The following is a 57,671-nucleotide window of genomic DNA, read 5'->3' on the forward strand; positions in this document are numbered from 1 at the left end:
AGGAACACTACTTGGTGCTGACCCTGCACCACATCGTCACTGAAGGCTGGGCCATGGACATCTTTGCCCGTGAACTCAGCGCGCTGTACGAAGCCTTTATCGACGAGCGTCTGTCGCCATTGTCGCCGTTGCCGGTGCAATACCTCGACTACAGCGTGTGGCAGCGTCAGTGGCTGGAGTCCGGCGAGCGTCAACGCCAGTTGGATTACTGGACCGCGCAACTGGGCACCGAACACCCCTTGCTGGAACTGCCCGGCGACCGCCCACGACCACCGGTACAAAGCCACCAGGGCGAGCTGTACCGCTTCGATCTGAGCGACGCGTTGGCTGCCCGCGTGCGCGCCTTCAATGCCGAACGCGGTCTCACGCTGTTCATGACCATGGCCGCGACCCTGGCCGTGTTGCTCTACCGCTACAGCGGCCAGACCGACCTGCGCATCGGCGCCCCCGTGGCCAACCGTATTCGCCCGGAAAGCGAAGGGCTGATCGGCGCATTCCTCAATACCCAGGTGCTGCGTTGCCAGCTCAACGGTCAGATGAATGTCGGCGAGTTGTTCGAGCAAGTACGCCACACCGTGATCGAGGGCCAATCCCACCAGGACCTGCCGTTCGACCATCTGGTGGAAGCCCTGCAACCTCCGCGCAGCGCCGCGTACAACCCGTTGTTCCAGGTGATGTGCAACGTGCAGCGCTGGGAATTCCAGCAGAGCCGTCAACTGGCCGGCATGACCGTCGAATACCTGGCCAACGATGCTCGCGCGACCAAGTTCGACCTCAACCTGGAAGTGACCGACCTCGACCATCGCCTGGGTTGCTGCCTGACTTACAGCACTGATTTGTTCGACGAACCGCGCATTGCGCGCATGGCTGAACATTGGCGCAACCTGCTGGAAGCGTTGATTGCAGACCCCGATCAACGCCTCAGCGAACTGCCGCTGCTGACCGCCACCGAACAACGCGCATTGCAGAACAGCCTGGGCGTCGAGGCCGGTTTGCATCGTCTCGACCAGTGCATTCATCAGCTGTTCAGCCAGCAGGCGCAAATGCGTGCGCAGGCTCCGGCGCTGACCTTTGCCGGCGTAACCCTCACTTACGCGGAACTCAATGCACGCGCCAATCGCCTGGCCTGGATGCTGCGCGAACGCGGCGTCGGCCCGCAGGTGCGGGTCGGCTTGGCGCTGCCACGCTCCCTGGAAATGGTCATTGGCCTGCTGGCGATCCTTAAGGCCGGCGGCGCCTATGTACCGCTGGACCCGGAATACCCGCTGGACCGCCTGCACTACATGATCGAAGACAGCGGCATCGGCCTGTTGCTCAGCGACGCGGCGATGTTCGAAGCCCTGGGTGAACTGCCGGCCTCGGTGGCGTGCTGGTGCCTGGAAGACGACTCGCCAGTGCTGGTGAATTACCCGGCCGATGAGCTGCCATTTATCAGCCTGCCACAACACCAGGCGTACCTGATCTACACCTCCGGCTCCACCGGCAAACCGAAAGGCGTGGTGGTGTCCCACGGCGAAATCGCCATGCATTGCCAGGCTGTGATCGAGCGTTTCGGCATGCGCCCGGACGACTGCGAGCTGCATTTCTATTCGATCAACTTCGACGCCGCCACCGAGCGTTTGCTGGTGCCGTTGCTCAGCGGCGCGCAGGTGGTCTTGCGGGCCCAAGGCCAATGGGATGCGGAGGAAATCTGTGGGCTGATCCGCACCCATCGCATCAATATCCTCGGCTTCACCCCAAGCTATGGCAGCCAGTTGGCGCAGTGGCTGGCGACTCAACACCAAACCCTGCCCGTGCGCATGTGCATCACCGGCGGTGAAGCCCTGACCGGCGAACACCTGCAGCGCATTCGCGCAGCCTTCCAGCCAGAGGTGTTCTTCAACGCCTATGGCCCGACTGAAACCGTGGTGATGCCGTTGGCCAGCCTGGCGCCGGAGCACTTGGAGGAGGGCGCCGGCAGCGTGCCGATCGGTAGCATTATCGGCGACCGTGTGGCCTATATTCTCGACGCCGACCTGGCCTTGGTGCCCCAAGGCGCGACCGGCGAGTTGTATGTCGGCGGCGCGGGCCTGGCTCAGGGTTACCACGAGCGCCCGGGCATGACGGCGGAGCGTTTTGTCGCCGATCCCTTTGCCGCCAATGGTGGCCGCCTGTATCGCACCGGCGACCTGGTGCGCCAACGCGCCGATGGTCTGGTGGAGTACCTGGGGCGTATCGACCATCAAGTGAAAATCCGTGGTTTCCGTATAGAACTGGGCGAGATCGAAACCCGCCTGCTGGAGCACGAAGCTGTGCGCGAAGCGGTGGTGCTGGCGCTGGATTCGCCGAGCGGCAAACAGCTCGTGGCGTACCTGGTCAGCGACGCAGAGCACGGGCCATTGCGCGAGGCGCTGAAGGCGCATCTCAAGGCGCAACTGCCGGACTACATGGTGCCCGCGCACCTGATCGTGCTCGACAGCATGCCGTTGACCGCCAACGGCAAGCTCGACCGCCGTGCCTTGCCGCAACCGGACCCCGAGGCCAATCGCCAACAGTACGTAGCCCCGCGCAACGAACTGGAAAGCACCTTGGCCGCGATCTGGTGTGCGGTGTTGAACGTGCAACAAGTCGGCCTGGACGATAATTTCTTTGAACTGGGCGGCGACTCTATCCTGTCGATCCAGGTGGTCAGCCGTGCGCGGCAGGCAGGAATTCATTTCAGCCCCCGCGACCTGTTCCAGCACCAAACGGTGCAAACCCTGGCCGCGGTGGCCACGCGCTCCGAGCAGGTCACGGCGGAGCAGGGCGTACTCACCGGCAGCTCGGGCCTCACGCCGATCCAGCACTGGTTCTTTGACACCGACATCCCGGCGCGTCAGCACTGGAACCAGGCGTTGGTCCTCAAGCCGCTGCAATTGCTCGAACCCCATCGCCTGGAGCAAGCGCTGCTGGCGGTGCTGGAACACCACGACGCCCTGCGCCTTAGCTTCACGCGGCGCAACGCGCAATGGCATGCCGAACATTTGACCGTGCCCCAGGGCGGCGTGCTGATGCAGGCGCAAGTGCGCGATATGGCCCAGTGCACCGCCTTGTTCACTGACACCCAACGCAGCCTCGACCTTGAACACGGCCCGCTGCTGCGCGCCTTGCTGGTGGATGGCCCCGAAGGCCAGCAACGCCTGCTGATCGCGATTCATCACCTGGTGGTGGACGGCGTGTCGTGGCGTGTGTTGCTCGAAGACCTGCAGAACGTGTATCGCCAACTGAGCGAGGGCGAGTCCGTCAGCCTGCCGGCCAAGACCAGCGCCTTGCGTGACTGGGCCGCGCGCTTGCAGGCTTATGCCAGCAGCGAATCCCTGCGTGAAGAATTGAGCGTGTGGCAGGACCACTTGGCGGGCCCGACGGTGGCGTTGCCGGTGGACCGTGCGCAGGGTACGTTGCGCAATCGCGATGCCGACACGGTCAGCGTGCGCCTGGATGCCGAACACACCCGTCAGTTGCTGCAACAAGCCCCAAGCGCATACCGCACCCAGGTCAATGACCTGTTGCTGACCGCCTTGGCCCGCGTGCTGTGCCGCTGGAGCGGGCATGACTCGGCGCTGATCCAACTGGAAGGCCATGGCCGCGAAACCCTGTTCGATGAGATCGACCTGACCCGCAGTGTCGGCTGGTTCACCAGTGCCTATCCACTGCGCCTGACGCCCGTGCAAATCGAAGAAGCGGCCGGGCAGGGCGCCTCGATCAAGGCGATCAAAGAGCAACTGCGGGCGGTACCCCACAAAGGGTTGGGCTATGGCGTGCTGCGCTACCTGGCGGACGACCTGTGCAAGCAGGCCATGGCCGCGCTGCCAACCGCCGACATCACCTTCAACTACCTCGGCCAGTTCGACCAGAGCTTCGGCAGCGAGGCGCTGTTCCACCCGCTGGATGAGTCGGCGGGCCTGGCCCACGACCCGGATGCGCCGCTGCCCAACGCCCTGAGCGTCGACAGCCAGGTGTATGGCGGTGAGCTGGTGCTGCGCTGGACCTTCAGCCGTGAGCGCCACGATGCAGACACCATCCGCGAGTTGGCCGAGGCCTACGTCGCCGAGCTGTACAGCTTGATCGCCCATTGCCTCAAGGATGATGCCGGTGGTCTCACACCGTCCGACTTCCCCCTGGCGAAATTGACCCAGCCGCAACTCGACAGCTTGCCGGTCCCGGCCAGTGCCATCGAAGACGTGTACCCGCTGACTCCGATGCAAGAGGGCCTGTTGCTTCACACTTTGCTGGAGCCGGGCACCGGTCTGTACTACATGCAGGACCGCTACCGCATCAACAGTGCCCTGGACCCTGAGCGTTTCGCCCAGGCCTGGCAAGCGGTGATCGCCCGTCATGAAGCCTTGCGTGCCTCGTTCTGCTGGAACGTTGGCGAAGACATGCTGCAAGTGATCCACAAACCCGGCAGCACGCCGATTGAATATCTGGACTGGAGCAACGATCCCGAGGCTGAGCAAGAGCCGCGTCTGCAAGCGCTGCTCAAGGCCGAGCGTGAAGCCGGCTTCGATCTGCTCAACCAGGCGCCGTTCCACCTGCGTCTGATCCGCGTCGGCGAAGCACGCTACTGGTTCATGATGAGCAACCACCACATCCTTATCGATGCGTGGTGCCGTTCGCTGCTGATGAATGACTTTTTCGAGATCTACATGGCCCTGGGCGAAGGCCACGACGCGCAGTTGGCCGCGGCGCCGCGTTATCGCGACTACATCGCCTGGCTGCAACGTCAGAACCTGAATGAGGCGCGCCAGTGGTGGCAACAGAACCTGCAAGGCTTTGAGCGCACCACGCCGATCCCGAGCGACCGCCCTTTCCTGCGCGAACATGCGGGCCACAGCGGCGGCATGGTGGTGGGCGACTGCTACACCCGTCTTGATGCCCGCGATGGCGCGCAACTGCGTGAACTGGCACAGGCCCACCAACTCACCGTCAACACCTTTGCCCAGGCGGCATGGGCCCTGGTGCTGCGCCGCTTGAGCGGCGATCGCGACGTGTTGTTCGGCGTCACCGTGGCCGGGCGTCCGGTGGAAATGCCGGAGATGCAACGCACCGTCGGCCTGTTTATCAACAGCATCGCGCTGCGGGTAAAGCTGCCGGAAGACGGTCAACGTTGCAGCGTGCGTCAGTGGTTGAGCGGCTTGCTCGACAGCAACATGCAATTGCGCGAGTACGAATACCTGCCATTGGTGACCATCCAGGAACACAGCGAATTGCCTAAAGGCCAACCGCTGTTCGACAGCCTTTTCGTGTTCGAAAACGCCCCGGTGGAAACCTCGGTGCTGGACCGTGCACAAAGCTTGAATGCCACCTCGGATTCCGGCCGCACCCACACTAACTTCCCGCTGACCGCCGTGTGCTACCCCGGCGATGACCTGGGCTTGCACCTGTCTTACGACCAGCGTTACTTCGACGAAACCACCGTGCAAAACATGCTCGGCGAGTTCAAGCGCCTGCTGTTGGCGCTGGTGCAGGGGTTCCATGGCGACATGGCCGACCTGCCGTTGATTGGCGAACAGGAGCGTGAATTCCTGGTTGAAGGCTGCAACCAGAGCGCACACGTCTATCCGCTGGACCTTAGCTATATCGAGCTGTTCGAAGCGCAAGTGAGCGAGCATCCGCAGCGGATCGCCGCCAGTTACCTGGAACAGCAGTGGACCTATGACGAACTCAACCGCCGCAGCAACGGCTTGGGCCATGCGTTGATCGCGGCGGGTGTCGGCCTGGATCAACCGGTGGCCTTGCTGGCCGAGCGTAACCTCGACCTGCTGGGCATGATCATCGGCAGCTTCAAGGCCGGTGCGGGTTACCTGCCGTTGGACCCGGGCCTGCCAAGCCAGCGTTTGAGCCGCATCATCGACATGAGCCGTACGCCGTTGCTGGTGTGCACCGAAGCGTGCCGCGAGCAGGCCATTGAGTTGCTCGAAGGTTTCGACTGCCAGTTGCTGGTGTGGGAAGAAGTGCCGGCTCGTGGTGAGAACCCAGGCATCTACAGTGGCCCGGACAACCTCGCCTATGTGATCTACACCTCGGGCTCCACGGGCTTGCCTAAAGGCGTGATGGTCGAGCAGCGCGGCATGCTCAATAACCAACTGAGCAAACTGCCGTACCTGGACCTGAGCGCGGCGGACGTGATCGCGCAAACCGCGTCGCAAAGTTTCGACATTTCCGTGTGGCAATTCCTCGCCGCGCCGCTGTTCGGCGCGCGGGTGGACATCGTGCCGAACACCATCGCCCACGATCCCCAAGGTTTGCTGGCCCATGTTGAGGCACAAGGCATTACCGTGCTGGAGAGCGTACCGTCGCTGATCCAGGGCATGCTGGCCCAGGACCGCATCAGCCTCGACGGCCTGCGCTGGATGCTGCCCACCGGTGAGGCGATGCCGCCGGAACTGGCGCACCAATGGTTGCTGCGTTACCCGCAGATCGGTTTGGTGAACGCTTATGGCCCTGCGGAATGCTCGGATGACGTGGCGTTCTTCCGTGTTGATTTGGCATCGACCCGTGGCACCTATCTGCCGATCGGCACGCCGACTGACAACAACCGCCTGTACCTGCTGGATGGCGCGCTGGAGTTGGTGCCCCAAGGGGCTGTCGGCGAGTTATGTGTAGCCGGCACGGGGGTGGGGCGTGGTTATGTCAGCGATCCGTTGCGCACCGCTCAAGTGTTTGTGCCGAACCCGTTCGGCGCACCGGGTGAGCGCCTGTATCGCACCGGCGACCTGGCGCGTCGGCGCAGCGATGGTGTCTTGGAGTACGTCGGACGTATCGACCATCAGGTGAAGATTCGCGGCTACCGAATCGAACTGGGTGAAATCGAAGCGCGCCTGCACGAGCAGCCGCAAGTGCGCGATGCAGCGGTGGGCGTGCAGGAAGGCGTCAACGGCAAGCATTTGGTGGGTTATCTGGTGGCCGCTGATGAAACCCTCAACCCAAGCGAGTGCCTGGACCGCATCAAGCAACACCTGCGCGCCGAGCTGCCGGAATACATGGTCCCGCTGCACTGGCTGTGGCTCGACCGCCTGCCGCTCAACGCCAACGGCAAACTCGACCGCAAGGCCCTGCCGGAACTGGAAATCGGCCAGTTGCACAGCCAGGATTACCTGGCACCGCGCAACGAACTGGAAACCACCTTGGCCGCGATCTGGGCCGAGGTGCTGAAAGTCGAAAGGGTAGGGGTACAGGACAACTTCTTCGAACTGGGCGGGCACTCGTTGCTGGCCACGCAGATTGCCTCACGGGTGCAGAAGACCTTGCAGCGCGATGTGCCACTGCGGGCGATGTTCGAGTGCAGCACGGTGTCGCAATTGGCCGAGTACATCGAGGGATTAGCGGCCAATGAGATCAGCGCGGAGAAGGTGGATCGGTTGAGTGATTTGATGGCGGAGTTGGAGGGGCTTTAATCTTCGCTGGGTTTGAGGGCCTCATCGGTATCTACACAACTTTCAGTGGTCTGTGCCCCAACACTTGGCACCTCGCTTAGGCTCGGTGTGCCCGAACGAAGGCTCTGGAGCCGACCGGAGTTGGGTCTGGTGTACTGGGTTAAAAATGTGGGAGGGGGCTTGCGCCCGATGAGGGAGTGTCAGTTGATGCATCTTTGGCTGACCCACTGCTATCGGGGGCAAGCTCCCTCCCACACTTGAATGTATTCACCAATAGAAATGTGTGAACCCAAACCACTGTGGGAGGGACGGTGCGACGATTCGACTTGCCCCCGATGGCGTCAGACCAGGCGCCGCTTACTTCGGCCCCATGATCTTCACCAACTTATCCGGCGACGGCGCACCCTGCTGTTGCTGCAGCCCACCCTTGTCATCCAGGTAGAAAATCGCCGGGGTGGCAGACAGTTCCAGTTCATCCATCAACTTCATATTGGCATCGAGCTTGGCTTCGATATCGGCCGGGATTTTCGGCAGTGCCTGCAGTTTGCTGCTCTTGCCGGCGGCTTCGTGTTCTTCCAGGGCTTTTTGCGGGTCTTTGGCGGCGAACAGGGCGGCCGATTTCGCGGCGCTGTCTTCGCGGATGATGCCGACCATGATGTGGCGCAACTGCACCTTGCCGGATTTGACCCACGGCCGGGCCTGTTCCCAGAACATGTTGCAGTACGGGCAGTTGGGGTCGCTGAAGAGGTAGACGATACGCGGTGCGTTTTTGTCGCCGTCCTGGATCCAGCTGCTTTTTTCCATCTTGGCCCAGACTTCCTTGGCCATCGGCGCGTACACCAGTTTTTCCAGCGGCGCGGTGCTCAGGTCATCGCCCTGGGCGTCGTACAGGTTGCCGGCGATCACGTGTTTGCCGTCGGCGGTCAGGTACAGCGCCATGCCTCGATTCTGGTATTGCGCGGCATAGCCGGTGAGGCCGCTGGGGGCGTCGAACTTGCCGATGATCTTGGCGCCCTTGGCTTCGATCTGTTTGATCGGTGCCGGCCAGTCATCGGCGTGGGCCAGGTTGGCTGCCAGCGTCAGTGGTAAGAGGCTCAACAGGTGGCGGAGGCTTCGCATGTGGGTTTCCTTGTGGCAGCAGGGGCGGTGTCGAAGGGTTCCATGGCACGGGCCAGGCTGGCCTGGGACAACTCGCCCAAGTGGCTGTTGATGAGGCGTCCATCAGCTTGGTAGAACAAGGTGGTCGGCAGGGCCATGGAGCCCACGGCCTGGCCGAGGCGACCGCTGGCGTCAAACAGCACGTTGTCCAGGTTCAGGCCTTGGGTGGCCAGGTAGGTGCTGACGCTTTGCATGCTTTCGGCTTGGTTGACGAACAGGAAGGTCACGTCAGGGCGCATGCGCTGGGCGCTTTCCAGCACCGGCATTTCCCGGCGGCATGGCGGGCACCAGGTGGCCCACAGGTTGATGACCAGCGGTCCGCCCTGGTAGTCCGCCAGTTGCACCACTTCGCCATTGGCGTTGCGCAAGGTGATGTCTGGCAGGCGTGTGCCTTTTTCATACACGCTCAAGGACAGGCTGGTCATGCCCCAGAACAGCAGACCGGTGATGACCCCGGCGCTCAACGGCTTACGCAGCGCCGGTCGCCGCCAGCCGTAGAGCACTGCGCCGATGAGCAGGGCGATGATGCCGGGCCAGGCGAGAAAGCCGCCGTCGCGCAGGTCGACCATCTGCAGCCAGTCGCTGCTGTAGTAACTCCAGTACATCAGCACAAAGCTGACGCGGGCCGCGAGCATGCCCAGCAGAAACAGGCTGAACAGCACTGACTCCGGGTTTTCACCACCACGCTTGGCCACGCGCCAGCCCACCAGAGTGGCGAGAATCAACGCGCTGATCAGCAGGATATGATTCAGCGCGATGGCGAAGGTGCCGATGGTCAGGGTCAGCATCAGAGGGCGTCCCGGGTTTGCGTCCAGCGTTGCAGGAAGGCATCGGCATTCACTTCGCCGGTGATGCGTTGTGCGCGGCGCTCTTCACCGTCGGGGCCGATCCAGACAAAGCTCGGTGGCCCCGGCACCTTGTAGCGGCCCAGCAGTTCGCGGCTGGCGGCATTGTCGGCGGTGACGTCCAGGCGCAGCAGGCGCACGTCTTTCAGTGCGTCGAGAACTGCGGGTTTGCCGAACACCTGTTTTTCCATGATCTTGCACGACACGCACCAGTCGGCGTAGTAATCCACCAGCACCCATTGGCCCTGGGCCTTGGCGCTGTCGAGTTGGTTTTGCAGCACGGCGGGGTCATTGATGGTCATGAAGGCGTCATGGGCGGAGGGCGCCCCGGCGACCTTCGCGCCGCTGTACACCTTCAGCGGTTGCCACAGGTCGTCGCTGCCACCGGCCGCACCCACCACCAGCACCGCGCCCCACAGGCCCAGCACCAGGGAGCCGGCGCCGAATACCTTGGCCGCCAGGCCGTACTCGCGGGCGAGGGTCCAACCGCAGTAGGCCATCACTAGGGCCAATGCACCCCACAGGCCGACCCACAGGCTTTCGCCAACTACCGGGCGAATCATTAGCACGGCGGTGCCCAGGAATAGGAAGCCGAAGATGCCCTTGAGCACGTTCATCCAAGTGCCCGGCTTGGGCAGGAAGCGGTTGCCGACGGTCACCAGCAGCAACAACGGGATGCCGATGCCGATGCCCATGGCGAACAGGATCAAGCCACCGTGCAGGGCGTTGCCGCTTTGGGCGATATACAGCAGGGCGCCAGCCAGGGGCGCGGTCATGCACGGGCCGACCAGCAGGCCGGACAGCGCGCCAAGCACACCGGCACCGATCAGGCTGCCACCGCTTTGCTGGCGGCTGACGTTGTCCAGTCGGTCGCGCAGGAAGGCGGGCAGTTGCAGTTCAAAGAAGCCGAACATCGGCAGGGCGAGCAGCACAAACAGAGCGGCGAAACTGCCCAATATCCACGGCGTTTGCAGCAGGGCGGCGAGGTTGGCGCCGAGCAACGCAGCCAGTACGCCCAGCGCGGCATACACCAGCGCCATGCACACTACGTAGCTGCTGGCCAAGGCAAAACCACGGCGAGGGCTGGCGCCGCTGCCCACCACCAGGCCCGCGAGGATCGGCAGCATCGGCAACGAACATGGTGCAAACGCCAACAGCAGGCCCAGGCCGAAGAACACCAGCAGGCTCCAACCCAGGCTGCGCTGTTGCAGGCCGCTGGCCAGGCTCTGGTCCTGGGCTTGAGCGGTGGCCGCTACGGCAGGATTGCCACCCAGGTCCACGGTGATCGACTGCGGTGGGTAGCACAGGCCAGCATCGGCGCAGCCCTGCCAGCCCAGCTTGATCTGGCCGGTGGCGCCAGCAGGGAGCTTCACTTCCAGGCCCTGGCGGTACACTTCCTGCTCGCCGAAGAACTCATCGCTATGGGCTTCACCTTGCGGCAGTGCCGGCTGTGCGGTCAGGCCCTCGAACTTCATGCGCTGCTTGTACAGGTAATAACCGTCGGCAATCTGCCAATACAGCTGGGTCTCGCCACTTTCAAGACGTTCGGAGGTAAAGGTGAAAGCTTTGCCCACCGGGAGGAAATCGGGTTTGGTCTCAAACGGGTTGCCCGGCGCGGCTTGGGCCAACCCGGCGAACAACACCAGCAGAAAGGTAAAAAGATGCCGCATGGTCAAGCCTTAGTCCGATACAAGTGAGGCACACAATGTGTGGCGTTGATTAACCGATGATTAACCGGCGCTATTCTAAAGTGTAGGGATTATCTGAGCTTGCCTCTTTTCACGGCATAATCTGCGCTTAATCCGCTGCACCTTTAATCTCCCCCATCTTTTATGAAGGGTTCACCATGCACGTACTGGTCTGTGAAGACGACGAACTGATCGCCAGCGGCATCGTGGCCGGCCTCACCGCCCAGGGTTTTACCGTCGAGCGCGTGGCTACGGCTGCGGCTGCTCGGGCGATGCTCAAAGCGGCGACTTTCGACATCATGGTGCTCGACCTCGGCCTGCCCGACGAAGACGGCCTCAAGCTGTTGCAGCAACTGCGCAGCCAGGGCCTGGAGATTCCGGTGCTGATCCTCACCGCGCGGGACTCGGTGACCAACCGCGTCGACGGCCTGCAAGCCGGCGCCGATGACTACCTGCTCAAACCCTTCGACTTGCGCGAATTAGCCGCCCGCCTGCAAACCCTGCTGCGCCGGATGGCAGGGCGCAGCGTCAACTTGATCGAACACGGCCGGTTGACCTATGACCCCAGCAGCCGTGAAACGCTGTTGGGTGGCCAGCCGGTGGATTTGTCCCGGCGTGAGCAGGCGCTGTTGCAGGCCCTGCTGCACAACAAGGGTCGTGTGCTGTCCAGCGAGCAGCTTAAGGACAGCGTCTATGGCTTTAACGATGAGCTGGAAAGCAACGCACTCAACGTGCATATCCACCACCTGCGGCGCAAATTGGGCAACGGCATTGTCGAGACCGTGCGTGGTCTGGGCTATCGCCTGGGCCCGGCGGATGATGGAGAGAACGTTTCGTGAAGAGCCTGCGCCTGCGCCTGACGTTCAAGCTCGGCGCCGCATTCGTGTTGATCTGGGCCCTGGCAGCGGCCTGGATGCTCAACGACCTGCGCAACCAGATGATGTTCTCTCTCGACCAGCGCCTGGTGGCGTCGGCGCGCATGGTGGCGGGGCTGACCGAGCAGATGCCGGGCCTGGCCAGTGTCAGCGGCGGCGCGCATTTCAGTGCCGAGCAACTGCATGTGCCGGGCGGCATGGCCTGCCAGGTCAGCTCCTTGCGCGGGGAAATCCTCGCGCGCAGCCACACCACGCCGGATCAGGGCCTGGAGTCCCAACGCAGCGGTTTTCGCGACCAAGAGATCGACGGCGTGGGCTGGCGCAGCTTTACCCTGTCCCGTGGCGATCTGCTGATCACCACCGCCGACCGCCAGGTGGAGCGCGAGGCGTTGAATATGTCGATCCTGCTGGCGGCATCGGTGCCGGTGGGCGTGGCCATGCTCGGTTGCCTGTGCCTGCTGTGGTTGGGCATCGGCCAGAGCCTGCTGCCGCTCAACCGTATGCGCGATGCGCTGATGCGGCGCAGTGCGGACTCTCTCGAACCCTTGCAGATCCACCCGCTGCCCAGCGAACTCAAACCGCTGCTCGACACCCAGAACCAACTGTTGCAGCGTATCGCCAAGACCATTGAGCGCGAACGTCGCCTCACTGGCGATGCGGCCCACGAACTGCGCAGCCCGCTGACGGCGATCAAGACCCACCTGCAAGTGGCGCGCATGACCGAAGGCGCGGCCCGCGACCAGTCCCTGGCCCACGCCGAGGAGGGCGCCGATCGCCTGCATCGCACCCTGGAACAATTGCTGTTGCTGGCGCGAGTGGAAGGCAGCCTGTCGTTTGACGATGGCGTGCAGTCCAGTGCCGAAGACGTCGCACGGCTGGCGATCCAGGATGCCAATGCTGGCGATAACTCACGCATCGACCTGATCCTGCCGGACAACCTTTCCAACGCTCCAGTGGAAATGCCCGTTGGCCTGGCGGTTGCGGCCCTGCGCAACCTGCTGGACAACGCCTTGCGCCACACCCCGGCGGACACTCGCGTGGAGCTCAGTCTGTTCACCCAGGCAGGCAACGTGGTGTTTCGCGTGCGTGACCACGGCAAGCAGATTTCCAGCGAAGACCTGCAGTACTTGACCCAACGCTTCTGGCGTAATGGCAACAGCGAAGGCTGCGGCCTGGGCTTGGCAATCGTGCAAGCGATTGTGCAGCGCTGTTCCTGCTCGTTGACGTTCGACAGCCAGGCGGATGGCCTGCGCGTCGAGCTGGGTATGCCGTTGCGGCGCTGATCTTTTTTCATCTGCCAAATAGTTACCGCCCTCTTGAAGTTCAGCGCTTCAGGATGGCGGTAATTTTTTTGCACTTGAACGGGCCGAAGGACTCGGCCTGTACTGAAAAGGACAGTTCTTATGTTAGTCATCGATACCACTTTTCCTGCCAAAGGCTTCAATGAACGCAACGGTGAAACCGTGCGGCAGTTGATCCTGCATTACACCGCAGCTCCCTTCACATCCTCCTTGCAGACGCTGGCGCAGGAGGGGGTCAGCGCTCACTATCTTTTGCCCGACCCGGATGAGCCTGGTTACCGCGCTGCCGGGTATGACGAACTGCGCGCGTTTCGCCTGGTGGATGAAACCAAGTCTGCGTGGCATGCAGGTGCGAGCCAATGGGCAGGGTGGGACAACCTCAATAGCCGCTCCATTGGCATCGAGATCGTCAACCTGGCACGGGACTATGCGGGTGTTTTTACCTTTCCTGAGTACTCGCACGAACAGATTGAAGTGTTGAGTGCATTGGTGCGCGACATCCTCGGACGCTACCCGCAGATCGGCCCAACCGACATTCTCGGGCATTCGGACGTGGCCTATTGGCGCAAGAGTGATCCAGGGCCTCGACTGCCTTGGCGGTGCTTGTACGACGCCGGTGTAGGTGCCTGGTTCGATGAGGCGGCGCGGGCGATGTATCAACGCCGATTTTGTGTAGGGCTGCCGCCGGAAGTGGAAGTGGAGCGTGCGTTTCAGCGGTATGGGTATAGACCGGCGCAGAATCGACAGGCGTTTGAGCTGCGCACGCGGGCGTTTCAGATGCACTTTCGGGCGGGGGATTTTCGTGGCGTATTGGATGCCGAGACGTGCGCGATCCTGTATGCCTTGAATGAGAAATACCGAGGACTTTGACGCAAAGCACCGTTCAACGGCATCAGTTAACGATCACCAGCCCTAAATCCCTCAGCCGCTGATGCGTTTCCAGAACAGGAAATCCGTGCGCATGCCCTTGGGCCAGACGCCAACGGATTGGCAGTTTGGTCACCATCATCAGCGTATTGAGGGATAGAGAGATGTCTGTCGCTACCAGCCGTATCGAAAGCGCCCCAGTGCATGTCAGCCCGGCGCCTGTGGAAACGCTCTACCAGTTCGACGAAACACCGCTGCTGGCCCGTCAGCGCCAGCAGGAATCCAATGCGCGCAGTTATCCGCGGCGTATCCCTTTGGCGCTCAAACGCGCCAAGGGCATCTACGTGGAAGACGTGGAAGGCCGCCAGTTCATCGACTGCCTGGCCGGGGCCGGCACCCTGGCGCTGGGGCATAACCACCCGGTGGTGATCGACGCTATCCAGCAAGTGCTGAGTGATGAGCTGCCGTTGCACACCCTCGACCTGACTACGCCGGTCAAGGATCAATTCGTGCAGGACCTGTTCGGCCTGTTGCCGGCTGAGTTGGCGCGGGAAGCCAAGATCCAGTTTTGCGGGCCCACTGGCACTGATGCGGTGGAAGCCGCGCTGAAACTGGTCCGTACCGCCACCGGGCGCAGCACCGTGCTGTCGTTCCAGGGCGGTTATCACGGCATGAGCCAAGGCGCTTTGAGCCTGATGGGCAGCCTGGGGCCGAAGAAGCCCTTGGGGGCGTTGCTTGGCAATGGCGTGCAGTTCCTGCCGTATCCCTACGATTACCGCTGCCCGTTTGGTCTGGGCGGTGCGGAAGGAGTGCGGGTCAACCTGCACTACCTGGAAAACCTGCTTAACGACCCGGAAGCTGGCGTGTTGCTGCCGGCAGCGGTGATTGTTGAAGTGGTGCAGGGTGAAGGTGGCGTAATCCCGGCCGACCTCGACTGGCTGCGCGGCCTGCGACGCATCACCGAACAGGCGGGTGTGGCGTTGATTGTCGACGAAATCCAGAGCGGTTTTGGCCGCACCGGCAAGATGTTCGCCTTCGAACACGCGGGCATCATTCCGGATGTGGTGGTGATGTCCAAGGCCATCGGCGGCAGCTTGCCGTTGGCGGTGGTGGTGTACCGCGACTGGCTCGATACCTGGCTGCCGGGCGCCCATGCCGGCACGTTCCGTGGCAATCAAATGGCTATGGCGGCGGGTTCGGCGGTGATGCGCTACCTCAAGGAACACGACCTGCCCGGCCACGCAACAGTTATGGGCGAGCGCCTCGGCGAACACCTGCGCATTCTGCAACGCGACTTCCCGCAGTTGGGGGATATTCGCGGTCGCGGGCTGATGCTCGGTGTGGAACTGGTCGACCCGGACGGCACCCTCGATACCCAGGGCCACCCTCCGGTGCACCGCCAACTGGCGCCGCTGGTACAGCGCGAGTGCCTCAAGCGCGGGCTGATCCTGGAACTGGGTGGTCGCCATGGCAGCGTGGTGCGCTTCCTGCCGCCGCTGGTGATCACCGCCGCTGAAGTCGACCGTGTGGCCGAGATCTTCGGGCGTGCCCTGGCCGCCGCCGTGGACAGCCTCTAATTTTTCGATGGCTTGGTACGTTTCTACAGATATCAGTGCTGCGCGTGGTGCGCAGCCAGCTTTTTGCGATGGAGAACAGCAATGACCTCAGTATTTGACCGCGACGACATCCTGTTTCAGGTAGTGGTCAACCATGAAGAACAGTATTCCATCTGGCCAGACTACAAGGTCGTGCCGGAAGGCTGGCGCACCGTAGGCAAGAGCGGCATGAAGAAAGAGTGCCTGGCCTACATCGAAGAAACCTGGACCGATATGCGCCCGTTGAGCTTGCGCCAGAAGATGGATGGAGCAGCGCTCGTTTAAACATGGCGGTTTGTGTCTGGTAATCAGGCTCTATGGGGTGAGCGCGCGTATTGTGGCAAGCGGGCCTGGTGCGGTGAGCGGGCCTGCCCCGCGCTGGGCTGCAAAGCAGCCCCACTCCAGCCACTGAGTTGTATCAGATACACCGCATTCCACCCGTTCAGGACCGCTTCGCGCTCCAGCGCGGGGCAGGCCCGCTCACCACAACAAGCCGCTCGGCAAAGGTGGGTGCGGCGACTTCAAGCGTCCTTCTCTTTCTCCAACCCACCCGAAGCTCCCGTCACCACCTGCACACTCAATCGAGGTGTGGCCAGATCCAACCCGGCCTCGTCCAGATGCCGTTTCAGCGACAGGTTGAACGCCCGTGACACTTCCCATTGCTTGATCGGCGCCGTCTTGAACCGGGCGCGCAGGATCGCGCTGCCTGACTCAAAGCTTTCCACCCCCTGGATCTCCAGCGGGGACCAGATATTGCGGCGCTGCAGCGGGTCATTGCGCATTTTCTGGCCGACATCACGGATCAGCTTGATCGCGTTATCAATGTCCATGTTGTACGGAATTGCCACTCGGAAGATCGCGTAGCCGAACTCTCGCGAGTAGTTCTTGATGCTCTTGATCTCGCTGAACGGAATGGTGTGCACAATCCCGTCGATGTCGCGCAGGCGCACGGTGCGGATGGTCAGGCCCTCGACGGTGCCGAGGTGGCCGCCTACATCCACGTAGTCATCAATCGCCAGGGAATCTTCGATGATGATGAACAGGCCGGTGATCAAGTCCGCCACCAGCGACTGCGCACCAAAACCGATGGCCAGGCCGATCACACCGGCACCCGCCAGCAGCGGTGTGACGTTCATGCCCATATTCGCCAGGGCGACGATGGCGGCAATGATGAAGATCGTCACGAACAGCACGTTGCGGATCAACGGCATCATGGTCTGCGCCCGCGCATTGGCCAGGCCTTTGCGCGAGCGGGTGAGGGCGTGGTGGATCGCCGTGTCGCTGAGGATCCAGATCAGCCAGGCGAACAGCAGCGTACCGGCCAGGCCGAACAGTTTGACCGCGATTTCATGCCCCTCGCCTTCGGCAAAGCCAATCAGCGACAGGCCCCAGACCCGCAGGCCCAGCTCGATAAACACCAGCCATACCGCCAGGTGGGCCAGGGTGTAGATGAAGCTTTTCAGGCGCTCGGAGTACAGCGCATGGCGCTTGTGCCCGCGTTGCGGCTTGAGAGCATGGCGGCGTACCAGACCGTTGATGACCATGCACAACACCAGCAACACCGTGCACAGCAGCGATTGGCGCAGGGCGGTGCTGGTGTCGCCGGCAGAGACGAACGTGGCAAACAGCGAAATGCCCACCAACAGCAAGGCCGGGAGGTACCAGAACGAACCGATGATCGAGAGGGTGTCGCTGAGGGCGCGACGGGTGAGGCGGCGCGACAGTGGTTGGTTGCGTATCAGGTGGGCGATCGGGCGGCGAAACCGCAGGATAAACACGCCGGTGGACAACGCCGCCATCACATTGGCGACGGTTGCGGCGGTGTGAGACAGGTGTTGGCCGAGCGCGGTTACCAGGCGTGGGTCGCTCAGGGCTTCACCAAAAGCGGCAAAGCTGCCGATCCACCACAGCGGACGAAAGGCCTGGTGCCGCAGGATATACAGCGCACGATGGCGGTGCGGGCCGTCGAGCAAAGAGAACGCGATCACGCAGATGGCTGAGAAACAGGTACCGACCACCAGCGCGTAAGCCAACACCATCGCCAGGGATTTACCCAGGGAAGAGGGCAGTGCGTAGCTCATGTACACGGTGATCACCAGCGCGATCAGCCACGGCCCCAGTTTGCGCAGGGCAAAGCGCACCATGTCCCAGGTGCGCGGGTGTTGCGGCAGTTCTTCAGGCAGGCCGAACCGTTCGCGGACGCGGTGGCTGAGCCATATCAGCACGTAGGCCAGCAGGCTCCACACCGCGAGAATAAGCGCAAAGCCAAAAATGATTGGCAGCCATTCGTTGGCCGGCAGCATCAAGGCGTCGAGTTCGTCCTTGGCCTGGTCGATCTCATCGGACCAACGCCCCAGCGGGCTGTCGTTGCCGGAGAACTGTTGCTCCAGGGTCGACAGCGTGCTGCCGATCAGCCCAAGCACGCCCTGTTCGGCGGCCGGCTGGGCTTTTTGTGTGGCGGCGCGGAGTTTTTTCAGATCGCTCAGCAGTTGGGTGCGCTGCTGGTCGTTTTCCAGGGTCTTGATCACCTCGTCCAGCGATTGGCCGAGGGGCACTTCTGCCTGGGGCTGGGACTTGTTAGTGCTGCCGAGCAGGCCGGGCAAACCGACTGCTTGGGCAGAAGTAAGCGGCAGCAGGGTGAACAGCGCGATCAGCAGGTAGCAGGGCAGGGCAAACAGACGGGAAAGCACGAGGCGGTCAACCTTGGAAACGACGGGTTGAGCGAGTGTACGAGTGCACGCGTCATTCGGCCAGTTTGGCGAGGATCTTGTACACCACGGTGCCCAGGATCAGCAGCATACCGATCCACATGCCGAACACGCCGAGGGGCTTGTCGCGAAAGTTGAAGCCGACCGCGAGCATGATCATGCCGATCAGAATAGGGATAAGCATGGCGTGGAAGGAGGACATGGAGATCATGGTGCGACGGCCTTGTCGGAGTGGGAATACTGACAAGTCTAGGTCGGATTGCGGGAAGTGCAGATGATGCAGATCAGGTGTACGCAAAACCAAATGCGGGAGGGGGCTTGCCCTCGATAGCGGTCTGTCAGTCAGCTTGTTTTTAGCTGACCCACCGCATCGGGGGCAAGCCCCCTCCCACATTTCTGGCTGTATTCAGCCTTTGGATCAAGGCAGGTCGCGACTGGCGTAGAACGCACCCAGTACCTTCACCAGATGCGCCAGGTCATGGCTGCCGCACAGTTCACGAATGGAGTGCATGGCAAATGTCGGCAGGCCGATGTCCACGGTACGCACGCCCAGGTGGCTGGCGGTGATCGGGCCGATGGTCGAGCCGCAGCCCATGTCGCTGCGCACCACAAAGCTCTGTACCGGCACTTCTTCGGCCATGCACAGGTGGCGGAAGAACCCGGCGGTTTCGCTGTTGGTCGCGTAGCGCTGGTTGCTGTTGACCTTGATTACCGGGCCGGCATTGAGCTTGGGGCCGTGGTTGGCGTCGTGCTTGTCGGCGTAGTTCGGGTGCACACCGTGGGCATTGTCTGCCGATACCAACAGGGATTTCTGAATGGTACGTACGAATTCATCACCCTCCGGCAACAGGCGTCGCAGGGTCTGTTCCAGCATCGGGCCATCGGCACCGCAGGCCGAGCAGGAACCGACTTCTTCGTGGTCGTTGCACACCAGTACGCAGGTTTCGTCGGTCTCGCTGGTGAGCAGGGCTTGCAGGCCGGCGTAGCACGACAATAGGTTGTCGAGGCGCGCGCCGGCGATGAAGTCGCCATTGAGGCCAATTACAGCTGCACTCTGGGTGTCGTAGAAGCTCAGCTCGTAATCGAGCACCACATCAGCGTTCAACCCGTGCTCGCGCGCCAGTTGCTCGGTGAGCACGGCTCGGAAGTCCACGCGCTCGTCACCGGCAAACTGCGCGAGGATCGGCGGCAGTTCGGTCTGGGCGTTGATTGCCCAGCCCTGGTTGGCTTCGCGGTTCAGGTGAATGGCCAGGTTCGGGATGATGGCGATGGGCAGCTTGAAGTCGATCAGTTGGCTTTCGACTTTGCCGTCGCGGCGGAACGTCACGCGGCCTGCCAGGGATAAGTCGCGGTCAAACCACGGCGCCAGCAAGGCGCCGCCGTAGACTTCCACGCCCAACTGCCAGAAGCCCTGGCGTTGCAGCTCGGGCTGGGGCTTGACCCGCAGGCACGGGCTGTCGGTATGGGCGCCAACCAGGCGAATCCCGCCCTGCAGCGGCGAGTGACGGCCGAGCTTGAAGGCGATGATCGAGGAGTCGTTGCGGGTCACGTAGTAGCGACCGTTGGCTTCGGTGGCCCAGGTTTCGCGCTCGTCGAGACGCTGGTAACCGGCCGCTTCCAGGCGCTGGGCCAGGGCGGCAGTGGCATGAAAAGGAGTAGGGGAGGCCTTGAGGAAGTCGATCAGGCCTTGATTCAACGCTTCGCGCATAAATAGCTCCAGACAGCAATGCGCGGAGTTTACCGTTCGGTGACGGGAAGTGCACAGTACAAATGTGGGAGGGGGCTTGCCCCCGATTGCAGTGGGTCAGTCAACAATACAGTGACTGATTCTCCGCCATCGGGGGCAAGCCCCCTCCCACATTTGTTCTGTGTTCACAGCTTTAGAAGGGCGCTGGGCACTCGAAGCGCAAACGCTCGCCACTCTGCGGATGAGTAAAGCTCAGCATGCTTGCGTGCAAGCACAGGCGCGGCCACGCAGCCAGGGCTTGCTCATGGGCATACAGGCCGTCGCCGAGCAACGGATGACCGATCGACAGCATGTGCACGCGCAACTGGTGTGAGCGCCCGGTGATCGGCGTCAGCTCCACACGGCACCAGTCGCCGCAACGTTCCAGCACCTTCCAGAAGGTCATCGCGTGTTTGCCGAACTCGTGATCCACCACATGCCGTGGTTTGGTCGGCGGGTCGTAGCGCAAGGGCAGATCAATGCTGCCGCTGTCGAGCTCCGGCTGGCCCCAGGCCAATGCGGTGTAGGCCTTCTCGGTTTCACGGTCGTGAAACTGGCGGGACAGTTCGCGATGGGTATCGGCATCCCGGGCGAGCAGGATGATCCCCGAGGTTTCCCAGTCCAGGCGATGGACGATGCGGGCTTCGGGGTAGCCGTTTTCCTGCAGGCGGGTGATCAGGCAGTCCTTGTTGTCGTCGGCGCGGCCAGGCACCGAGAGCAGCAGGGTCGGCTTGTTCACCACCAGGACAGCGTCGTCCTGATGCAGGATATGGATATTGGACAGCGGCATTAAACAGCCTCGTAACAAACGCCAACGGCGGCTCGCCCACCCGGTTCCCGCTATGGGATCAAGGTGTGCGAGCCGCCGTGGCGGCCGCCTGTTCGATCAACGATCAGGCAGGGTGATATTGAGTTCCAGAATCGAGCAGCTGCCGTCATTTTCCAGAGCGACATGCACGTCATCGTTGCCGATGTTGACGTACTTGCGGATCACCTCGACCAGTTCCTTCTGCAAGGCTGGCAGGTAGTCCGGGGTGCTGCGTTGGCCGCGTTCGTGCGCCACGATGATCTGTAGACGCTCTTTCGCGACCGACGCGGTGCTTGGCTTTTTGTTGGCGCGAAAGAAGTCGAGAAATTTCATTGTTTAGTTGCCTCCAAAGATACGCTCGAAGAATCCCTTCTTCTTAACATCGAGGAAGCGATGTTCCACGGTCTTGCCCAGCAAGCGATCAACCGCATCGCTGTACGCTTGGCCGGCGTCGCTCTGGTCGTCAAGAATAACCGGGACACCCTGGTTGGAAGCCTTCAGGACGGCCTGGGATTCCGGGATCACGCCCAGCAGGGTCACCGCGAGGATGTCCTTGACGTCCTCGACACCGAGCATTTCGCCGTTGCTGACGCGCTCAGGGTTGTAGCGGGTGAGCAGCAGGTGCTCCTTGATCGGGTCTTCACCTTTCTCTGCGCGCTGGGACTTGCTGGCCAGCAGGCCGAGCATGCGGTCCGAGTCACGTACGGAGGACACTTCCGGGTTGGTTACCACGATGGCTTCATCGGCGAAGTACATCGCCAAATGAGCACCGGTTTCGATGCCGGCCGGGGAGTCGCAGACGACGTATTCGAAGGTTTCCTTCAGTTCAGCGAGGACTTTGCCTACGCCTTCTTTGGTCAACGCATCTTTGTCACGGGTCTGGCTGGCGGCCAGTACGTACAGGTTCTCAAGGCGCTTGTCCTTGATCAGGGCCTGTTGCAGGTTGGCTTCGCCGTTCACCACGTTGACGAAGTCGTACACCACACGGCGTTCGCAGCCCATGATCAGGTCGAGGTTACGCAAACCGACGTCGAAGTCGACGATGACTGTCTTGTGGCCGCGCAGAGCGAGGCCGGTACCGATAGCGGCGCTGGTGGTGGTCTTACCCACACCACCCTTGCCGGATGTAACCACGAGAATCTTGGCCAAGGTGTTTCACCCCTAAGGAAAAAGGACTTTTCAGTCCCTGAAAAACATCTCTTGGAACTCGCTGCAGGCGGACGGTCTTTGTAGGAAAAAGACGGGTTGGCGTAGGAAAAACGCCAACCTTCAGATGTTCCTACACAAGTATTGCCGGTTTCGCTGTGCTATCAGAGTCTAGAGATGCTTGGAAAATGCGGCAGTATCCGTTAAAGACGGATGATGTTCAACACATCGCCCGACAGGCTGACCTGCACCCCGGCCCCCCACAGCGGATCACGGCGCAAATCTTCTGAAACCTTGTACTGGCCTGCGATGGACACTAGCTCAGCGGTCAACTGCTGGCAAAAAATACGGGCCTTGGTATCACCCTTGATGCCGGCGAGGGCACGTCCGCGCATCGGGCCGTATACATGGATGTTGCCATCGGCGAGAAGTTCCGCGCCGGGACTGACCGAGGAGATGACAACCAGGTCGCCGCCCTGGGCGTAAATTTGCTGCCCACCGCGTACGGGAGAGGTGATGATCTTTGTAGGCTTTATCGTCGGCTCCGGTGGTTTTTCCGGTTTTTTCTTCTCTTCACCGACCAATGGTTCGAGCGGACGCTCGCGTGCGCCGGACGGCGGCAATACTGGCAGTTCAATGGCGATGGCCGCGGCAATGTCTTCGATACGGCTGGCACGAATGGCGAGAGTGCGCAGGCCATGGGAGCGGCACACGCGCATAAGGCCGGGCAGATCAACAGCGCCCTGGCCGGCCGGCAGTTTGTCCAGGGCCAGCACCAGCGGGGCGTTGTTGAAGAAGTTTGGCGCCAGGGCGACCTTGGCGGCGAGTTGGCGGTCCAGGGCGTCGAGGTCGTTACGGGCGAGTTCCAGCACGGTGATGGCGAGCATGCTGCCTTTCAGCTGGAACACGGGATCTTGGTCTAGCGGTTCGGTTTGGCTCATGGTCGGCATAAAGCGGCTTGTCACGAAAAGTGTCGAGACTTATAACGAGAACATCCACTGGCCGCAAGCCGGGTCGAACCGTTGTAGAATGCGCGGCCCTGTCTTTACCGGAATCTGTAATGGATCGCCCGCGTTTTCGAGCTGCATTTTTTCACCCGCGTTTCTGGCTGCTATGGCTTGGGCTCGGCCTGCTGTGGCTGGTCACCCAATTGCCATACCGCGCGCTGCTGGCCATTGGTCGGTTACTGGGCGCAGGTATGTACCGTGTGGCCAGCGAGCGTCGCCGCATCGCCGCGCGTAACCTGGAACTGTGCTTCCCGGAAAAAACCGCTAAAGAGCGTAAGCAGTTGCTCAAGGAAAACTTTGCCTCCACGGGCATCGCCTTCTTTGAAATGGCCATGAGTTGGTGGTGGTCGCGCCAGCGCCTGTCGCGTCTGGCCCATGTCGAAGGCCTGGAGCACCTCAAGCAGGCCCAACTCGATGGCAAGGGCGTGATCCTCATGGCCCTGCATTTCACCACCCTGGAAATCGGCGCGGCGCTGTTGGGCCAAAAGCACACCATTGATGGGATGTACCGCGAGCACGGCAATCCGTTGTTCGACTTTATCCAGCGCCGTGGCCGCGAGCGCCACAACCTTGATTCCCTGGCCATCGAGCGCGAAGACGTGCGCGGCATGCTTAAGCTGCTGCGCGCCGGCCGCGCCATCTGGTACGCACCTGACCAGGACTATGGCGCCAAGCAAAGTATTTTCGTACCGCTGTTCGGCATCCAGGCCGCCACCGTCACCGCCACCAGCAAGTTCGCCCGCCTGGGCAAGGCGCTGGTGGTGCCGTTCACCCAGGAGCGCCTGGCCGACGGCAGTGGTTACCGCCTGGTGATCCATCCGCCGTTGACCGACTTTCCCGGCGAAAGCGATGAGGTGGACTGCCTGCGCATCAACCAGTGGGTCGAAACCTCTGTACGCGAATGCCCCGAGCAATACCTGTGGACCCACCGCCGCTTCAAGAGCCGGCCACCGGGCGAACCCAAGTTGTACGAAAAAAGCCGCCGATAAAGCGAGATTTTCCCCACACGGAGTGATGCGATGCGCCCAGCTGAACCGGTAACAGGCTTGATTCTTTCCGGCGGCGGGGCGCGAGCGGCGTATCAGGTGGGTGTTTTGGCGGCGATTGCCGAGCTGTTGCCACCAGGGGCGCCCAACCCGTTTCCGGTGATCGTCGGCACCTCGGCCGGGGCGATCAATGCGGTGACACTGGCCAGTGGCGCGATGGATTTCACGGCGGCGATCCAGCGTCTTACTGCCTTTTGGCAGGGCTTTCGCAGCCATCTGGTGTTGCGCAGTGATTGGCCGGGGGTTATTCGCCAGGCGAGTCGCTTCCTCATCCACAGCCTGTTGGGCCTGGGCGCGCAAGTGCCGGTAGCGTTGCTTAATAGCTCTCCGCTGCGGGACTTGTTGCAAGAGCGCCTGAACCTGGACGGCATCGACGAAGCCATCCGAAACAAGCATTTGCACGCGGTGGCAGTCACGGCGTTCGGCTATGAATCCGGGCAGGCGGTGACCTTCTATCAAGGTGGCGGCACCATTGATGCGTGGTTGCGCCATCGGCGTATCGGCGTGCCGACGCAACTGACGGTTGAGCACCTGCTGGCCAGTTCAGCGATCCCTTTGCTGTTTGCCCCGGTGAAACTCGACCAGGAATATTTCGGTGACGGTGCGGTGCGCCAATCGGCCCCGATCAGCCCGGCCCTGCACCTGGGGGCGACCCGCGTGCTGGTGGTGGGCGTCAGCGGCAACCCGCGTGGCAACGAGCCGTCGGTGCAGCGCACCTACACCGGTCAGGAACCGACCCTGGCCCAGATCGGTGGGCACATGCTCAACAGCACGTTCATCGACAGCCTGGAAAGTGATATCGAATTGCTGGAGCGTCTGAACCAGTTCAGCCACCACCAGCCAGCCGACAGCGCGGCCCGAGGCCTGGCACCGGTTGAAGTGCTGGTGATTGCGCCAAGCCAGCCGATCGATGAAATCGCGGCAAGGCATCGGCAGGAATTGCCGGCGGCGTTGCGGTTGTTCTTGCGTGGGCCGGGGGCGACCAAAACGAGCGGGGCGGGGGTACTGAGTTACTTGCTGTTCGAGGCGGGGTATTGCAGCGAGTTGATTGAGTTGGGCAGAAAAGATGCGCTGGCCAAGCGTGAGGAGATCATGCGGTTCCTGGGCCTGCCGCCTATCTGAATGTGGGAGGGGGCTTGCTCCCGATAGCAGTGTGTCAGTCAACAAATAGAGTGACTGACACTTCGCTATCGGGAGCAAGCCCCCTCCCACATTTGTATTGCATTGGCTTTTAGAAGTGATACTTGACCAGGAAGCTCGCCGTGTCCTGGGTGGTCTTGAATGCACCCGAATCTTCGATCCCGTACTTGTTCTTCCAGTAGTCGTACTCAAAACCCACATACAACTGCTTATCGCCCCAATGCAGCGCTTTACCCAGGTCGTATTTAACCTGCGGGTTGAAGTGCAGGTTGGCGTGGTAAGTGCCACGGGCGTTTTTGTCGTTATCCACTACCCAATCCATAAAACCGTCGATCAGGATGTCGGAGCTGCCGACGGGAATGGTGTAGGCCCACACCGGGGTGATCTGCCAAACGCCATCACCCGCGCGATTGCCTTCGGTCTGGCGCTGATAGAAGTTCAGTTGGAAGTAGTCGAAACCAGGGATGTTCAAGTCGAACGCCGGGCCGAGCAGGTACGACTCGTTATCGCCTTCGCCGAACTCGTAAGTGAAGGCCAGCAGCACATCCTTGATCGGGCCGAAGGACAGGTCTTTGTCGAGGATTTTACCGAATGACAACCGTGGGCTGATCTCGCCGTAGTAGGTGCTTGGGCCGACGTTGCCGTCTTCCTTGCCGTTGTAGAAGATGCGGTCGACGAACACAAAGTTGTCGCCGTACTTCCACGCGTCGGCGTGTTCGAAGGTGACGGTTTGCTGGATCTGCGGGTTGACGGTAAAGCTCTTGCCCCACAGGTACGTCAGGCTGTTGTTCTGCCACTGCAACAAGTCACCGGCCACGGCCTGACCACCCGCAAGCAGGGATCCTGCCAGCATCAGGCCTTTGAACATAGGTTTCATTCGGTTGCTCCCGAGTTAAGGTTTTGTGGTTTTTCTTCTACGCAGGCGCTCTGGTGTGGCGCCTTTTGGTTCGCTGCAAAAATCGTCTGTTTGGTCAGCTTTAGTGCTTTTAGCAAGAGCTGCGCCAAGGTGTTTGAAACGCCAAAAAATCCCCGTCGGCTGCAACAAATACAGTCGAATACAGAGGCGTTTTGTGCACCGTGGCAGCAGACATTAGGCCGGGATAAGTTGGCCTTGCAGTCAGCTTTTACATTCGCTGTTTTTTTTTGAGTCGATTCGAGCGGGCGCGGAGAATACTGGCTCCCAAGCCTTGGCTCAAGTGCGCTCTTACAGAGCGTGTCGGGCATAAATGGGGCACGGCTGATGGCCGCCCCCAGGTGGAGGGTGTGCATGGTGGGGTTCCTTGTTCGTTATTGTTTTTGTTGTCGTAACGAAGGAATCAATGCGTATGAGCGACGGCAGGGCGTTCTGAACCGCCGAGGATGTTGAACAGGATATTCAGCGACAACGCGCTGAGGGTGGCCATGGCGATGCCACTGTGGGTAATCGGGCTCATCCACAACGGCAGTTGGGCGAAGAACTCCGGGCGCACTACGGGAATCAGGCCCATGCCGATGCTCACCGCTACCAGCAACTGGTTACGGCGGTCGGCGATGTCAGCTTCCTGAAGGATCTTGATGCCGGTGGCTGCGACCATGCCGAACATGGCAATCGCCGCACCGCCGAGCACTGCCGGTGGAATCGAAGCCACCAGGTACGCCGCTTTGGGCAACAGGCTGAGCACAATCAGGAACGCGCCGGCCATGATCGTCACCGAGCGGCAACGCACGCCGGTCATCTGCACCAGGCCGATGTTCTGGGCGAATGAGGAGTGGGTAAAGGTGTTGAAGAACCCGGCGAAGAACGACGCGCCGGCATCACACAGCAAGCCCCGACGCAGCATCTTGGGGGACACTTCCTGACCGGTGATCTTGCCCAGGGCTAGGAACATCCCGGTGGATTCGACAAAGATAATCACCACGACCAGGCACATCGACAGGATCGGCGCCAACTCGAACTTCGGCATGCCGAAGTGCAGCGGTGTCACCACCTGCACCCACGGCGCCTGGGCCAGGCCGCTGAGGTCGACCATGCCAATGATGCCGCACAAGCCGTAGCCAAGCCCCATACCGATCAGCACCGAAATGTTCACCCAGAAACCGCGCATGAAGCGGTTGATCAGCAGGATGGTAGCCAGTACCAGCGCGGCAATCGCCAGGTAGATCGGCGAGCCAAATGTGGCTGCCGCGCTGCCGCCGCCGGCCCAGTTCACGGCCACGGGGAATAGCGAAAGGCCGATGGCGGTGATCACGGTGCCAGTCACCAACGGAGGGAAAAAGCGCACCACCTTGGACATGAAGGGCGCAATGATCATCCCGAAGAACCCGGCCGCGATGGTCGCGCCGAAGATACCCTGCAAGCCGATACCCGGCATGCCGGCCATGGCGACCATGCTGCCGACGGCGGCAAAACTGGCGCCCATCATCACCGGCATACGAATGCCCACCGGGCCGATGCCGAATGACTGGATCATGGTGGCGATACCGGCCACCAGCAGGTCGGCATTGATCAGGAAAGCGATTTCTTCACGGCTCAAGCCCGCGGCCTGGCCAATGATGAGGGGTACGGCGACGGCGCCGCCGTACATCAGCAAGACGTGTTGCAGGCCTACCAGAATCAGTTGCAAGAGGGGCAGCCGCTCCATGGCAGGGGCGGCAGGAATCTGCGGTTCGACTAACTCGGTCATGCAACACCTCGGATCTTTTTTATTTTTGTGTTGTGTGGAACGCAATCTCTAAATCACTACAAGTCCCCTGTGGGATGGGGGCTTGCCCCCGATTGCGGTGGTTCAGTCACTGATGTTTTGAATGACACACGGCTATCGGGGGCAAGCCCCTCCCACATTGGAACTGTGTGAATCTGTCAGTTGGTACGCGCCCCCTGGTTGATCCAGGTGCCAATCAAATCCCGCTCCTGCTGGGTCATCTGGGTGATGTTGCCCAGCGGCATGATCTGGCTCGCCACGGCCTGCGCCTGAATGCGTGCTGCCTGTTGCTGGATCTGCGCCGGGGTATCGAACATCACCCCAGCCGGAGCGGTGCTGAACAGCGGGCTGGTGGGCTTGGCCGAATGGCACACGGCGCAACGTTCCTGGATCACCCCATGCACCTTGTCGAAATCAATCGTCGCCTGGGCGGGTGCCGGCTCGGCGGCGGGAGCTGCTGGAGCCGCGGGTTTCAAACCACCACCCAACGCCGTTTCAGGCAGTGGCTGGTATTCGATGGCCGCAGGTGCCTTGGCAATCGGCTCTGCCGGTTTTGGCCCCGTGACGTATGCCAGGCTGATCATCGCCAACGCGCCGACCGGTAAGGTCCATGCATACTTCTGGCTGTTGTGACGGGTGTTGAAGTAGTGCCGTACCAACACCGCCGCCACTGCGATACCCGCCAGGATCAGCCAGTTGTATTGGCTGCCGTAGGTGCTCGGGAAGTGGTTGCTGATCATGATGAACAGCACCGGCAAGGTGAAGTAGTTGTTATGGCGTGAACGCAGCAATCCCTTGGCCGGCAGGGCCGGATCAGGCGTGCGGTTCTCGGCGATGGCCGCCACCAGCGCGCGCTGCGCCGGCATGATGATGCGGAACACGTTGCCCACCATGATGGTGCCGATCACCGCACCGACGTGCAGGTAGGCGCCACGGCCGCTGAACACTTTGCTGAAGCCATAGGCCGCCGCAATCAACAGCACAAACAGGATGAAACCGAGCAGGGCAGGGCGTTTGCCCAGGGCCGAGTCGCAGAGGAAGGAGTAGATGAACCAGCCGGCGAATAGTGAGCCAATGCCCAGCAATACGCCTTCGGTGCCGCTGAGGCTGCTGCCGGGTGCGAGCAGGTACAGCGTCGGGTTGAGGTAGAACACCACGCACAGCAGTGCGACGCCTGACATCCAGGTGAAATAGGCTTCCCATTTGAACCAGTGCAGGTTGTCCGGCATGGTCGGCGGGGCCAGTTTGTATTTTTCCAGGTGGTAGATACCGCCACCGTGGATCGCCCACAAGTCACCGGCGAGGCCGCTCTTGGGGTTGACGCGGTTGAGGTTGTTTTCCAGCCAGACAAAGTAGAACGAAGCGCCGATCCAGGCGACGCCAGTGATCATGTGAACCCAGCGCACGCTAAGGTTCAGCCATTCCAACAGATGTGCTTCCACAGTCTTTACCTCTCGCCTGTCACCCTTGTTGTCGGGTGATCCGGCCTTCTCTTATTGGTGGGGGGCGAGGATCAACCGCTCATCCTCTTTGAAAAAATGCTCATCGCAGTTATTGCCTGTGCCACTGCGATCAACCACCAGGAAGTCATCCCGCTTTTCGATCGTCAGCACCGGGTGGTGCCAGACGCCGCGATGGTAATTAATGCCCTGCCTGCCGTTGGTGACGAAGGCGCGGACCAAGCCCGATACAGGTGCATCGCCAAGTGGCGCGACCACGATCAGAAAGGGGTTGCCGAGCAGCGGTATGAAAGCCTGGCTGCCCAGCGGGTGTCTTTCCAGCATGCACACGGTCAGCGGCATATCCAGCGCGTCGGCGCGGAAGATGCTGATGATGGCGTTGTCTTCAGGCTGTGCGGTTTCTACCGTTGCCAGCTTGTGAAAGCGCATGGTCGACCCGTTGTTGATCATGAAGTGATCGCTGCCGTCGGTTTCGATAACGTCTCCGAAGGGGGCGAAGGCTTCTTTGGTCAGGGGTTCGATCATCAGTGTGCGCATGGCTGTCTTCTTATCCGGATTCTGTGTTGGTTATGCGGTTGCTTGTGGGTGTGATGAACGTGTGTGGTGAGCGGGCTGGCCCCGCGCTGGGCTGCTAAGCGGCCCCAACAAGATCACTGCGTTTCTTCTGTGAAAACGCGGTGTCTGCTTCCAGGGTCGCTTCGCGCCCCAACGCGGGGCAAGCCCGCTCACCACAACAAGCTCCTTTGCCACAGGATTCAGCGTTTACTTGGCGACTTTACCCAGTACACGCAGGCGGCTCACGCCCCCATCCGGGAACACGTTCAGGCGGATGTGAGTGATCGGGCCCAGTGCCTTGATCTGCTCGGCGAAGGTGTGTTCGGTGTGCATTTCCAACTTCTGCGCCGGCAGCAGTTCGCGCCAGAACAGCGATTGGGTTTCGATCTGGCTGTCGGTGCCGCCTTTCACGAAGGCGCCTTGGATCGAGCAGGTGTCCGGGTAGTTGCCCTTGAAGTGCAGGGTGTCGACGATGATCTTCTCGATCTCGCCCGGGTGGCCCAATGCGACGATCACCCAGTCATTGCCTGGTGTACGACGACGAGCGGTTTCCCAGCCATCGCCCATGTTGATGCCACGACCTGGGTTGAGAATGTTGCTCATGCGGCCGAAGTGTTCATCGGAGCACGCCAGTGCACGGCCGCCGTTCAGGGCAGACGCCAGGTCGACCTGTTCGTTGTCGCCCACCGACGACCAGTCGCGGAACGGAATACCGTACACACGCAGACGGGCTACGCCGCCGTCCGGGTAGATATTGAAACGCAGGTGGCTGAACGCCTGATCGTTGCTGATCTCGTGGTAGTGGTGGCTGTTGCCTTGCAACTCGACGGCCGACAGCACTTCGGTCCACTGGGTGTTGTCATCCGGGTCGCCCGAGGCCAGGAAGCAGGCTTCCAGGGACGCCGACGGCGGGAAGTTGCCGGTGAAGAATGAAGTGTCGATGTCCACGCCCTTGATCGAACCCGGTACGCCCAGGCGGATCACTGCGCTGTCGTAGCCTTCGAAGCGCTTGCGGCGTGACTCCCAGCCGTCCATCCACTTGCCGTTGTCATCGAAAACGCCCTCCTTCCACACGGCCGGGGTCGGCTGGAACAGGCGGTTGGCGTCAGCGAACCAGTCATCGGTCACCGAAAGGATCTTGGTGCCCAGACGGGCGTCGGCCAGGTTGACGAACTTCTCGAAAGGTACGGCGTAAGCTTTCATTCTTCTTGTCTGCCTTAGATAGAGTGGCTGGGGATGGTCGTTTAGAGGGTCAGTAAACGGAACAACGCGATCTTGTTGATCTCGGCCAGGGCGCATTTGAATTCGGCGTCCGCCGAGTTGTGAATGCGCGTCTCGAATGCGGCCAGGATCTGATGCCGGTTGCTGCCTTTTACCGCCATGATGAAGGGAAACTTGAACGTGGCTTTGTAGGCATCGTTCAGCTCGGTGAAGCGCGAGAACTCTTCGGCCGTGCATTGGTGAATCCCCGCGCCAGCTTGCTCATCAGTGCTGGCTTGGGTGAGTTGGCCCTGGACGGCAGCTTTGCCGGCCAGGTCCGGGTGGGCGTTGATCAGGGCCAGTTGACTGGTGTGATCAGCGCTCAACAGGATGTCGCTCATGCGCTGGTGCAGGGTTTCGATCTGGTCGATCGAAGGGTCCTGGCCCAGGTCGAAGGCCTTTTCGGCCACCCATGGCGAGTGTTCGTAGATATCGGCAAAGGCGGCGACAAACTCATCGCGGCTCAAGGTCGATGGCTTCAGGGTCTTGAATGCAGTCATTTGGCCGCTCCCGTGTACGGGTGGGTTTCATGCCAGTGACGGGCGATATCGACGCGGCGGGTGAACCACACGTGTTCATGGCCCTTGGCGTATTCGATAAAACGCTTCAGCGCAGCCAGGCGCGCCGGGCGGCCAATCAAACGGCAATGCAGGCCGATGGACAACATCTTCGGTGCCTCGGCGCCTTCGGCGTACAGCACGTCGAACGCATCCTTCAGGTATTCGAAAAAGTCATCGCCCTTGTTGAAACCTTGCACCTGGGTGAAGCGCATGTCGTTGGTGTCCAAGGTGTAGGGGATCACCAGGTGCGGCTTGCCGGTGGGGTTGTTCGGTTCCCAGTAGGGCAGGTCGTCGTCGTAGGTGTCGCAGTCGTACAGGAAACCGCCTTCTTCCATCACCAGGCGACGGGTGTTCGGGCCGGTGCGGCCGGTGTACCAGCCCAGCGGGCGTTCGCCGGTCAGTTCGGTAAGGATGCGGATGGCTTCGAGCATATGCTCGCGCTCCTGGGCCTCGTCCATGTACTGGTAGTCGATCCAGCGGTAGCCGTGGCTGCAGATCTCATGGCCGGCCTCGACCATGGCGCGAATCACGTCCGGGTGGCGTTGGGCGGCCATGGCCACGGCGAAGATGGTCAGCGGGATATCGAATTCTTTGAACAGCTTGAGGATGCGCCACACGCCGGCACGGCTGCCGTATTCGTACAGCGACTCCATGCTCATGTTGCGTGCGCCTTGCAGCGGTTGGGCCGAGACCATTTCCGATAGGAAGGCTTCGGACTCTTTGTCGCCGTGCAAAATATTGCGCTCGCCGCCTTCTTCGTAATTGAGTACGAAAGACAACGCGATGCGTGCCTTGCCCGGCCAGTGGGGGTGAGGAGGGTTACTGCCGTAACCGATCAGGTCGCGTGGGTAGTCAGCGCTCACTGCAGTCTTCCTTCTTGTTCGTGGTAGCAAGTGCGTGGCGACCGGCAGAAAAACCTGGTGGCGTCACAGCGATGAGCTGATTGTATACAACTTGATGGTCACTTTGTAAGCCTGTATTTCTGCATTTTTTCCAGGCGGTTGCCACCGATTAGCTTTGCAAGAAACTTGCCTGGTTGGTCAGTAAATGGATGAAAGGGCGTTTAAAAGCAAGGCTTGCTGAGAATTTGCAGTGAGGATAGCTGCGCGAAGTGGTGAGTAAAAGTTTGTAATTTTTATTGTGTACAATTTTTGTTAAAAGTGTCTTAATCAGCGCATCGCCGGATTTTGCATGCCCTGTAAAGGTGCGGCCTATTTTCACTCTACTCAAGGGAGCTCCGTTCCATGGGACGACTGACCACACACGTACTCGATGCCGCCCACGGCTGCCCCGGCAGCGCCATCCAGGTTGAACTGTACCGCGTCGAAGGCACGCAGTTGGAGCTGGTCGCCAGCGCCCTGACCAACAGCGACGGTCGTTGCGATGCACCGCTGCTGCAAGGCGATGACTACCGCACGGGTGTTTACCAGCTGCAATTCAGCGCCGGCGATTACTACCGTGCCCGTGGCGTGCAGTTGCCGGAGCCGGCCTTCCTTGATGTCGTCGTACTGCGTTTTGGTATCAGTGCCGAACAGGATCACTACCACGTGCCTCTGCTGATTTCGCCTTACAGCTACTCTACCTATCGCGGTAGCTGAGTCGTCACCTCGCTTCACACCCCCAAAGCTCTTCGTTGGTTTCGCCCGCGCACACTGCGGGCTTTTTTTTGCGCGCAGAAACGTTCAATTATCTAGCGCCTTATTGGCGTGATTGCTCAATAGGCTAGGTGTTTTCCTCGACGAAGACACTGCCGTGACCTCACTTACCGACCCTGATGACGACGCGCTACAGGCCCTGCGTACCCAGCTCACGCTGCGTATCAACAGCAGCCTCCATCCCAGTCGCCTGGTCAATCGACTCGCGCTGGCGGACTTGGGCTGCGCTGAAGCGGCGACTACCCTCAGCCGTCTGATCAGCGCTGCGCCCCGGGTGCTGCGGGTAGTTCGTGCCGAGCTGCGCAAAGCATTCGAACTGGACCCGGACCGCCTGCTCTTTACCGAACCCAAGCCGCCCGCCGTCGCGCAGAAAACCGACAGCCTGACCGACCGCGCCTTGCGCCTGATGGTGTTGCCGTCGGTGTCGATCAACCTCAATCAGTTCACCGCCCTGAGCGACAAGGACGACCCGAACCGCCGCTTTACGTTCACGCCCCTGGAGGCGCTGCGCCGGGTGATCGGCCTCAACCTGTTTGACCGGCTCGCCCAGGCCCACAACGATTATTGGCAGGGGTTGGCTGCCGGCACCTGGCTTACGCGTCAGGAGCGATGGGTGCAGGTGCATCAGCAACTGTTCGCCCACCAGGCCTTCATCGCCCGTCAATTGGACGAGCTGTCGAGCGCCGGGCGGGTCATGGTCCAGGCGTTGGTGGATGCGCCGACGGTGGATGCGCGCCAGCGTGCGGGCGAGCGTTGGGCCAGTGTGCAGGCGTGCGAGTTGATGTGGCCTGGCGCCGGGCCGCGGTTGATGCCGATCCCTGGCGCCCTGCATATTTATCGTGAGGGCGACCCGATGGGCATGCCCCATGTGATGTATCTGCCGGGCGTGCAGCGCAACTTTTATGAGTACCCCTCGTTCGACCAATTGCAGTGCGCCCTGGTGGCGCTGATCAACGGCGCGCTGTTCGACGACCTGTGGCAATGCCTGCCCCTGCGACGTCGGCACGAGGTGTGTGAGCCGGCCTCGACCGCTGCCGCGGGTCGCGGCGTACGGTTGTCGGGCGATGCATTGGCCTACAGCGCGCAGGCGGTACTGGACGCGCAATGGGAAAACGAACTGGCCTGCGCTGTGTCGATCAACCTCAAACAGGTGTTTTCCGCCACGCCCCAGCCTGCGGTGACGAACGCCACACGCTTTCTCGCCTACATTGAACGGGCACGCCGGCACTGGGTCGGTAAACCACGGCTGGAGCGGTTGCGCCGTGAGCTGCTGGACTGGGACCAGCATCGACGACGCCAGGAAATCATCTTCGCCAGCACCGCGTCGAGCCTGGCGATCAACACGGCACTGCGCCAGGTCAAGCGTTACGAAAAGGGCCTGATGGCGCTGCTCGATCACAGCGACCCGGTGGTGGACACGCCGGCCTGGCTGGAATATGTGGCGCTTGAAGCACAACTCAAGGCCCACGAGGACACCCTGGCCGCACAGGTGCAGGACGCGCAACTGCGGCTGTTCGAGGCGGCGTACTGGGGGGAACGCCCCAGCGGCCAACTCAAGCGCGCGAGCGCTTATATCCTCGGCCTGAAGGACCTGTTGCGCGTTGAAGTTCAACTGCAGCACCGGCTCAAGCGTCTGCGCGCGCCCCATCGGGACCTGCTGCTCGAAGTATTGGAGGCACCGCTGGCCAGCAAGCGCGAGGGCAGTCTTACCCGTGTGCTGTCGGTGCGGGTGGGCGATGACTGGCCGCTGCACAGCGTGTTTGCGGTTACGCGCCAGGCTGCGTTGGATGCTCCCGAGCGGCGAGAACCGGTGGTGTTGTGTGCCCTCGGGCGCGAGGGCGGTGTGGCTGGGTTTTCCAGCCTGGGGGAGTTGTCCCGCAGCGTCGAGGCCAGCCTCGGCAGTCGCGATACGTCGCTGTTATGGGGTTACGTCGAGCGGCAACAGCGTCAAGCCGTACGCGCACGAGTTGCCGCGCGCACGCTGAAAGTGAGCTATCACGCCATCGACGGCAACCCCCTGCTGCTGGCACTCAAAAGGCTGCTCAAGAGCTATGTTCTGCTGCAGCACAGCGCGAATATTTTCAATGGAATTGAAGACGCTCAACTCAGCCGCCAATTGCTCGCGGTCAAGCTGCATGAGCACCTGCTTGCCCCGGCCAACCAGGCGTTGATCCAAGCACGCGACCATGTTGATCTGGTCCGCAAAGCCGCAGAAGCGAAAAAAAAGCTGCCATCGTGGCTGACTGACGCGACGGCGGCGCAGGTCAACCGCTTCAAGCGTGTGCAAGGTCGTTACCTGAGCAGCGTATTTGCCTATGAAGAGCGCCTCCAGCAGCGCTTGCCCGATGTGCACGCTTTTGCCCGCGACCTGCTGATCGCGCGTTTGCGGGAAGACGGCCTGTACCCGGAGTTGAACATCGACACGCCATTTATCGAAATGCCCGATCAGGTCGATGGCAGGTTTTGTGGCTGGGAAAGCACCTGCACGGTGGGCGATCGCAACGAAGCCCTTACTCCCAGCGCGACGCGCACGCAGTTCAGTCTGCTGCAACTGGCGCTGCACAACCTGGACCCGAAGATGCGGCCCACCTATTGGCGCTTCCGGCACGCCACCTATCTGCAACCGGCGTGGAAGCAACGCCTGAGCGTCAGCTACTTGGTCAATATGGTGTCCTCGCTGGACATCGGCGGCCAGTACGAGGCGTTGATCCAGCGCACGTTCCACTCGCCTGACCCGCGTGAGCAGGGGCGCGTTCCGCCACTGTTGAGGCGCGCGTTGGGGGCGGGTATCGACGCCGACCGCTATTCGGCGCTCAGGCAGGGGGTAAGCGAGCAGGGGCTGAGTCTGTTCAATACGGCGATCGGCGCCCGCGCCCCCGAAGATCTGCGCAGAAACGGCCATCACGTGCAGCTCTATGTGGTGCATCTGGCCGGCCACACCCTCCTGCATGATCGCTACATCGCCGGGATCGTGGTCATCCATGACCAGATTTCCCAGGCCTGTGTGGTGTATTGGCCCACCGCGCCGCAGGCAGGCAGCCTTAGCGAATATGCCAGCCTGCAATTGGCTCGCGAGCATCTCAATGGCATGAGTTCGTTGCCCGCGAATGTCACGGCGTTGGCCCGGCACGTCGCGCCCGGTTGGGCGTTCGAGGCGATCGACCACCACGGCCGCAAACCGAGCAAGGGGTCACGGTTACCCGGCCCGTTGGATTTCGTGCCGACTTTCGTCATGTTGCAAGGGCTGTGGCACGTCGCCGAGTTCGTGCGTTCATTCAAGGTCAGGCACCTGGAACCCACGGCGCTTGTCGAGCAGATTGAGCAACAAATCCGTGAGCAGATCGACAGTGATCAGACGAACTGGCTGGTACTGGTGCCGACCGCACACTGGGACGCTCGCGCCCAGTTGTATCAGGCGCGGGTGCTTGAGCAGCAGCGCCGGGCGCAGGCCATCAGCAACTCCGGCAAGACCTTGGAGAAACACCGAGAGCAGCGATTGGAGGAGCGCAGCGATAGCCGTCGGCGTGCCTTGTTGTCGCTTGCCGTGCCGTTCTTCGGCCTGGGTAACCAGCTGTATGAATTGCTGCTGACGTCGCGGCGTTATCACCGCGAGGGCGACCCTCGGGACGCGGTGGCGGTGGCATTTGGTGCGGTGTTCCTGGCAGTTGACCTGCTGCTGACCTTTGTCCCTGGGCCCAAACTCAAACCGGGGAACCTGGCCCGTCCGGGGCTGCGCTCGATAGGCACGGGTCTGCACCGCCTGCATCGCGCAGCGTTCTCGGAGTTTGGCCAGGTCGCGCACGTGCCCAAGTTGCCCGGCGCGGGTACGGCGCTCAAACCCCTGGAACGCTTTCGCGTCCAGGGCCTGCCCCAAGGCGCGATCGCCTTGAAGGGGGCGGGTGAAAAAGGTGTCTACGTGAAGCGCGGCGAGCATTTCGTGGTGGACGGAACGCATCACTACCCGGTGTACCGCCGCGAGGGTGAAGGTTTTTTCCGCCTGAAGAGCAAGGACGCGGCGGGGCAGGATGAATTAATCCTGACGCTGCACGAACCCGGCGAGTGGCTGCTGGGGGCGGACGCGCCGGTCGCCGGCCCGAGCTCGGCAGTACTCAACCCGTGGCGCGCGGCTGCCACGCAGTCGGATTGGCAACCACCGGTGGTACCCACTGCGACCCGGGAACGGATTCACCGCTCAAGCGTGGCGTCCCGTCATTGGTTCGATTGGCGCCTGCATGGCGCCGATGATGTGGGCGTCGGGTCCTCGGTGAACGGCGTGTTTCATGTGCATATGGATCCTCCGGGATTCCCTTACGATGCCATCTATGTCGGGAGCCGCTATGACACGCCGACGCAATCGGCTATTGGCTACTACCGGTTGTTGCATCAGGGTGAGCACGTGCCCTTGAGCGACATGGCCTTTATTTCCAGGAACGAGCCGCTGGTGTCCAGGGCTCGCGTTGATATCGAACACTGGACCAGCAGCGGCCTTGATGAACAGCCGATTCCTGTGTCGCGTACGTCAACGGGCGAATGGCAGCTGCATGCGCCGCTGTTCGATGGGCCATTGGAGCCGTCGGTTGAGAGGGCTTTCCCGACGCTGACGAGCAGCAGCCGAACCTTTGCGGTGGCAAGGCTGATCGAGTTGGCGGACTCATCCCGTTCAGTCACCGCCAGCCATCTGCTTAACGTGCGCGCAACGCTGGACAGCTGGTTAACCCCAAGCCCTGTGCAACTTGGCCAGACAGATGACCTGCTGCGTATGCTGCGACCCACCGAACGGTACGGCGGCTATACCTATATCGGTTTCGAAGGCCGGGCGCCGGGCTTCACACGCGTTGACTTCACGCCCACCATCGCGCTTGACGAGGTGCTCAAGGCCGGCGGCGCGCAGCATTCGGCTCAGAGGCAGATTGCCCAGGGCGCAGCCACCCGCGCGACGCTGGAGCAGCAGGGCTTCAGGGTGCAGGAGTGGAGTGTAAAGCGCGGCACGGTCCGCAGTCCCGAGTGGCTGGTGACCCACCCCCAGTCAAACGCGCTGTACTACATCACCTTCCAGTGGTTGGATCGCGGCAGCATCTTGCTCAGGTCAAAGCTCACCCACGCATGGTTCAATCAAGCCATCAAACAACATCGGACTTCCGCCATGGCCGCGTCGGTCCGGGAGGCGCTGAGCGAACAGCGCCTCGTGCGGATGATGGCCGGCATTCAATGGCCGAGGCATGGCAATCGCCCGCCCACGGTGTATTTCGTCAAAGTGAGCCCGCGCGAGCGTTGACCAGTGAAATAACGCCGGCACCACCGAACAGGCTCGCGCTGATGCGGTTGAACCAGCTCTGGCCCGCGCCGCTGCGCAGGTACCGCGCAGCGCCATGGGCGCCGAGGCCGTAGGCGAGCTTGCAGGCCAGGTCGAGCAGAGTCCACGTGGCGATCATGATCAGCAGTTGCGGGAGGAAGGCGTTCTGGCTGCTGAGAAATTGCGGCAGGAAGGCGGCGAAAAACAGGATGTCCTTGGGGTTGCTGGCCCCCAGCACAAAGGCCCGGCCAAACAGCGCGCGAAAGCGCGGCACTGGCGCAGCCTGGGGGACTGTCGCGCCCTGGGAAGGCTGGCGCGATTGCTGCCAGCTCTGCCACGCCAGGTAGAACAGGTACAGCGCGCCGACGATCTTCAGCGCGTTGAACACCTTTTCCGACGCAAGCAGCAATGCGCCCAGGCCCAGCGCCGAAGCGCTCAGCAGACAGATCGAGGCAAACACCCCGCCCAGAAACGCCGGGTACGAGCGGCGCAGGCCGTAGTTGAGGCTGTTGCTGATCATCAGCAACGACAGCGGCCCCGGGATCAGGATCACTACCAGCGCAGCGCCGCTGAACAGCAGCCAGGTTTCCAGACTCATTGCTTGCTCCTTGTTATAGAAAGACGAACTTGGCGATAAAAATCACGCACAGCACCCAAAGGCTGGCGGAAATCTCGCGGTATTTTCCGGTGCCGGCCTTGAGCGCCACGTAGGTGATAAAGCCCAAGGCGATGCCGTCGGCCACCGAAAATGTCAGCGGCATCATGATCGCGGTGACGATCGCCGGAATGCTGTCGGTGGCCTCATCCCAATTGATGTGCGCCATGCTCGCCATCATCAGCATCGCCACGTAGATCAGCGCACCGGCGGTGGCGTAGGCCGGGATCATACCGGCCAGCGGCGCGAAGAACATCGCCGCCACGAAGAGGACGCCCACGGTCACGGCAGTCAGCCCGGTGCGACCACCTGCGGCCACCCCGGCGGCGCTTTCCACGTAGCTGGTTACCGGTGGCACACCGACCATGGCGCCGAAGACGCTGGAGGCGCTGTCGGCCTTGAGGGCGCGGGACAGATTGTCGATCTTGCCGTCAGCCTTCACCAGCCCGGCCCGTTGCGCAACGCCCATCAGTGTGCCGGCGGTGTCGAACATGTGCACAAAGAGGAAGGCGAACACCACGCTGATCATGCTCACATTGAACACACCCTTGATGTCCATCGCCATCCAGGTCGGCGCCAGGCTCGGCGGGGTTGAGAGGATGCCGTTGTAGTGCACCAGGCCCAGTCCCCAGCCGGCCAGGGTTACGGCGATGATGCTGATGAGAATCGCGCCGAACACACGGTGGTAGCTGAGGATCGCGATCAGCAGGAAGCACACGGCCGCCAAGAGCGGCGCCGGCTCATGCAGCGAGCCGAGCTTGATCAGCGTGGCCGGGCTTTCGACGATGATGCCTGCGGTTTTCAGGCCGATCACACCGAGAAACAGGCCGACACCGGCGCCCATGGCATGGCGCAGGCTGACCGGGATGCTGTTGAGCAGCCATTCCCGCACGCGTGAGAGGGTCAGGCCCATAAACAGCACCCCGGAAATAAACACCGCACCCAGCGCGGTTTCCCAGGTGTAGCCCATAGTGCCGACCACGGTGTAGGTGAAAAACGCATTCAACCCCATGCCGGGCGCCAGCCCAACCGGCCAGTTGGCGTACAGGCCCATCAGCAGGCAACCGAGTGCGGCGGCGATGCAGGTAGCAACGAACGCCGCGCCGTGATCGATGCCGGCGTCGGCCATGATGTTGGGGTTGACGAAGATGATGTAGGCCATGGTGATGAAGGTGGTGAGGCCGGCGATCAGCTCGGTCTTCACTGTGGTGCCATGCAGGCGCAGCTTGAACAGGCGTTCCAGCCAGCCGTTCGATGAGGGGGCAAGGTCCAGCGTCGGGGCTTCGGATTTGCGGCTATCCACAGCGAGTACTCCTCAAGAGTTTTATTGTTATTTCCAGCGCCGGTCACATGAGTGGGCAACAGCGCTTTGAGGTACTGGCGGGCTTTGTTGACCAATAGGTCAAGAACTCGCACGAAGCGAATTATGCTTTTGTATACAAAGAAAGCAAATAATGTTTTCTATTTTGTGTGCGAAAGAGATGAAAGGCAACTCGTGAGGCAAGCGGGCTCGCCACAACCGGCCCGTTCGCCACAGGGATTACGGCTGACCAGACAGTGCCTGGTTCACCGCCAACCATCCATTCACAGCCTCTTCCCCGGCTTCATTGAACGCTCGTTGCAACAGCTTCACCTGTTCACGGCGCAATGACTGCTCAAAACGCAGCCCTTCCTCGGTCAATTCCAGCAAGCGTTTGCGCTTGTCGGTCTCGGACGCGACGCTGTCGACCAAGTGCATTTCCTGCAATTGGCGCAGCGGAATGTTCAGCGCCTGTTTGCTCACACCGAGCAACTCCAGCAGCTCTTTCACGCTCAAGGCCGGGTAGCGCGAGATAAAAAACACGATGCGCTGGTGCACTCGACTCAGCCCTCGACGTTCGAGCATTTCGTCAGCCTTGGCGGTAAATGCCTGGTAGCCGAAGAAGAACGCTTCCATGGCCTGTTGCTGGCTGTTTTGGTTTTTAAGGTCAAGCATGTTGACGTATCCGCTCAAGCTGTCGTAATTTCGGTCAACCAGTTTGACGTATTTCCCACAGCCTTCGCTAGCGGTGACCTCCATGGCCTTCTCCGAACGTGTTACGCGCCTTAAAAGCTCCTTGATCCGTGAAATCCTCGCCGCAGCCCAGCGTCCGGAAGTGATGTCGTTCGCCGGTGGCCTGCCAGCCGAAGCCATGCTGCCTGCGCTGAACTGGGATGACATGCCGCTCAATATCGGCCAATACGGCATGAGCGAAGGCGAACCACAATTACGTGAATTACTGGCCGCCGAGGCGCGGGCGCTAGGCGTGCCGTGCGAGGCGAGCCAGGTCATGGTGGTCAGTGGCTCCCAGCAAACCCTGGATCTGGCGGCCAAGCTGTATATCGACAAAGGCACGCAGGTTCTGCTGGAAGGCCCGACGTACCTCGCGGCGTTGCAGATCTTCCAACTGTTCGGCGCCGAATGCCTCACTGTCCAGTTGGAAGCCGACGGGCCGAACCTCAGCGCATTGCGCGCCAGCCTCGAACGCCATCGCCCGGCGTTTATCTACCTGATCCCCACGTTCCAGAACCCGTCAGCCGTGCGCTACAGCGAGGCCAAGCGCGAGGCGGTCGCCGCGTTGCTCGATGAGTTCGGTGTGACCCTGATCGAAGACGAGCCCTACCGCGAACTGACCTTCGACGGCGGCAGTGCGCGCCCCATCGTCAGTCGCCTGCAAAAGGCCAGTTGGATCTACACCGGCACCGTGTCCAAAACATTGTTGCCTGGCCTGCGGGTCGGCTACCTGATCGCCAGCCCGGACTTGTTCCCGCACCTGCTCAAGCTCAAGCAATCGGCGGACCTGCACACCAACCGCGTAGGCCAATGGCAGGCGATGCAATGGATCGGCAGCGAAAAATACCAACAACACCTGGTGGAACTGCGCAGTTTTTACCGCCAGCGTCGCGATGCATTCCAGGCCGCGCTGGAGCGCCATTTTGGCGATCTTGCCGACTGGCAAGTGCCTCAGGGCGGATTATTCTTCTGGCTGACCTTGAAACAGCCGCTGGATACCCGCACCTTATTGGCCCAAGCGCTGGGCCAGAACGTTGCGTTCATGCCCGGTGAACCGTTCTTTTCCGAGCCGGACCAACACCTCGGCTCGTTGCGACTCAACTTCAGCCATATCGACCCGGCCCGCCTGGACGAAGGTCTCAAGCGCCTGGCCGCGGTGGTCCGTCAAGCACAGCACGCGCAAGCGGCATAAGGGGAGCCCCATGTATAAGGTTTATGGCGATTACAAGTCGGGCAACTGCTACAAGATCAAACTGATGCTTAACCTCTTGGGCGTCCCGTACCAATGGGTGGATGTGGACATCCTCAAGGGTGACACCGAAACCCCCGAATTCCTGGCCAAGAACCCCAACGGCAAAATCCCCGTGCTGGAACTGGAAGACGGTACTTGCTTGTGGGAATCCAACGCGATCCTCAACTTCCTCGCCGACGGCAGCGAGTTCTTGCCGATCGAACCGCGTTTGCGCACGCAAGTGTTGCAATGGCAGTTCTTCGAGCAGTACAGCCACGAGCCCTACATTGCGGTAGCGCGGTTTATTCAGCTTTACCTGAACATGCCAGAGGATCGCCTTGAGGAATACAAAACCACCCACAAAGGCGGCTACAAGGCATTGCGGGTGATGGAGCGGCAACTGCAAACCACGTCCTATCTGGTGGGCGAGCAGTATTCGATTGCCGATATCGCGCTGTATGCCTACACCCATGTGGCCCATGAAGGTGGTTTTGATTTAGCGCCGTACCCGGCTGTGCAGGCCTGGTTGAAGCGCGTGGCCAGCCATCCCAAGCACGTGGCAATGCTGGACTGACAGGCTATGGATTTGGGGGCGATGGCTGCTCGGGCGCCAGCGCGGTGAAAGGCAATTGGCGCGCAGCGAGTGTGTAAAGCCATCGCAGGCCTGTGTCAGAGCGCTGGGATAATCGAGTCAGGCCCATGATCCAGGCCACTTCTGCGCGGGATACCTTCGAGGGGGCCTCCGGGTGTGCCTGGACGTTGCGCAGTGTCAGCAACGCCAGGCCGATGGTCCAGACCATGAACCGACGAATACCTGGATGCCTGGCTGGGATCAGCAACGCAAACTGCAGCGCTCGCTGTAAGTGAGCGTTGGCGGTGCCAACCATTTGCCCTACAACTTGGACATGCTTGGGATCACGGACTCCGGCCTGCAAAACGCAAGGCTGCAGATGATATTCGGCCAGTAGATCCTGCGGCAGCCAACAAACTCCCCGGGAGCGATCCTCCCACTGATCCTTGAGAATATTGGTCAACTGCAACCCGGTGCCGAATGAACGTGCCAGGTGTTTCAGGGTTTCGCGTTGCGTTGACAGTTGCGGCTCAAAGTCGATGAAAAACTCGGTTAGTGTCTCTCCGACAACGCCCGCTACGTAATAGCAGTAGCGGTCCAACTCCGTGCGTGTAGCCAATCCCTGTAGACCGGCCTTGTCCTGAAACTCGGCCATCCCTGTGGTCATTATGTTCAGGCAATCAAGGATCGCCCTTCGCTTGGCCGGATTGAGCGTGTCGTTAACGGCCAATATCAAAGGCATATGTCTGATCAGCTCGCGCTCGGCTGCAAGGGTTTGCTCCGTCAGGTGCTGAGTCAATTCATCGCTCAAGCATTTTGCGTCCCCCTGGCCACTGATCACCTCAAAATACCGACGTTGGTAATAGCGTTTTTGAGCGGACGTGAGACCGGGTTCGTCTTCTATCGTGTCTGCCATTCGGCACAGCAGATAGGCATTAGCTACTGCCGGGCGAAGTTCGGCCGGCAATTGAGGAATGGTCAAAGCAAACGTGCGCGATACCTGGGGAAGGATTTCATCCTGGTACGCGAAAGGCGCGCGGGGATTTTCCATCATGGCCTGCAGTCGCCAGTCTTCCAGCCGACAGGCCGGGTGAGCGAGGATGACGTTGAACCAGGCGGTCAACGCTTCGGGCGCGGTGTCGACCCACTGCTGCAAGGCCGGGATTTCTATCCAGCGCCATTCAGAGGCCTCGGTTGGGTTGGCCTGCGGTTCGCCATCAAACGTGCCGATATAAATATGATCGAACTCATGCTCGATCAAATTCCCTGGGACGCGGGCCTGGTAGGTCAGCGTCATGACCTCACGCAAAGGGCAGGCCAAACCCATCTCTTCACCGAGCCGTCGATGGGCTGCGTGTTCAGTCTCTTCGCCGGGGCGCGGATGCCCGCAGCACGTATTCGTCCATAGGTTCGCGGAGTGATATTTGCCGGCAGCGCGCCGTTGCAGGAGCAGCCGACCTTTGTGGTCGAATATGAAAATGGAAAACGCTCGGTGCAGCAGCCCTTCACGGTGCACCTGCAGCTTTAAACCAGTACCGATTTGACGATCGTTCCCGTCCACCAGTATCAGTGTTTCTTCCATGTCTTAAATCTCGTGTTGTGCGCCGGTGGGTGGCCGATTCAGTTTGCCGAAACGCGCCAGTGCCAGCAGGGAAAATACACGGCATAGCCGTGATAGTGCATCAGCCGGGCAGTGTCTGGCTCAGGAGCTCAAAACACCGCTGCGCCGCCGGGCTCAGCCCCATCCCGCTTCGACTGATCAACCCGATCTCCCTGTTCACTCCGGGATGATCGATGTTGATGCGTTTCAACCCTTCCAGACTGTCCGCCGCCGACTCCGGCAGCACACTGATTCCCAGCCCCTGGCGCACCAACGCCAGCACCGTCGACATGTAGTTGGCCTCCATGCCGGCGTTCAGCGTCAGCCGTGTTTCATCAAACAGCGCATCCACGTGCTCGCGCACACTGCTGTCGCGCCCGGTGAGGATGATCGGCTGGTCTGCCAATTGCTCCAGGGTCAGCTGGCGATGGTGGGCGAGGGGGTGATCCAGCGGTACAAACGCACACAACCGATCATTCAGCACCGGCAGAAAATCCAGTCCATGGCTGAGTCGTGCACGTACGCCGATGCCAAAATCCACTTCCCCTGCGCGCACCTGGGCATGAATGCGGTGGGCGACCAGGTCATGCAACCGTACTTCGATGCCGGCGAAGCGTTCGCGAAACAGGCGCAAGGCCGGCGGCAGGGCGCCAGCGCACACTGAGGGCAGGGCGGCGATGGTGACCACCCCTCGGCGCAGGGCGGCGAGGTCGCGCGAGCCGGTGACAATGTTGTCCAGGTCCAGCAGCAATTTTTCCATGGGGCCACGCGCCTCATGGCCGGCAGCGGTGATGCTGACATGGCGCGGGCTGCGGTCGAGCAGGGTGACACCCAGCCAATCTTCCAATTGCTGAACTTGAACCGTGAGTGCCGAAGGCGACAGATGCAGCTCATTGGCCGCCTTGGTAAAGCTGCCGGTACGGGCGACTGCGAGGAAGGCTTGAATATGCTGGATGCTATTTTTCATAGGCGCGGCTTCATTTTGTTTTTCCGAACATACGGTGGTGAATATTCCAATTTACAAAGAGTAACGCGCTTCCAATACTCCAGGGAAAACAATAACCGGCCAAAAAGGCCGCTCTGGAGTAACCCATGCTCGCAACCCTGGGTGTCATTACCATCCTGTGCCTGCTCGCTGCCGTCATGAGCAAACGCCTCTCACCACTGGTGGCCCTGATCGCCTTGCCGATCATAGCCGCGCTGCTCGGCGGGTTCGGCCTGCAAACCAGTGCCTTCATCATTACGGGGATCAAGAACGTCGCCCCGGTGGTGGGCATGTTTGTGTTTGCGATTCTATTTTTCGGGATCATGACCGATGCCGGCATGCTCGACCCCATCATTGATCGCATCCTGCGTACGGTCGGGACGCGTCCAACACGCATCGTCGTCGGTACCGCGACCCTGGCCCTGCTGGTGCATCTGGACGGTTCCGGCGCGGTAACGTTTTTGGTCACGGTGCCCGCGATGCTGCCGCTGTACACGCGGCTTGGGATCGACAAACGCATCCTCGCCTGTGTGTGCGCTATGGCCGCCGGCGTCAACTTTTTGCCCTGGACCGGCCCGGTGCTGCGCTCTTCGGCAGCGTTGCATGTGCCCGTGGCGGACCTGTTCCAACCGCTGATCCCGGTGCAGATCGTCGGCCTGATCTTTGTTTTCGCCTGTGCCTGGTGGCTCGGCCAGCGTGAAGAAAAACGCCTGGGCCTGGGCGCTGGCTCCAGCGTGGATGCGATGCCGCAACGGGTGCTTAGCGACGACGACATCAAGCTGCGTCGGCCGCGCCTGTTCTGGGTCAACCTGATCCTCACTGTGCTGGTGATGGTGGTGATGATTGCCGGTTGGGTCGACCCGGTGGTGATGTTCATGCTCGGCACCGTGGTGGCGCTGTGCATCAACTACCCGAATGTCGACGCCCAGCGCGCTCGCATCGACGCCCATGCGAAAACCGCCTTGACCATGGCCAGCATCCTGCTCGCCGCCGGGGTGTTCACCGGCATCATGCAAGGCACCGGCATGCTCAAGGCGATTGCCGAAGTGGCGGTGGCGCAGATTCCGGCCGGCCACGGAAAGCTGATCCCGGCAGTCGTGGGCTTTCTGTCGATGCCGCTGAGCATGTTGTTTGACCCCGATTCCTACTATTTCGGCGTGATGCCGGTGATCGCCGAAGTCGGCAAGGCCTTGGGCGTCGACCCGCTGCAAGTGGCCCAAGCCTCGTTGTTGGGCGTGCACACCACCGGTTTCCCGGTTAGCCCGCTGACCCCTGCGACCTTCCTGTTGGTGGGCCTGTGCAAGATCGAACTGGCCGATCACCAGCGCTTTACCATCCCTTTTCTGTTTGCCGCGTCAGTGTTGATGACCCTGACTGCGTTGCTCCTGGGAGTGATCTGAGATGAAAACCTTGCGTATCGGTTCCGGCGCCGGCTACTCCGGCGACCGCATCGAACCTGCCGTGGAACTGGCCGAACACGGTGACCTGGATTACCTCGTGTTCGAATGCCTGGCCGAACGCACCATCGCCTTGGCGCAACAGGCCCGTATCAGCGATCCACAGGGTGGCTACGATCCGTTGCTGAGTGAGCGCATGCGCCGCGTGTTGCCGTTTGTTGGAAGGCAGACCGCGCGTCGTCGCTTGCGCGTGATCACCAATATGGGCGCGGCCAACCCGGTGTCGGCGGCGCTTGAAGTGCGGCGGATTGCCAGTGAATTGGGGTTGAGCCTCAACGTTGTTGCTGTGGTGGGTGACGACGTGTTGTCAGTGCTGCAGCCCGATCACGTGCTCGATAACGGACAGACCGTTGGCTCACTGGGTGAGCGGTTGATTTCCGCGAATGCCTACCTGGGTGTCGACGGCATTATTGATGCGTTGCACGCCGAGGCGGACGTGGTGATTACCGGGCGCGTGGCAGATCCGTCGTTGTTCCTGGCCCCGCAGATGTTTGAGTTCGGTTGGACGGCGGACGATTGGCTGCGCCTGGGCCGTGGCACATTGGTCGGGCATTTGCTGGAGTGTGCAGGGCAGGTCAGCGGTGGTTATTTTGCCGATCCTGGTTTCAAGGATGTGGACGATTTGGCGCGCCTGGGTTTCCCGTTGGCCGAGATCGATGCCGACGGTGAGGCCGTGATCACCAAGGTTGCGGGCTCCGGTGGGCGGGTCAGCCGCGCGACGTGTACCGAACAACTGATCTACGAAGTGCATGATCCGGCGGCGTACCTGACGCCGGACGTGACGGCGGATTTTTCCCAGGTGGGGTTCGTCGAAGAGGGGGTTGATCGCGTGCGTGCCCAAGGGGCCAATGGCCGTGCGCGACCCGAGCAACTGAAGGTCAGCGTCGGTTATCTCGACGGCTGGATCGGTGAGGGGCAGATGTCCTACGGCGGCCCGGGTGCAGTCGCACGGGCGCAACTGGCGCGGGATGTCGTACTCAAGCGTTTGGAACTGATGGGTGTGAAGATGCAAGACCTACGCGCCGAACTGATTGGCATGGACTCGCTCCACGGTCCACGCAGCAGCGTAGAGCCCTGGGAAGTGCGCCTGCGCGTGGCGGCGCGTTGTGAAGACCGAGGGGGCGCGGTGCGCGTCGGTAATGAAGTGGAAACCCTTTACACCAACGGCCCGTCCGGCGGCGGCGGTGCCAGTAAAAGCGTACGGCAAGTGGTGGCGGTGGCCTCGTTGCTGCTGCCCCGAGACGCGGTCAGCCCGAGGATCGAAGCATGAAACTGCACACGCTGGCCCATTCCCGCACCGGGGATAAGGGCGACACCTCAAACGTCTCAATCATTGCCTATCGCGCCGAGGATTATCCGTTGCTGCGTGAGCAGCTCACGGCCGAGCGTGTGGCTGCGTACTTCGCCGGGCTGTTGGAGCCGGGTGCGGCACCGGTTCGACGCTATGAATTGCCGAACGTGCAGGCGTTGAACTTTGTGTTGCCGGGGATTCTGCATGGCGGGGTGACTCGCTCGCTGGCGCTGGATGCGCACGGCAAGTGCCTGGGCTCGGCGCTGCTGGATCTGGAATTGATAACACTGGACTGAATGTGGGAGGGGGCTTGCCCCCCGATAGCGGAGTGTCAGCCGGCTAATCCAGTGACTGACACTCCCTCATCGGGGGCAAGCCCCCTCCCACATTAGTTTTGCGATGTTTGTCAGATCGCGGCAAACCGCTTATCGAGGTAATCGATGATTACCTTGGAGTCATACATCCAAGTGGTCTGGCCGTTTTCTTCGATGCGCAGGCACGGCACCTTGATCTTGCCGCCTTGCTCCAGCAGGGTCTGGCGGTCCTGCTCGTTGTTCTTCGCATCCTTCAGCGCCACCGGCACATTCAGGCGGTGCAGGGTACGGCGGGTCTTCACGCAGAACGGGCAGGCGTGGAATTGATACAGGGTCAGGTCCTTGGCCGCTGCGTTCACCTGCGCCTGTTGTTCGGCAGGGCGCTGCTTTTTGCGCGGACGGGTAAGTAAGTCGCCGGCGATGATGACGTGGCCGAGGCCCACTCGAAGTGCTTTGACGAACATGGCTGAAACCTCTTGCCCATGAAGAAGGGGCCGCAGCTTACCTTAATTCTGCAGGCGAAAAAAAACCGGCGATGAACGCCGGTCTTTTTCTGCGCAGCCTATTACTTGATCAGGCTGAGGAACTCGCTGCGAGTGGCCGCGTTTTCGCGGAACTCACCCAGCATCACAGACGTGATCATCGACGAATTCTGTTTCTCCACACCGCGCATCATCATGCACATGTGCTTAGCTTCGATCACCACCGCCACGCCCAGGGCGCCGGTCACTTGCATCACGGCATCAGCGATCTGGCGGCTGAGGTTTTCCTGGATCTGCAGGCGGCGCGCATACATGTCGACAATCCGCGCGACCTTGGACAGGCCCAGCACTTTGCCACTCGGGATGTACGCGACGTGGGCCTTGCCGATAAACGGCAGCAGGTGGTGTTCGCACAGCGAGTACAACTCGATGTCCTTGACCAGCACCATTTCGCTGTTGTCGGAGCTGAACAAGGCACCGTTGGTGACTTCTTCCAGCGTCTGCTCATAACCGCGGCAGAGGTACTGCATCGCCTTGGCGGCACGTTTTGGCGTGTCGAGCAGGCCCTCGCGGGAGACGTCCTCGCCGAGTTGGCCGAGGATCGCGGTGTAATTCTGTTCCAGGGACATGAAACTACCTGTGGGATTTTCGCAAAGCGCAAGGTTACGGTGGCGGACACATCGCTGCAAGCCTGACGATGTCACTTGTTACTCGTCACGGCCTTCCATCATCGTACGCTTGAGCATCACATACACCGCCCCCGCACCGCCGTGGCGGGCCTGGCAGGAGGTGAAGCCCAGCACCTGAGCGTGTTGGCGCAGCCAGGTGTTGACGTGGCTTTTGATCATCGGTCGCTTACCGTCCAGCCGCACGGCTTTGCCGTGGGTGACGCGTACACAGCGGATTTCGAATTTGGTGGCTTCAGCGAGAAAGGCCCACAGGGTTTCCCGGGCTTTCTCCACGGTCATGCCGTGCAGGTCGAGGCTACCTTCGAAGGGGATCTGGCCGACCTTGAGCTTGCGCATCTGGCTTTCCTGCACGCCATCGCGGGCCCACATCAACTCGTCTTCGGGGCCGACGTCGATCACGAATTGGTCCGACAGGCCATCCACGGTGGTGGCGTCGGTGCGCACGGTCGCGGCCTGGCGCAGTTTGGCGATTTGCGCCCGATCAGCCTTGGGTTTGCCGGTATCGGCGCGGTCGTGCTTGATCGGCTTGACGCCGCGCAGCTCGTTTTTGAACAGGGAAAAATCGTCGTCTTGCATGTCGGCCTCCGCGAAGGGCGGGCAGTTTACCTAATTCGCGGCGGCCGGGCGCAGGAAACGCTATCCAAGCGCCATCAGTCGTGTTTTTTCATCAGGTGTGCAGCGATATTCAGTGATAACGGCTGGCGCATTTTCCGACGGCTACGACGCCACAACCACACGCCCAGCCACAGCACCAGCACGCCGATGCCCAGCAGGAGGGCAGAGCCACCGGGGCTGGCATTCAGTTCGCCAAGGGCCGGTGAATGACCAAACAAGCCGGCGCCACCAGCGCCCGCAAGCAACAAACCTACAATCGCCAGCAACGCGGCAATGCCGGCCACCAGACGCAGACGCCAGTTACTCGGGCCCTTTGGGCGCAAGCGACGAGCGTCAAATCCATCGGATATCTTCATTCCGACCTTTCCTCCAGGGTATCGGCCCTTCGACCGGAAGATACGCAGCTTGTTCCTGTACCCGAGGCAAATGCGCCAAATCAAAAGGCTTAGCGGATGAGCGGGGCAATAAACATTGCCGCGCCGCTCATCAGAAGGGCGATCAGATCAGATCTTTGGTCAGCGCAAGGGTGGCGAAGTTGTCGGCCATGATGGCCATTTCGGTTTGCTGTACGTGCTCGGCAGTCAGGATGCCGCCTTTGTAAGGCAGGTCGCGGGTGGCGCAGGCGTCTTCCACCAGGGTGCAGCGAAAGCCCAGGTTCTTGGCCGCGCGCACGGTGGTGCTGACGCTGGAATGGCTCATGAAACCGCAGACGATCAGGTCCAGGGAACCGAGGTCTTGCAGGTGCTTTTCCAGGCCGGTGCCATGAAAGGCGCTGGGCAGCAGCTTGCCGATGATGGTTTCGTCGCCTTGAGGCTCAAGGCCGGGAATGAACTCACCGCGTTCGCCCTGAGGGTCGAACAGGCCACCGACTGTACCCAGGTGGCGCACATGCACGATCGGACGGCCAGCGTTGCGCGCTGAGGTCACAAGTTGCTTGATATGGTCGACCGCCGCGTCCATGCCCGAGAGGGCGAGTGGACCGCTGAGGTATTCCTTCTGGGCGTCGATGATCACGAGGGTCGCATGGTTCAGGTTGGCTGCTGCGTAACCGCGACCGCTGAGTTGAAACATCGTCTTTGGAACGGACATTCTGGGGCTCCTGTGAGGGGGGCTTTTGCGACATTGTCCACTGGCTGAGCGGTTCTGTGAATCGCTACCATCGTAAGGTACGCCGTTGCTGGCGTGCAGCCATGTCAAGAGGCGGGCTTGTTTAACACAATGCTGGCAAATTGGATGAAATCCGATGGGTGGCGCCAAGTTTTCGTACATCGTCGGTACAGGCGAAGGCTGTTAGAATCGCCAGTCGTTTTTTCCAGGAGTCTGCCCCCGTGATCACTTCCCGCCTGCGCACCTTGCGCGACCATATCCGTTGGGCTGTCAGCCGTTTCCATGGGGAAGACCTGTTTTTCGGCCATGGCACCGACAACGCCTGGGATGAAGCCCGGCAATTGGTGCTCGGCGCCTTGAACCTGCCGTGGGAAATTGCCGACAGTTACCTGGACTGCAACCTGGAAGAAGAGGAAGTCTCCCATGTGCAACGCCTGCTTCACCGCCGTATCCATGAGCGCGTGCCGACCGCCTACCTGCTGGGTGAGGCCTGGTTCTGCGGCATGTCGTTTATCGTCGACAAGCGTGTGTTGATCCCGCGTTCCCCCATCGGCGAACTGATCGAAAACCGCTTCGAACCGTGGCTGGCTCAACCGCCGGCGCGCATCCTCGATCTGTGCACCGGCTCAGGTTGCATCGGCATCGCCTGCGCCTACGAGTTCCAGGACGCCGAGGTCGTGTTGGGTGACTTGTCCTTCGAAGCATTGGAAGTGGCCAACCAGAATATCGAGCGTCATGGCGCTGACGAGCGCGTATACACCGTGCAGGGCGATGGTTTCGACGGCCTGCCAGGCCAGCGTTTCGACCTGATCGTGTCAAATCCGCCGTATGTGGACGCTGAAGACTTCGCCGACATGCCGGACGAATACCAGCATGAGCCGGAGCTGGGACTGGCCTGTGGCGATGACGGTTTGAACCTGGTACGTCGGATGCTCGCCGAAGCGGCGGACCATCTGACCGAGAAGGGTTTGCTGATCGTAGAAGTGGGCAACAGCCAGGTGCACGTTGAGGCGTTGTACCCAGAGGTGGACTTTGCTTGGCTGGAGTTCCAGCGGGGCGGGCACGGGGTGTTCATGCTCACGGCCGAGCAGTGCCGGGCGCATCAGGCCGTCTTTGCCGCCAGGGTCTGAGTGGGTCATGCGGTCAGTGTGGGAGGGGGCTTGCCCCCGATGGTAGGGTCTCAGTCAACACATTCATGACTGAATACACCGCTGTTGGGGGCAAGCCCCCTCCCACATTTTTATTGCAGTGCAACCTATTAGCGGTGTGTCGCAATCCAGATCAACAGCCCTGCCTGGAACACCGTAAACGCCACCAGACAGGTGATGGTGAAACGTAGCCCGCTGTCCTCGCGCTTGAACTTGGTGACTTTTTCCTCTTCCTTGCGCAGCTTCACTTCCTGTTCCAACAGGTTCTGTTCGGCCTGTTGCAGCATCTGCGCGGCTTCGAGGATCTCGACGAACTGCACCTTCTCAGTGTTCCAACTGTCCAGCACATCACCGACCTTGCCTGGCTGTACGTTGCCTTTGAGGTGCTGCACATCGGCATACGCCACATCAAAACCCTGAATGCGCAAGAAGTGGTCGCGGCGCAGGCGCGTGGCTTCGTTGAGTGCGTCCTTGTTGGCCAGGTCGACGCCGTCGACGCGGTAGTGCGACCACTTCTTCTTAGCCCAGGCAGCGCCTTGAGCCACGAGGAAACGGCCGATGCCCCGGTTGGCCGGCTCGATTTCCAGGCTGTTGCCCGGACCGAAATGCACGCGATGGGTGTCGTGGTCGACCCAGATATCCAAGTGGTTTTGTTCGCGACGCACACGCTGGCCGGGCAACTGAATGACCATGCGCAACAGGCTGTGTTGCTTGTCATTGCGCTCGGCATAGCCGAACTGCACGAACCTCAACGGCCGCAGGCCAGTGGCGCGGTCGGTGGCCAGGGGGGCCAGGCGCAGCATCTTGAAATGTTCGGCCTGGACATCCGCCCACGGCAGAGGCGCCGCGTCGACGGCCTCGGTTTTTTCAGCCGGGGTGTCGGCGGTCGGTTCTGGTGTTGCTTCAGTGGTTGTCATGCGGCGCGATCCTGTCCAAGCCCAGCCAGCCGACAGTCTTTTTGCTGTCGACTCTTGGCTTATCGGCCGTTTTTACGAGGACTGGAGGCAAATTGTGGCTTAACGGGGTTGAAGTCCGGCGATAAAGCGCACCACGCGGTTACCTAGCTCTGCGGCGAGGGGTAATTGCGGGTCATTGTAGGAGGCCAATTGCTGCTTCACGTCATTGGGCACGATGCGCATGACGTGGTTCATGCCTTCGATCACCGTCAGCTCGGCATCAGGCTTGGCCCTTTTCAGTTGCTGGGCGTCACCGACACCGACCTGTATATCGTTGGTGCCCTGGACGATCAGTGCCGGCATGCGCAGTTTGGCAAAGGCCGCGGACGGATCGGCGCGGAACAGGCTGATCAGGTAAGGCTGCACACTGGGTCGGAAAATAGCCTCCAGCGGGCCAGGTACATCGGCATCCACCTGACCGGCCTTGAGGTGATCGAGGATTTCATTACTGCGCAGCAGCAGGGCAGGGGGCAAATGATCGGCCAGTTGCTGGCGGATGACCTGGTCCACCGGACGAGCGCTACCTGACAGGGAGATCACACCGGCCGGGTCGAGTTGCGGGGCGGCGAGGGCGGCGACCAGCGCGCCTTCGCTGTGGCCCAGCACAATCAGCGGGCCCATGCGTTTGTCGGCCTTGAGCATGTTGCCCCAGGCCACTGCGTCGGCCACGTAGGCGTCGAGGGTCAGGTTACGCTCGTCAGGTGTGGCGGCGAGGCTTGCCGCCACACCGCGCTTGTCGTAGCGCACGCTGGCGATGTTGTGTCGTGCCAGCACCCACGCCAGGCGCTTGAGACTGTCGTTGCGCGCGCCGTCGGCACTGTTGCCGTTGCGGTCGGTGGGGCCGGAGCCCGCGATAATCAGCACCACGGGCACCGGATGGTCGGATTGGGGCAGCAGCAGCGAACCAAACAGCTCGCCGCTGCCGGTGTCCAGGCTGATGGGCCGTTGCAGTACGACGGGGGACGCGGCGTGGGCCACGGCGGTAAACAGGGTGAGGGTAAACAGCAAAACTCGCAGCATCATCGCGCCATCATTGGTGAAGTGTCGGTTGGACCTGTGCCGACCGGTAAGGTTTCGAGGATGAACTAGTCGGTTGGCCCGCGTATACTGGCGCGCTTGGTTATCACCCCCGAGTGATTACAACTGATTTCACGGAGCGCCCTGCATGTCCGGCAATACCTTCGGCAAGCTGTTCACTGTCACCACCGCAGGCGAAAGCCACGGCCCGGCGTTGGTCGCCATTGTCGACGGCTGCCCGCCCGGCCTGGAACTGTCCCTGGAGGACCTGCAGCGCGACCTCGATCGCCGCAAACCCGGTACCAGTCGCCACACCACCCAGCGCCAGGAGCCTGACGAAGTCGAGATCCTCTCCGGCGTCTTCGAAGGTCGTACCACCGGTTGCGCCATCGGCCTGCTGATCCGTAACACCGACCAGAAGTCCAAAGACTACTCGGCGATCAAGGACCTGTTCCGACCGGCCCACGCCGACTACACCTATCACCACAAATACGGCGAACGCGACTACCGTGGCGGTGGCCGCAGTTCCGCGCGCGAAACCGCCATGCGCGTGGCCGCTGGCGCCATCGCCAAGAAATACCTGGCCACCCAGGGCATCGTGATCCGTGGCTACATGAGCCAGTTGGGCCCGATTGAAATCCCGTTCAAGACCTGGGACAGCGTGGATGACAACGCTTTCTTCTGTCCTGACCCGGATAAAGTGCCGGAACTGGAAGCCTATATGGACCAGTTGCGCCGCGACCAGGACTCCGTCGGCGCCAAGATCACTGTGGTCGCCGAGGGCGTCAAGCCAGGCCTGGGCGAGCCGATCTTCGACCGTCTGGATGCAGAACTGGCCCACGCACTGATGAGCATCAACGCCGTAAAAGGCGTGGAAATCGGCGCAGGCTTCGCGTGTGTGTCCCAGCGCGGCACCGAGCACCGCGATGAGATGACCCCACAAGGTTTCCTCAGCAACAATGCCGGTGGCATCCTTGGGGGCATTTCTTCCGGTCAGCCAATCGTTGCGCACCTGGCGCTCAAGGCCACGTCGAGCATCACCACCCCAGGCCGCTCCATTGACGTCAACGGTAACCCGGTGGATGTGATCACCAAGGGCCGCCACGACCCGTGCGTTGGCATCCGGGCTACGCCCATTGCCGAGGCAATGATGGCCATCGTGTTAATGGACCATCTGCTGCGCAACCGTGGGCAAAATGCTGAGGTGCAGGTGAGCACTCCGGTACTGGGCCAGCTGTGACGGGCTGGTTGTGACAGCGCTCCCTTATTGGCGCCTCTCCAGCTTCTACCTGTTCTACTTCGCCCTGCTGGGGGCGACGGCGCCGTTCCTGGCGCTGTACTTCGATCACTTGGGCTTCTCCAGCGCGCGTATCGGCGAGCTGGTGGCCATCCCCATGCTGATGCGCTGCGTGGCGCCCAACCTGTGGGGCTGGCTGGGCGACTACACTGGCCGCCGCCTGGCCATCGTAAGGTTTGGCGCAGTGTGCACCCTGGTCAGTTTTTCGCTGATTTTCGTCAGTAAGACCTACGCCTGGCTGGCTTTGGTGATGGCCCTGCATGCGTTCTTCTGGCACGCGGTGCTGCCGCAGTTTGAAGTGATCACTCTCGCGCATCTGCAAAAACAGACGTCACGCTACAGTCAGGTACGGTTGTGGGGCTCCATCGGCTTTATCCTTACTGTGGTGATCATGGGCCGGCTGTTCGACTGGCTGAGCCTGGATATCTACCCGGTGGTGGTCGTGGTGATCATGGCCGGGATTATTGGCGCCAGCCTGTGGGTGCCGAATGCGCAGCCTGCCAGCCAGGGTAATCGCCTTGCCGGTGAGGGTTTCCTCAAGCAACTGCGTAGCCCAGGCGTGTTGGCCTTTTACGCCTGTGTCGCGCTGATGCAGATGAGCCATGGGCCGTATTACACCTTTCTCACGCTCCACCTTGAGCACTTGGGCTACAGCCGTGGCGTGATCGGCATGCTGTGGGCCTTGGGAGTAGTGGCCGAAGTGCTGATGTTCCTGGCCATGAGCCGTATCCTCACGCGCTTCTCGGTACGTCGGGTGTTGATGGCCAGTTTCCTGTTGGCGGCGCTGCGCTGGTTACTGCTGGGCTCGTTTGCCGAATTTCTTTGGGTGCTGCTATTGGCGCAGGTCATGCACGCGGCTACCTTCGGCAGCTTTCATGCAGCGGCGATTGCCTTTGTGCAAAGCAGCTTCGGCGATAAACAACAAGGCCAGGGCCAGGCGCTGTACGCCGCTTTGGCCGGCACCGGCGGTGCGCTGGGCGCGCTGTATTCCGGCTATAGCTGGAACCTGTTGGGGCCGACCTTCACCTTTAGTATTGCCAGCGTCGCCGCCCTGGCCGCGGCCGTTATCATGGGTCTTCGATTGCACGAACAGAACCAAGGAACCCTTCAATGAGTTATGTCGCTGTCTACCACGTCGCTTCACCGGATACGCCGAACAAGGTCTTGACCCATGCCGAAGACATCGCTGCGACTCTGGCAGAGCACGGTGTGCGGTTCGAGCGCTGGCAGCCCAGCCCGATCGAGAAGGGCGCCAGCGAGGCTGAAATGATTGCCGCCTATCAGCCGCAGATCGACGCGCTGGGCGACGTTTCGGTGGCAGTATTCAGTGTCACAAGCGACCACCCGCAGAAGGACGAGCTGCGGGCTCGTTTCCTCTCTGAGCGCCGTTACAGCGAAGATGAAGTGCGTTTTTTCATCGCTGGCCAGGGCCTTTTCAGCCTGCACATAGGCGACT

The 57,671-nt window shown here is 61.3% G+C and carries 50 protein-coding genes (2 of these 50 only partly in view); 19 read left to right on the forward strand and 31 right to left on the reverse strand.

Annotated features, from left to right (window positions below; all coding sequences use genetic code 11):
* Positions 1-7,415 carry the 3' portion of a non-ribosomal peptide synthetase gene (locus ACKZ62_RS08245; RefSeq protein WP_447096516.1) on the forward strand. The gene continues 5,497 nt to the left of window position 1, outside the view, so the window shows 7,415 of its 12,912 coding nt (coding positions 5,498-12,912); its start codon lies beyond the left edge, outside the window; its stop codon occupies positions 7,413-7,415.
* Positions 7,416-7,751: 336 nt separating this feature from the next.
* On the opposite strand, the gene dsbG is transcribed toward ACKZ62_RS08245, so the two are convergent.
* Genes dsbG through dsbD form a run of 3 tightly spaced genes read right to left on the reverse strand, consistent with a single transcriptional unit; the run spans position 7,752 to position 11,067 of the window.
* Entirely contained in the window at positions 7,752-8,513 is a 762-nt protein-coding gene (gene dsbG / locus ACKZ62_RS08250) for a thiol:disulfide interchange protein DsbG (RefSeq protein ID WP_179178637.1), read from the reverse strand.
* The gene (locus ACKZ62_RS08255) at positions 8,489-9,340 is read right to left on the reverse strand and encodes a TlpA disulfide reductase family protein (protein ID WP_095185451.1); all 852 of its coding nucleotides are present in this window, start codon (positions 9,338-9,340) and stop codon (positions 8,489-8,491) included. Before ACKZ62_RS08255 ends, dsbG begins: the two co-directional genes overlap by 25 nt.
* Complete coding sequence (dsbD, locus tag ACKZ62_RS08260) at positions 9,340-11,067, reverse strand: protein-disulfide reductase DsbD (protein WP_095185452.1); 1,728 nt, start codon at positions 11,065-11,067, stop codon at positions 9,340-9,342. The genes ACKZ62_RS08255 and dsbD overlap by 1 nt, the downstream gene beginning before the upstream one ends.
* 176 nt (positions 11,068-11,243) lie before the next feature.
* Here dsbD and ACKZ62_RS08265 point away from each other — a divergent pair, with 176 nt between their 5' ends.
* The 5 genes from ACKZ62_RS08265 (at position 11,244) to ACKZ62_RS08285 (ending at position 16,008) form a co-directional block, all read left to right on the forward strand.
* Positions 11,244-11,924, forward strand: a complete 681-nt coding sequence (locus ACKZ62_RS08265; RefSeq protein WP_032887975.1) for a response regulator — start codon at positions 11,244-11,246, stop codon at positions 11,922-11,924.
* The gene (locus ACKZ62_RS08270; protein ID WP_099603036.1) at positions 11,921-13,243 is read left to right on the forward strand and encodes an ATP-binding protein; all 1,323 of its coding nucleotides are present in this window, start codon (positions 11,921-11,923) and stop codon (positions 13,241-13,243) included. Before ACKZ62_RS08265 ends, ACKZ62_RS08270 begins: the two co-directional genes overlap by 4 nt.
* Before the next feature lie 120 nt (positions 13,244-13,363).
* Complete coding sequence (locus tag ACKZ62_RS08275) at positions 13,364-14,131, forward strand: N-acetylmuramoyl-L-alanine amidase (RefSeq protein WP_447096517.1); 768 nt, start codon at positions 13,364-13,366, stop codon at positions 14,129-14,131.
* Between the two features lie 161 nt (positions 14,132-14,292).
* The gene (locus tag ACKZ62_RS08280) at positions 14,293-15,705 is read left to right on the forward strand and encodes an aspartate aminotransferase family protein (protein ID WP_447096518.1); all 1,413 of its coding nucleotides are present in this window, start codon (positions 14,293-14,295) and stop codon (positions 15,703-15,705) included.
* Positions 15,706-15,786: 81 nt separating this feature from the next.
* Positions 15,787-16,008, forward strand: a complete 222-nt coding sequence (locus ACKZ62_RS08285) for an MbtH family protein (RefSeq protein ID WP_032887983.1) — start codon at positions 15,787-15,789, stop codon at positions 16,006-16,008.
* A 236-nt stretch (positions 16,009-16,244) separates the two neighbouring features.
* On the opposite strand, the gene ACKZ62_RS08290 is transcribed toward ACKZ62_RS08285, so the two are convergent.
* From ACKZ62_RS08290 to minC, 7 genes are all read right to left on the reverse strand, one after another.
* On the reverse strand, positions 16,245-18,413 hold the full coding sequence (locus ACKZ62_RS08290; RefSeq protein ID WP_032887985.1) for a mechanosensitive ion channel family protein: 2,169 nt from the start codon (positions 18,411-18,413) through the stop codon (positions 16,245-16,247).
* A 52-nt stretch (positions 18,414-18,465) separates the two neighbouring features.
* The gene (locus ACKZ62_RS08295) at positions 18,466-18,642 is read right to left on the reverse strand and encodes a hypothetical protein (RefSeq protein WP_010208820.1); all 177 of its coding nucleotides are present in this window, start codon (positions 18,640-18,642) and stop codon (positions 18,466-18,468) included.
* Between the two features lie 207 nt (positions 18,643-18,849).
* The gene (locus tag ACKZ62_RS08300) at positions 18,850-20,139 is read right to left on the reverse strand and encodes a M18 family aminopeptidase (protein WP_032887987.1); all 1,290 of its coding nucleotides are present in this window, start codon (positions 20,137-20,139) and stop codon (positions 18,850-18,852) included.
* Between the two features lie 172 nt (positions 20,140-20,311).
* Positions 20,312-20,947, reverse strand: coding sequence for an RluA family pseudouridine synthase (locus ACKZ62_RS08305; RefSeq protein WP_032887988.1), 636 nt, complete (start codon positions 20,945-20,947; stop codon positions 20,312-20,314).
* A gap of 96 nt (positions 20,948-21,043) precedes the next feature.
* Positions 21,044-21,298 carry a cell division topological specificity factor MinE gene (minE, locus tag ACKZ62_RS08310; RefSeq protein ID WP_003175252.1) on the reverse strand — a complete coding sequence of 85 codons (255 nt, stop codon included), beginning with the start codon at positions 21,296-21,298 and terminating at the stop codon, positions 21,044-21,046.
* 3 nt (positions 21,299-21,301) lie between these two features.
* Positions 21,302-22,114: a septum site-determining protein MinD gene (gene minD, locus ACKZ62_RS08315; protein WP_017737535.1), complete on the reverse strand. Its 813-nt coding sequence runs from the start codon at positions 22,112-22,114 to the stop codon at positions 21,302-21,304.
* Positions 22,115-22,314: 200 nt separating this feature from the next.
* The gene (gene minC / locus ACKZ62_RS08320; protein WP_032888096.1) at positions 22,315-23,052 is read right to left on the reverse strand and encodes a septum site-determining protein MinC; all 738 of its coding nucleotides are present in this window, start codon (positions 23,050-23,052) and stop codon (positions 22,315-22,317) included.
* Between the two features lie 119 nt (positions 23,053-23,171).
* On the opposite strand from minC, the gene ACKZ62_RS08325 reads away from it, so the two are divergent.
* Positions 23,172-24,107, forward strand: a complete 936-nt coding sequence (locus ACKZ62_RS08325; protein WP_032887990.1) for a lipid A biosynthesis lauroyl acyltransferase — start codon at positions 23,172-23,174, stop codon at positions 24,105-24,107.
* A 30-nt stretch (positions 24,108-24,137) separates the two neighbouring features.
* Complete coding sequence (locus ACKZ62_RS08330; protein WP_122754409.1) at positions 24,138-25,286, forward strand: patatin-like phospholipase family protein; 1,149 nt, start codon at positions 24,138-24,140, stop codon at positions 25,284-25,286.
* Between the two features lie 109 nt (positions 25,287-25,395).
* Here ACKZ62_RS08330 and ACKZ62_RS08335 read toward each other — a convergent pair whose 3' ends face one another.
* The 9 genes from ACKZ62_RS08335 to ACKZ62_RS08375 all read right to left on the reverse strand — a co-directional run bounded on the left by ACKZ62_RS08335 (position 25,396) and on the right by ACKZ62_RS08375 (position 33,050).
* Positions 25,396-26,181, reverse strand: a complete 786-nt coding sequence (locus tag ACKZ62_RS08335) for an outer membrane protein OmpK (RefSeq protein WP_032887994.1) — start codon at positions 26,179-26,181, stop codon at positions 25,396-25,398.
* Positions 26,178-26,573: a hypothetical protein gene (locus ACKZ62_RS08340; protein ID WP_143521257.1), complete on the reverse strand. Its 396-nt coding sequence runs from the start codon at positions 26,571-26,573 to the stop codon at positions 26,178-26,180. Before ACKZ62_RS08340 ends, ACKZ62_RS08335 begins: the two co-directional genes overlap by 4 nt.
* Positions 26,574-26,620: 47 nt before the next feature.
* Positions 26,621-27,967 carry a nucleobase:cation symporter-2 family protein gene (locus ACKZ62_RS08345; protein WP_032887997.1) on the reverse strand — a complete coding sequence of 449 codons (1,347 nt, stop codon included), beginning with the start codon at positions 27,965-27,967 and terminating at the stop codon, positions 26,621-26,623.
* Between the two features lie 176 nt (positions 27,968-28,143).
* The gene (locus ACKZ62_RS08350; protein WP_032887999.1) at positions 28,144-29,427 is read right to left on the reverse strand and encodes a urate hydroxylase PuuD; all 1,284 of its coding nucleotides are present in this window, start codon (positions 29,425-29,427) and stop codon (positions 28,144-28,146) included.
* 51 nt (positions 29,428-29,478) lie between these two features.
* Positions 29,479-29,982, reverse strand: a complete 504-nt coding sequence (locus ACKZ62_RS08355; protein WP_027603915.1) for an ureidoglycolate lyase — start codon at positions 29,980-29,982, stop codon at positions 29,479-29,481.
* Positions 29,983-30,207: 225 nt separating this feature from the next.
* Entirely contained in the window at positions 30,208-31,203 is a 996-nt protein-coding gene (gene alc, locus ACKZ62_RS08360) for an allantoicase (RefSeq protein ID WP_447096519.1), read from the reverse strand.
* Between the two features lie 41 nt (positions 31,204-31,244).
* A complete protein-coding gene (gene uraD / locus ACKZ62_RS08365; protein WP_032888003.1) occupies positions 31,245-31,760 on the reverse strand; it encodes a 2-oxo-4-hydroxy-4-carboxy-5-ureidoimidazoline decarboxylase in 516 nt (171 codons plus the stop codon).
* Complete coding sequence (puuE, locus tag ACKZ62_RS08370) at positions 31,757-32,683, reverse strand: allantoinase PuuE (RefSeq protein WP_032888005.1); 927 nt, start codon at positions 32,681-32,683, stop codon at positions 31,757-31,759. The genes uraD and puuE overlap by 4 nt, the downstream gene beginning before the upstream one ends.
* A gap of 148 nt (positions 32,684-32,831) precedes the next feature.
* On the reverse strand, positions 32,832-33,050 hold the full coding sequence (locus tag ACKZ62_RS08375) for a hypothetical protein (protein WP_447096520.1): 219 nt from the start codon (positions 33,048-33,050) through the stop codon (positions 32,832-32,834).
* A 14-nt stretch (positions 33,051-33,064) separates the two neighbouring features.
* Between ACKZ62_RS08375 and uraH the strand changes: the two genes are divergently transcribed.
* On the forward strand, positions 33,065-33,418 hold the full coding sequence (gene uraH / locus ACKZ62_RS08380; RefSeq protein ID WP_032888007.1) for a hydroxyisourate hydrolase: 354 nt from the start codon (positions 33,065-33,067) through the stop codon (positions 33,416-33,418).
* Positions 33,419-33,572: 154 nt separating this feature from the next.
* Entirely contained in the window at positions 33,573-38,750 is a 5,178-nt protein-coding gene (locus tag ACKZ62_RS08385) for a dermonecrotic toxin domain-containing protein (RefSeq protein WP_447096521.1), read from the forward strand.
* Here the strand turns inward: ACKZ62_RS08385 and ACKZ62_RS08390 are convergent.
* The 3 genes from ACKZ62_RS08390 to ACKZ62_RS08400 form a co-directional block, all read right to left on the reverse strand.
* A complete protein-coding gene (locus tag ACKZ62_RS08390; RefSeq protein WP_099603045.1) occupies positions 38,725-39,366 on the reverse strand; it encodes a LysE family translocator in 642 nt (213 codons plus the stop codon). The genes ACKZ62_RS08385 and ACKZ62_RS08390 overlap by 26 nt on opposite strands.
* Positions 39,367-39,379: 13 nt before the next feature.
* On the reverse strand, positions 39,380-40,726 hold the full coding sequence (locus ACKZ62_RS08395) for an NCS2 family permease (protein WP_032888014.1): 1,347 nt from the start codon (positions 40,724-40,726) through the stop codon (positions 39,380-39,382).
* Between the two features lie 237 nt (positions 40,727-40,963).
* Positions 40,964-41,398: a MarR family winged helix-turn-helix transcriptional regulator gene (locus tag ACKZ62_RS08400; RefSeq protein WP_032888098.1), complete on the reverse strand. Its 435-nt coding sequence runs from the start codon at positions 41,396-41,398 to the stop codon at positions 40,964-40,966.
* 82 nt (positions 41,399-41,480) lie between these two features.
* Here ACKZ62_RS08400 and ACKZ62_RS08405 point away from each other — a divergent pair, with 82 nt between their 5' ends.
* Positions 41,481-42,647, forward strand: a complete 1,167-nt coding sequence (locus ACKZ62_RS08405) for an aminotransferase-like domain-containing protein (protein WP_122754407.1) — start codon at positions 41,481-41,483, stop codon at positions 42,645-42,647.
* Between the two features lie 10 nt (positions 42,648-42,657).
* Positions 42,658-43,260, forward strand: coding sequence for a glutathione S-transferase family protein (locus ACKZ62_RS08410; protein WP_447096522.1), 603 nt, complete (start codon positions 42,658-42,660; stop codon positions 43,258-43,260).
* Between the two features lie 4 nt (positions 43,261-43,264).
* Here ACKZ62_RS08410 and idi read toward each other — a convergent pair whose 3' ends face one another.
* Positions 43,265-44,839 (reverse strand): isopentenyl-diphosphate Delta-isomerase, encoded by a 1,575-nt coding sequence (gene idi / locus ACKZ62_RS08415; RefSeq protein WP_447096523.1) that lies wholly within the window; start codon positions 44,837-44,839, stop codon positions 43,265-43,267.
* 100 nt (positions 44,840-44,939) lie between these two features.
* The gene (locus tag ACKZ62_RS08420; RefSeq protein ID WP_122681114.1) at positions 44,940-45,824 is read right to left on the reverse strand and encodes a LysR family transcriptional regulator; all 885 of its coding nucleotides are present in this window, start codon (positions 45,822-45,824) and stop codon (positions 44,940-44,942) included.
* 125 nt (positions 45,825-45,949) lie between these two features.
* On the opposite strand from ACKZ62_RS08420, the gene ACKZ62_RS08425 reads away from it, so the two are divergent.
* From ACKZ62_RS08425 to ACKZ62_RS08435, 3 genes are read left to right on the forward strand one after another with little or no spacing between them, the layout of a single operon-like run.
* Entirely contained in the window at positions 45,950-47,242 is a 1,293-nt protein-coding gene (locus ACKZ62_RS08425; RefSeq protein WP_122756975.1) for a CitMHS family transporter, read from the forward strand.
* A 1-nt stretch (position 47,243) separates the two neighbouring features.
* Positions 47,244-48,569: an acyclic terpene utilization AtuA family protein gene (locus tag ACKZ62_RS08430; RefSeq protein WP_447096524.1), complete on the forward strand. Its 1,326-nt coding sequence runs from the start codon at positions 47,244-47,246 to the stop codon at positions 48,567-48,569.
* The gene (locus ACKZ62_RS08435; RefSeq protein ID WP_447096525.1) at positions 48,566-48,886 is read left to right on the forward strand and encodes an AtuA-related protein; all 321 of its coding nucleotides are present in this window, start codon (positions 48,566-48,568) and stop codon (positions 48,884-48,886) included. The genes ACKZ62_RS08430 and ACKZ62_RS08435 overlap by 4 nt, the downstream gene beginning before the upstream one ends.
* Before the next feature lie 110 nt (positions 48,887-48,996).
* On the opposite strand, the gene ACKZ62_RS08440 is transcribed toward ACKZ62_RS08435, so the two are convergent.
* From ACKZ62_RS08440 to ACKZ62_RS08460, 5 genes are all read right to left on the reverse strand, one after another.
* Positions 48,997-49,368, reverse strand: a complete 372-nt coding sequence (locus ACKZ62_RS08440; protein ID WP_032888027.1) for a glutathione S-transferase N-terminal domain-containing protein — start codon at positions 49,366-49,368, stop codon at positions 48,997-48,999.
* Positions 49,369-49,469: 101 nt separating this feature from the next.
* Positions 49,470-50,015 (reverse strand): GTP cyclohydrolase I FolE, encoded by a 546-nt coding sequence (gene folE, locus ACKZ62_RS08445; RefSeq protein ID WP_003442011.1) that lies wholly within the window; start codon positions 50,013-50,015, stop codon positions 49,470-49,472.
* 78 nt (positions 50,016-50,093) lie between these two features.
* The gene (locus ACKZ62_RS08450) at positions 50,094-50,651 is read right to left on the reverse strand and encodes a Smr/MutS family protein (RefSeq protein ID WP_032888029.1); all 558 of its coding nucleotides are present in this window, start codon (positions 50,649-50,651) and stop codon (positions 50,094-50,096) included.
* A gap of 74 nt (positions 50,652-50,725) precedes the next feature.
* Positions 50,726-51,046 carry a hypothetical protein gene (locus ACKZ62_RS08455; protein WP_032888031.1) on the reverse strand — a complete coding sequence of 107 codons (321 nt, stop codon included), beginning with the start codon at positions 51,044-51,046 and terminating at the stop codon, positions 50,726-50,728.
* Positions 51,047-51,188: 142 nt separating this feature from the next.
* Complete coding sequence (locus ACKZ62_RS08460; RefSeq protein ID WP_095185465.1) at positions 51,189-51,779, reverse strand: cysteine hydrolase family protein; 591 nt, start codon at positions 51,777-51,779, stop codon at positions 51,189-51,191.
* A gap of 239 nt (positions 51,780-52,018) precedes the next feature.
* Here ACKZ62_RS08460 and prmB point away from each other — a divergent pair, with 239 nt between their 5' ends.
* Positions 52,019-52,927, forward strand: a complete 909-nt coding sequence (gene prmB, locus ACKZ62_RS08465; RefSeq protein ID WP_122764606.1) for a 50S ribosomal protein L3 N(5)-glutamine methyltransferase — start codon at positions 52,019-52,021, stop codon at positions 52,925-52,927.
* A gap of 128 nt (positions 52,928-53,055) precedes the next feature.
* On the opposite strand, the gene ACKZ62_RS08470 is transcribed toward prmB, so the two are convergent.
* Positions 53,056-53,862, reverse strand: coding sequence for a hypothetical protein (locus ACKZ62_RS08470; RefSeq protein WP_032888036.1), 807 nt, complete (start codon positions 53,860-53,862; stop codon positions 53,056-53,058).
* Between the two features lie 99 nt (positions 53,863-53,961).
* On the reverse strand, positions 53,962-54,924 hold the full coding sequence (locus ACKZ62_RS08475; protein WP_032888038.1) for an alpha/beta hydrolase: 963 nt from the start codon (positions 54,922-54,924) through the stop codon (positions 53,962-53,964).
* A gap of 142 nt (positions 54,925-55,066) precedes the next feature.
* Here ACKZ62_RS08475 and aroC point away from each other — a divergent pair, with 142 nt between their 5' ends.
* The 3 genes in view from aroC to ACKZ62_RS08490 are tightly spaced (at most 4 nt apart) and all read left to right on the forward strand, a layout consistent with a single transcriptional unit that may run on beyond the window.
* Positions 55,067-56,158: a chorismate synthase gene (aroC, locus tag ACKZ62_RS08480; RefSeq protein ID WP_032888040.1), complete on the forward strand. Its 1,092-nt coding sequence runs from the start codon at positions 55,067-55,069 to the stop codon at positions 56,156-56,158.
* Between the two features lie 4 nt (positions 56,159-56,162).
* Positions 56,163-57,329: an MFS transporter gene (locus ACKZ62_RS08485; protein WP_442116410.1), complete on the forward strand. Its 1,167-nt coding sequence runs from the start codon at positions 56,163-56,165 to the stop codon at positions 57,327-57,329.
* Positions 57,326-57,671, forward strand: the 5' portion of a protein-coding gene (locus ACKZ62_RS08490; protein WP_099603053.1) for a 1,2-dihydroxy-3-keto-5-methylthiopentene dioxygenase. The gene runs 185 nt beyond the window's last position; 346 of the gene's 531 nt are visible here — the first part of the coding sequence; its start codon is at positions 57,326-57,328; the stop codon falls past the right edge of the window. The genes ACKZ62_RS08485 and ACKZ62_RS08490 overlap by 4 nt, the downstream gene beginning before the upstream one ends.

Source organism: Pseudomonas sivasensis, from assembly GCF_052938085.1.

What these genes read in the sequence shown, in the direction of transcription:
- ACKZ62_RS08400 (WP_032888098.1), bottom strand. Translation starts at nt 41,398, where the DNA reads ATGCTTGACCTTAAAAACCAAAACAGCCAGCAACAGGCCATGGAAGCG.
- ACKZ62_RS08470 (WP_032888036.1), bottom strand. Translation starts at nt 53,862, where the DNA reads ATGACAACCACTGAAGCAACACCAGAACCGACCGCCGACACCCCGGCT.
- alc (WP_447096519.1), bottom strand. Translation starts at nt 31,203, where the DNA reads ATGAAAGCTTACGCCGTACCTTTCGAGAAGTTCGTCAACCTGGCCGAC.
- ACKZ62_RS08335 (WP_032887994.1), bottom strand. Translation starts at nt 26,181, where the DNA reads ATGAAACCTATGTTCAAAGGCCTGATGCTGGCAGGATCCCTGCTTGCG.
- ACKZ62_RS08405 (WP_122754407.1), top strand. Translation starts at nt 41,481, where the DNA reads ATGGCCTTCTCCGAACGTGTTACGCGCCTTAAAAGCTCCTTGATCCGT.
- ACKZ62_RS08355 (WP_027603915.1), bottom strand. Translation starts at nt 29,982, where the DNA reads ATGCGCACACTGATGATCGAACCCCTGACCAAAGAAGCCTTCGCCCCC.
- ACKZ62_RS08430 (WP_447096524.1), top strand. Translation starts at nt 47,244, where the DNA reads ATGAAAACCTTGCGTATCGGTTCCGGCGCCGGCTACTCCGGCGACCGC.
- ACKZ62_RS08340 (WP_143521257.1), bottom strand. Translation starts at nt 26,573, where the DNA reads ATGCACACCCTCCACCTGGGGGCGGCCATCAGCCGTGCCCCATTTATG.
- ACKZ62_RS08440 (WP_032888027.1), bottom strand. Translation starts at nt 49,368, where the DNA reads ATGTTCGTCAAAGCACTTCGAGTGGGCCTCGGCCACGTCATCATCGCC.
- idi (WP_447096523.1), bottom strand. Translation starts at nt 44,839, where the DNA reads ATGGAAGAAACACTGATACTGGTGGACGGGAACGATCGTCAAATCGGT.
- ACKZ62_RS08280 (WP_447096518.1), top strand. Translation starts at nt 14,293, where the DNA reads ATGTCTGTCGCTACCAGCCGTATCGAAAGCGCCCCAGTGCATGTCAGC.
- aroC (WP_032888040.1), top strand. Translation starts at nt 55,067, where the DNA reads ATGTCCGGCAATACCTTCGGCAAGCTGTTCACTGTCACCACCGCAGGC.
- ACKZ62_RS08420 (WP_122681114.1), bottom strand. Translation starts at nt 45,824, where the DNA reads ATGAAAAATAGCATCCAGCATATTCAAGCCTTCCTCGCAGTCGCCCGT.
- ACKZ62_RS08305 (WP_032887988.1), bottom strand. Translation starts at nt 20,947, where the DNA reads ATGCCGCTGTCCAATATCCATATCCTGCATCAGGACGACGCTGTCCTG.
- minE (WP_003175252.1), bottom strand. Translation starts at nt 21,298, where the DNA reads ATGAAATTTCTCGACTTCTTTCGCGCCAACAAAAAGCCAAGCACCGCG.
- ACKZ62_RS08285 (WP_032887983.1), top strand. Translation starts at nt 15,787, where the DNA reads ATGACCTCAGTATTTGACCGCGACGACATCCTGTTTCAGGTAGTGGTC.
- dsbG (WP_179178637.1), bottom strand. Translation starts at nt 8,513, where the DNA reads ATGCGAAGCCTCCGCCACCTGTTGAGCCTCTTACCACTGACGCTGGCA.
- folE (WP_003442011.1), bottom strand. Translation starts at nt 50,015, where the DNA reads ATGTCCCTGGAACAGAATTACACCGCGATCCTCGGCCAACTCGGCGAG.
- ACKZ62_RS08390 (WP_099603045.1), bottom strand. Translation starts at nt 39,366, where the DNA reads ATGAGTCTGGAAACCTGGCTGCTGTTCAGCGGCGCTGCGCTGGTAGTG.
- ACKZ62_RS08275 (WP_447096517.1), top strand. Translation starts at nt 13,364, where the DNA reads ATGTTAGTCATCGATACCACTTTTCCTGCCAAAGGCTTCAATGAACGC.
- ACKZ62_RS08475 (WP_032888038.1), bottom strand. Translation starts at nt 54,924, where the DNA reads ATGATGCTGCGAGTTTTGCTGTTTACCCTCACCCTGTTTACCGCCGTG.
- ACKZ62_RS08300 (WP_032887987.1), bottom strand. Translation starts at nt 20,139, where the DNA reads ATGCGCGAAGCGTTGAATCAAGGCCTGATCGACTTCCTCAAGGCCTCC.
- dsbD (WP_095185452.1), bottom strand. Translation starts at nt 11,067, where the DNA reads ATGCGGCATCTTTTTACCTTTCTGCTGGTGTTGTTCGCCGGGTTGGCC.
- ACKZ62_RS08295 (WP_010208820.1), bottom strand. Translation starts at nt 18,642, where the DNA reads ATGATCTCCATGTCCTCCTTCCACGCCATGCTTATCCCTATTCTGATC.
- ACKZ62_RS08435 (WP_447096525.1), top strand. Translation starts at nt 48,566, where the DNA reads ATGAAACTGCACACGCTGGCCCATTCCCGCACCGGGGATAAGGGCGAC.
- ACKZ62_RS08455 (WP_032888031.1), bottom strand. Translation starts at nt 51,046, where the DNA reads ATGAAGATATCCGATGGATTTGACGCTCGTCGCTTGCGCCCAAAGGGC.
- ACKZ62_RS08425 (WP_122756975.1), top strand. Translation starts at nt 45,950, where the DNA reads ATGCTCGCAACCCTGGGTGTCATTACCATCCTGTGCCTGCTCGCTGCC.
- ACKZ62_RS08255 (WP_095185451.1), bottom strand. Translation starts at nt 9,340, where the DNA reads ATGCTGACCCTGACCATCGGCACCTTCGCCATCGCGCTGAATCATATC.
- uraH (WP_032888007.1), top strand. Translation starts at nt 33,065, where the DNA reads ATGGGACGACTGACCACACACGTACTCGATGCCGCCCACGGCTGCCCC.
- ACKZ62_RS08345 (WP_032887997.1), bottom strand. Translation starts at nt 27,967, where the DNA reads ATGACCGAGTTAGTCGAACCGCAGATTCCTGCCGCCCCTGCCATGGAG.
- ACKZ62_RS08410 (WP_447096522.1), top strand. Translation starts at nt 42,658, where the DNA reads ATGTATAAGGTTTATGGCGATTACAAGTCGGGCAACTGCTACAAGATC.
- uraD (WP_032888003.1), bottom strand. Translation starts at nt 31,760, where the DNA reads ATGACTGCATTCAAGACCCTGAAGCCATCGACCTTGAGCCGCGATGAG.
- ACKZ62_RS08325 (WP_032887990.1), top strand. Translation starts at nt 23,172, where the DNA reads ATGGATCGCCCGCGTTTTCGAGCTGCATTTTTTCACCCGCGTTTCTGG.
- ACKZ62_RS08330 (WP_122754409.1), top strand. Translation starts at nt 24,138, where the DNA reads ATGCGCCCAGCTGAACCGGTAACAGGCTTGATTCTTTCCGGCGGCGGG.
- minC (WP_032888096.1), bottom strand. Translation starts at nt 23,052, where the DNA reads ATGAGCCAAACCGAACCGCTAGACCAAGATCCCGTGTTCCAGCTGAAA.
- ACKZ62_RS08460 (WP_095185465.1), bottom strand. Translation starts at nt 51,779, where the DNA reads ATGTCCGTTCCAAAGACGATGTTTCAACTCAGCGGTCGCGGTTACGCA.
- ACKZ62_RS08265 (WP_032887975.1), top strand. Translation starts at nt 11,244, where the DNA reads ATGCACGTACTGGTCTGTGAAGACGACGAACTGATCGCCAGCGGCATC.
- ACKZ62_RS08450 (WP_032888029.1), bottom strand. Translation starts at nt 50,651, where the DNA reads ATGCAAGACGACGATTTTTCCCTGTTCAAAAACGAGCTGCGCGGCGTC.